The sequence below is a fragment of the Martinezella tropici genome (assembly GCF_003287875.1).
GTDB lineage: Bacteria > Pseudomonadota > Alphaproteobacteria > Rhizobiales > Rhizobiaceae > Rhizobium > Rhizobium tropici_C.
Genome location: NZ_QMKK01000054.1, coordinates 571,345 through 629,015, shown reverse-complemented (window position 1 = coordinate 629,015; position 57,671 = coordinate 571,345). Strand labels below are relative to the sequence as shown.

Genomic DNA, 57,671 nt, shown 5'->3' with positions numbered 1-57,671 from the left:
GATGAGTGCGTTGCCCGCGGCGTCCCGGCGGAAGCCGCCCGCGACTTCCTGCTGGGCCACATGAACGTGCTCGGCGCCGTCATCTTCAAGGAAGTCGACGGCGTGTTCTCCGATGCCTGCAACAAGGCGATCGAATTCGGCATTCCTGCCCTCATGCGCGACGACTGGAAGAAAGTTTTCGAGCCGCAGGAGATCGCAGAAAGCATCCGTCGCATCACCTGATCGACGTCCCCGGGAGGGCAATGCCCTCCCCTTGCTGCCCTGCCGGGAACAGGGCCTGTTTCATAACTGGGAGGAGACCATGAAACTGACACGCAGACTGACACTTGCAGCCTTTACCGCCGCACTGGCGCTGGGGACGGCGATGCCGGCTTTCGCGGCCGATCTGATCGCCATCATCACGCCGGCCTTCGACAATCCATTCTTCAAGGCAGAGGCCGTCGGCGCCGAGGCCAAGGCGAAGGAACTGGGCTACGAGACGCTCGTCATGACGCATGACGACGATGCCAACAAGCAATCGGAAGTCATCGACACGGCGATCGGGCGTGGCGCCAAAGCTATTATTCTCGACAATGCCGGCGCGGATGCGACGGTCGCTGCACTGAAGAAGGCCAAGGATGCGGGCATCCCCTCCTTCCTCATCGACCGCGAAATCAACGTGACCGGCATCGCGGTCGCCCAGATCGTTTCCAACAACTACCAGGGCGCCCAGCTCGGCGCGCAGGAGTTCGTCAAGCTGATGGGCGAGAAGGGCAATTATGCCGAACTCGTCGGCCGCGAAGCCGATACCAATGCCGGCATCCGCTCGCAGGGTTATCACGACGTCATCGACGACTATCCGGATCTGAAGCTGGTTGCCAAGCAGTCGGCGAACTGGAGCCAGACCGAGGCCTATGCCAAGATGGAAACCATCCTGCAGGCAAATCCTGATATCAAGGGCGTAATCTCGGGCAACGATACCATGGCGATGGGCGCGATTGCCGCTCTGCAGGCCGCCGGCCGCAAGGACGTGATCGTCGTCGGCTTCGACGGGTCGAACGATGTGCGCGACTCCATCAAGGCGGGCGGCATCAAGGCGACGGTCATGCAGCCAGCTTACGCCCAGGCCCAGAAGGCGGTCGAACAGGCCGACGCCTATATCAAGAACAAGACGGCACCGAAGGATGAGAAGCAATTGATGGATTGCGTCCTCATCAATGCCGACAATGCCGACAAGCTTGAGACCTTCGCGCTGAAGAACTGATGCCACTAGGTTGGAGAGCGCGGGAAACTCGCGCTCTCCCGATGTCTTTCCTGCGAGATCGAGGTGTATTGCATGTTGAGGACCAGAGGCGCGCTCGTGGCCCTTGTTTTGGCCGCGGCATTGCCCGGCTGCAAGATTATCAAGACGCCGACGCCCGAGGAGAAAGCCGCGGCGGCAGCAAAGAGTGCCTTCGATCCCGCGGCAAAGGTCGATGCCATCTGGCAATCTCAGGTGCTGCCGAGCATGGAGAAGCGCGCGGGCGACATCAAGACGGTGTTGCAGGCCATAGCCGCTAATCCAGACGATGCCGGCGCGAAATACGGAAATCCGCGAAAGCAGGCTTCATCACCCTGGACCTATGCCGTCAAATTGAGCGGCAAGATCGTCGCTGCCGATACCGCCTCCCGTGCGGGCACCCTCGACGTCGATGTGGATGGCGACGGCGAGGCGGATGCGAAGGTGCAGATCGGTCCGGCCATCCGAGGCACGGCGCTGCGCGACGCGCTGGATTTCCTGGACTTCAACGAATTCAGGAACCAGATCGAATGGGCTCAATTCGGCAAGGCCTTCAATGAGAAGGCAAACTCATCTTTTCTGGCAGCACTGCCTCGCAACGAGCTGATTGGAAAGACGATCACGGTGACCGGCGCGTTTCCACTGCCCCCATCCGGCCAGCTTCCCCTGATCACCCCTTCAGCCCTGACATTGGGGCAATGACCATGAGCGAAACGCCGAGCAACGACATCATCCTGCGCCTAGAGGACGTTTCCAAGGTCTATTCCGGCATCGTCGCCGTCAGGCACGCTAACCTCGAGCTGCACCGCGGCGCGGTCAATGTGCTTGTCGGCGAAAACGGCGCCGGAAAATCTACCTTGATGAAGATCATCGCCGGGGTCGAACGGCCGACCTTGGGCCGCATCCTGCTCGAAGGCGAGGAAGTCTCCTTCAGCAGCCCGGCCGACGCGCAGGCGCGCGGCATCGGCATGATCTTCCAGGAGCTCAATCTCTTTGCCAACATGACGGTGGCCGAAAACATCTTTACCACGCGTGAAATCACCCGCGGCATCTTCGGTATCGACCACAAGGCGCAGATCGCCAGGGCCAACGCGTTTCTGGATCGGCTCGATGCCGGCATAGGCGCCGAAACCATGGTGGAGGACCTTCCGATCGGGCAGCAGCAGCTCGTCGAGATCGCCAAGGCCATCTCGCTCGATGCCCGCATTCTGATCATGGATGAGCCGACATCGGCGCTATCTGCCGCGGAAGTCGATATTCTGTTCAAGGTCATTGCGGAGCTGAAGGCTCAAGGCGTCGCGATCGTCTACATCTCGCACCGGCTGGAAGAACTGATGCGCATCGGCGACTACATCACCGTGCTGCGTGACGGGCAGATCACCGGTCAGGCCATGGTTCGCGATATCGATACGAAATGGATCGTCCGCTCGATGATCGGATCGGACGCCAAGGACTTCGCCAGGGACGGAGGCCATGCGATCGGCAAGGAAGCCTTCCGTGCCGAGGAGATCAGCCTGCCGCGACGCACCGGCGGCCTTGCCGTCGATCATGTCTCGCTGTCGGTGCGCGCCGGCGAAATCCTCGGCATCTACGGCCTGATGGGTGCCGGGCGCAGCGAATTCTTCGAATGCGTGATGGGCCGGCATATGCATTCGACCGGGCGGATCTACATCGATGGGGTCGAGGTTCGCGCACGCGACACCACCAGGCGCATCCGGCACGGTCTGGCGCTGATCCCCGAGGATCGGCAGCGCGAAGGGCTGGTGCAGGTCCTGTCCATCGCCAGCAATTTGACGCTTGCGAGCCTCGGCCGCTTCGCCCGGCTGTTTTTCCATATCGATCCGGGTGCCGAAAAGACTGCCATCCGCGACATGATCCGCGATCTCTCGATCAAGGCGCCCAATCCGGATTTCGAGGTAACCTCCATGTCCGGCGGCAACCAGCAGAAGGTCGTCATCGGCAAGGCGCTGATGACCGACCCGAAGGTGCTTTTGATGGACGAGCCGAGCCGCGGCATCGATGTCGGCGCCAAGGCCGACGTCTTCCGCACCATGCGCAGGCTCGCCGGCAAGGGTCTCGCAATCTTGTTTTCAACCTCCGACCTTGAAGAGGTCATGGCACTTTCGGACCGCATCGCAGTGCTCAGCAACGGCAAGCTCGTGACCGTTCTCGACCGAAGCGAAGCGACGGAAGAGGCCATCATCGCGGCATCCGCCAAGGGACACGGACATACAGGGAAACTCGCGTCATGACCGCAGATACGTCTTCCAGCCTTGCGGCCGATCGCTCGAACGGCTCCGTTCTCCTGACGCTGATGAAGCTCAGGACCTTCATCGCGCTATTTGCCGTCGTCATCTTCTTTGCGATCTTCGCACCGAACTTCACCTCGACCGCCAACATCATCCTGATGTCCAAGCACGTCGCACTCAACGCCTTTCTCGCCATGGGCATGACCTTCGTGATCGTCACCGGCGGGATCGATCTATCGGTCGGCTCGATCGTCGGCCTTTGCGGCATGGTGGCAGGCGCCCTCATCCTGAATGGCGTCGAACTGCCGATCGGCTATACCGTCTACTTCAACATCTACGAGATCATCCTCATCACACTGGCCGTCGGCCTGGGGATTGGGCTGATCAACGGCCTGCTCATCACCAAGCTCAACGTCGCGCCCTTCATCGCCACGCTCGGAACGCTCTATATCGCCCGCGGCCTCGCACTCTTGTCGTCCGACGGGCAGACCTTCCCGAACCTGGTGGGCCGGCCGGAATACGATACCACGGGCTTCGACGTCTTCGGCGCTGGCCGTATGCTCGGCCTTCCCGTCTCCATCTGGATCCTGATCGTGTTGGCGCTACTCGCCGCCTACGTCGCCCGCTCGACGCCGATTGGCCGGCACATCTTCGCCGTCGGCGGAAACGAGCGCGCCGCGCGCATGTCCGGCATCCGCGTCGATGTGGTCAAGATCTTCGTCTATATGTTCTCGGGGCTCTGCGCGGCCATCGTCGGTATCGTCATTTCGTCGGAACTGATGGCGGCGCATCCGGCGACCGGCGAAAGCTTCGAGCTGAACGCGATCGCGGCAGCGGTGCTCGGCGGCACCTCCATGTCGGGCGGCCGCGGCACCATAGGCGGCACGATCATCGGCGCCTTCGTCATCGGCATCCTTTCTGACGGCCTCGTGATGATGGGCGTCTCATCCTTCTGGCAGATGGTGATCAAGGGATTTGTCATCATCATCGCTGTTGTCGTGGATCAGGCGCAACGGCGTCTCCAGCAGCGCGTAACTCTCATGCAAATGGCAAAGGCAGGCTGAAATGGCAGAACTCAAGGGCGCATTGATCGGTTGCGGCTTTTTCGCGATCAATCAGATGCACGCGTGGCAAGACGTCGAAGGCGCCAGCATCGTCGCGATCTGCGACCGCGACCCGGAGCGGCTGAAACTCGTCGGCGACCAGTTCCGCATCGAACGCCGCTACACGGACGCGGCCGCCATGTTCGCCGATGGGGGCTTCGATTTCGTCGACATCGCAACGACGGTGCAAAGCCATCGCGCCCTAGTGGAGATGTCCGCCTCTTACAAGATCCCTGCAATCTGCCAAAAGCCCTTCGCAAAGACGTTGAGTGATGCCAAAGCCATGGTCGCGGCCTGCGCTGCGGCCGGCGTGCCGCTTATGGTGCATGAGAACTTCCGCTGGCAGACGCCCATTCAGGCCGTCAAGCATGCCCTCCAGTCCGGTGCGATCGGCGAACCCTTCTGGGGGCGTTTCTCCTTCCGCTCCGGCTACGACGTGTTTTCGGGCCAACCTTATCTCGCCGAAGGCGAACGGTTCATCATCGAGGATCTCGGCATCCATACGCTCGACATCGCCCGCTTCATCCTCGGCGACGTTTCTTCACTGACGGCCCGCACCAAGCGGGTCAATCCGAAGATCAAGGGTGAGGATGTCGCAACCATCCTGCTCGACCATGAGAACGGCGCGACGTCGCTCGTCGATGTCAGCTATGCCTCCAAGCTTGCGACCGAGCCCTTCCCGGAGACGCTGATCGAACTCGACGGCACGCGAGGCACCATTCGCCTCTCGCAAGGCTATTGCCTCGAGGTCAACGGCCCCGATGGCGTGAGCATCACGGATGCGTCGCCGCGGCTTCTGCCTTGGGCTTCGCGCCCTTGGCACAACATCCAGGAGAGCGTGCTCGCAATTCAGCAGCATTGGACCGATCGCCTTGCCGACGGAGGCGAAACCTCGACGTCGGGCGCTGACAATCTCAAGACCCTGGCGCTGGTCGAAGCCGCCTATGAGAGCGCCGCCAACGGGAAATCCGTCGATATCGGAGCGATGCTGCGATGAAGAGCGAGATCGATCTGTTCCAGCTTTACGGCACGCGCGAGCTCGAAACGCCGCCGGTCCGACTGACAGCGGGCAGGCTTGACGTCGACTTCAAGGACGGCAATCTCCGGGCTATCCGCTATGATGGCGTCGAGGTTCTGCGGGCCGTTTCCTATCTGATCCGCGATCGCGATTGGGGCACCTATGCACCTGATATCGACGATCTGCGGATCAATCAGCATCAGGATGGCTTTTTCGTCAGCTATGTTGCGCGTTGTGCCGGCCCTGAAAATACCGAACTTGTGATCGACGTGCGGATAGCAGCTGAAGCCGATGAAGCCCTGACCTTCGAAGCAATAGCGCTCTCGATGACCGGCTTCGAAACCAACCGCTGCGGCTTCTGCATCCTGCACCCGATCGTGGGGCACGCCGGCACGCCGGTATCGGTCGAGCATGTCGACGGCAGCAGAGAAAACACGCATTTTCCCGATCTTATCGAACCCTGGCAGCCCTTCAAGGATATGCGGGCGATTACGCATGGCGTGATGGCGAACGTAACAGCCGAATGCCGGATGGAAGGCGACACCTTCGAGATGGAAGATCAGCGCAACTGGTCCGATGCTTCCTACAAGACCTATGTTCGCCCGCTTGCACTGCCCTGGCCCTATCGAATTCCAGCCGGCGAGCCGATGCGGCAGCGTATCGTTCTGACCATCGGGAATAAGCGGCGTTCGCCACCCTCTTTTTCCCATACTTCGGATGCAGCGATCACCCTAAGCCCGGGAACAAAATCCGGTGCCATGCCGTCCATCGGTCTTGTCGTTACACCCGAGGAAGCGGACGCAACTCGGGCTGCGCGCAACCGGCTGGCTGAAATCGGACCGCAAGAACTGTTGTTTCACTTCGATCCGAATGCCGGCCATGGCGCTGATGCCTTCAAACGCTTCGCAGCCGTCACCGCACTCCATGCCGGCAAGTCGACGCTGGAAATCGCATTGCCCTGCCGCCAGGCACCGCTTGTCGAAGCACAGCAAATAGCAGACTGGATGCGGGCAGCCGGCTTCAAACCCGATGCCATCATGGTCTCTCCTTCGGTCGACCGGCAATCGACGCCGCCGGGCAGCAAATGGCCCGAGTGCCCTCCTCTTGAGGAAGTCTATGCCGCCGCGCACGCCGCCTTTCCCGATGTGCGTATCGGCGGCGGCATGCTGAGCTATTTCACCGAGCTCAATCGCAAACGTGGGCCAGCCGACACTCTCGATTTCATTACGCATTGCACCAATCCCATCGTGCATGCGGCTGACGATCTGAGCGTCATGCAGACGCTGGAAGCGCTGCCATTCATCACGCGTTCCGTACGCGCCATTTACGGCGACAAATCCTATCGCATCGGCCCATCGACCATACCGATGCGGCAGAACCCCTATGGCAGCAGGACAATGGACAATCCCCGCGGCGGCCGTATCGCAATGGCCAACACCGATCCGCGGCACAATGCCCGTTTTGGAGAAGCCTTTGCGCTGGGTTACGCTGCCCGTGTCCTCGATGCCGGACTGGAATGCCTGACGCTTTCGGCACTGACAGGATCTTTCGGCCTGATCGCTGGAGAGAACGAGCCATCGGCGGCAGGCACTAAACGACCGCTGTTCAATACGGTCGCGGCGCTATCCCGCCTCGCCGGCCAGCCATGGCACGAGTGCCTGTCGTCCGATCCGAGCGCGGTACTCAGCTTCATCACGGTACGATCCGGCGGATCGCGGTCGCTCCATCTGGTCAATATCACACCCATTCCGCAACGGGTGGAGCTGGAGACATTCCAGCTGAAGGAACAGACTGAAAGCAAGAGGCTCTTGCTTGATGCCTATAGCACAGTTTCGGCAGCCTTGATGGATTGACCTTCAATCGGAGACGCGCATGTTAGTCCCAACGATCGCAATGATTTGGAGGACTGCGTGAAGACGAAGAAGCTGATCAACGAAGGCGCGGCCGCCGTGGATGAAATGCTGGCCGGGATACTCGCAGCCCATCCGCGCCATCTCCGCGCCGTTGAAGGATCGCCGCGCTCGATCGTGGCGAACCATGGTCCGCGAGATGGTAAGGTCGGCCTGGTCATCGGCGGCGGCTCCGGACACGAGCCGACATTTCTCGGCTTCGTCGGCAAGGGACTGGCCGATGCCGCCGCCATCGGCAATGTCTTCGCCTCGCCGCCGCCCGATCCTATCATCGAATGTGCCAGGGCTGTCGATGGCGGCGCCGGCGTGCTGTTCATGTATGGCAATTACGCAGGCGACGTCATGAATTTCGACATGGCGACGGAAATGCTTGCCATGGACGATATCGAGGCGCGTACCGTGCTGACGACGGATGACATCGCGTCTGCACCGGTCGATCAGAAGGAGCGCCGTCGCGGGGTTGCCGGCAACGTCTTCATCTTCAAGGCTGCGGGTGCCGCATGCGACCTGATGTACGGTTTCGACGATGTCGAACGGGTGGCACGCTGGGCGAATGAGCGCACCTATACGATGGGCGTCGCACTCTCGCCCTGCTCTCTGCCGCAGACGCGCAAACCGAATTTCGAGATCGGCGCCGACGAGATGGAGATCGGCATGGGCATCCATGGCGAGCCCGGCGTCGCACGCGGGCCGATGCGGTCTGCGGACGAGGTGACGAGCGAACTCGTCGGCAAGATTCTCGATGAGATGAAGCCGGCACGCGGTGACCGGGTTGCCGTGCTCGTCAACTCCTTGGGCTCCACACCGCTGATGGAACTCTACATCATGATGCGCAAGGTCAAGGCCATGCTCGACGATGCAGGCGTCGTCATTCACTTGTCGCTGGTCGGCAATTACTGCACGTCGCTGGAAATGGCTGGAGCCTCCATCACCCTCATCCATCTCGATGACGAATTGCAGCGACTGATCGATCACCCCTGTGATTGCGCCATGTTCCGCTCCGGCGAGGTTTTGTAATGACAACGGTTACAACGGAGGATCTGAAATCGCTTTTCGTGCGGATCGCCGAAGCGATGGCCCGCGAGAGGGATCGTCTCTGCGAACTGGACGGCGTGATCGGCGACGCTGACCACGGCATCGCCATGGAGCTCGGCTTTACCGCCGCCGCCAAGGCGGTTTCGGAGCTGGATTCATCGACATCCGAGCCGACGCTGGTCTTCAACACGGCGGCGAAGTCCTTCCTCAACGCCGTGGGTGCCTCGTCCGGACCGCTCTATGCGACCGCCCTGATGCGCGCAGGCGCGGTCGCCAAGGGAAAGTCGTCATTGAGCGACGACGATATGGTCGAGATATTTTCTGCCTTTGCCAAGGGCATTCAGGATCGGGGCAAGGCAGAGGTCGGCGAAAAGACCATGGTGGATGCCTGGGCACCCGCCGCCACCGCCTGCCGCGCGGCCAGGGATCGAGGGCTTTTGCTTGCCGACTGCTTGGCCGCCGCCCTTGAAACCGGCGAAGCGGGCGCGGAAGGAACCAAAAATATGATCGCGGCAAAGGGCCGCTCGTCGCGCCTCGGCGATCGGGCCTTGGGACACATCGATCCCGGCGCGGCTTCGGCCGTGGTCGTCATCGCCTGCTTCCGCGACCACTTCATGTGATACCGCTGATAAGCTCATCATACCAGTTGACATGTTGACAACGATTTGTCAAAACCGCCCTCAGCTTTGCTCAGAGGAGGACGGGAAATGGCTGGCAACTTCAAATATGCGCGTTGGTTCGGCGCTGCTGCGATAGCGGCGGCGGCTTTCTCGGCAACCAATGTCGCCGCGGAAGACTTGACGCTGTGGACATTGAACTTCGACAACGGCGCGGCGAATGGCGCGCTGAAGAAGGTGGCGAAGGATTTCGAAGCCGCCAACCCCGGCACCCACATCGAAATCGTCCAGCGCGGCGTCGATGAGCACAAGACCGCGCTTCGTGTTGCAGCGGGTTCCAGCAAGGGCCCGGATATCTATTTCAGCTGGGCCGGTCTTGGCCTCGGCGGCGAATATGTGAAGGCGGGCCTCTCGCTGCCGCTCGACAAATACTACACCCAGTACAAGTGGAACGACGAGCTGCTCCCGTCGGCCGCCGCTTTTGCGGATCTCTATCCGGGCGGCAAGCATGGCGTTCCCTTCACCTTCAAGGGCGAAGCGATCTACTACAACAAGAAGCTTTTCCAGAAAGCCGGCATCACAGGGGAACCAAAGACCTACGAGGAGCTGCTGGCCGCAGCCGATAAGCTCAAGGCCGCAGGCATCCCGGCCTTCACCTTCGGCGGCTCGGTCAACTGGCACGTCATGCGCCTGATGGATGTGCTGCTCGAAACCAAGTGCGGCGCCGACAAGCACGACGCGCTGATGGCGATGAAGACCGACTGGACCAAGGAGCCCTGCGCGACCGACGCATTTACCGAATTTGCCAAGTGGACGAAGGATTACACGCTGAAGCCCTTCATGGGCATCAGCAACCAGCAGTCCTATACGCTGTTCGTCGCCGGCCGCGCCGCGATGATGCTCGAAGGCGACTGGCTGGTCAGCCAGCTGAGCGGCAGCAAGGTCAATCTCGACGATTACGGCGTCGTGCCGTTCCCGACGAACACCAACCGCCTCTATGGCTTTGCCGAGTACAATTACGTCAGCACCAAGAGCAAGAGCCCGGATCTTGCGGCAAAGTTCCTCGACTACTTCCTCTCGACGAAGGTGCAGCAGGATCTCGTCGGCCAGATCAGCTCGATCTCGGTCAACAAGAATGTCCAGTACACCGACCAAAAGCCGCTCGAGGCGAAGTGGCTGGAGATCTTCAAGACCTACAGCAAGGTCTACATGAATGGCGATCAGGCCTTCCCGCTCGACATCACCACCGAATACTTCCGGGTGATCAACGATGTCGCCTCCGGCAATATCCAGCCGGCCGATGCCGCCAAGCAGCTGCAGACCTTCATCGCCGGTCGCACCTGATCTTTCGAGGGAAGCCGTCACTCCGATTGCCAATCGCTACGGCGGCTTCCCTCACCTTCATGCCCATGCGTCAGCTGCCGCCGGGAGCAATCAGAAATGTCATTCCGCAATCGTACTCATGATTCTCGCGTCCAGGCAGTGATCCTGCTTGCGCCGGCCATGCTGATCTACGTGATTTTCGCGCTCTATCCGATGCTGAACGTTGTGGTGCTGAGCTTTCAGAAATGGAACGGCCTCGATCCGCAGCGCCCCTTCGTCGGCTTGGCGAACTATCAATATATCTTCACGCAGGATCCGGTCTTCTGGGTCGCTTTCCGCAACACCGTGATCTGGACGATCATGTGCGTGATCTTTCCGCCCATGGTCGGCCTCTTGCTCGCACTGAGCCTTAATCAGAAGCTTTTCGCCCGCAATACCTTCCGCGCCATCTTCTATCTGCCCGTCATCATCGCCCCGATCGCGGTCGCGACCATGTGGAAATGGATGTACGATCCCTTCTTCGGTCTCTTCACCGAAATCCTGACCACAATGGGTCTGCAGGACTGGATCCAGGACTGGCTCGGCGACAAGGATATCGCGCTCTATTCCGTCTTCGTTGCCTATCTCTGGCAATCCGTCGGCTTCTCCATGGTCCTGTTTCTCGCCGGCCTGCAAAATGTCTCGCAGACGCTGGTCGAAGCCGCCCGCATCGATGGCGCTGGGCGCTGGAACATCTTCCGCTACGTCACCCTGCCCGCGCTGCGCACGACGCTGACGATTGTACTTGTGCTCTCGGTGATCTCGTCGCTGAAGGCGTTCGACATCGTCTATGGCCTGACAGGCGGCGGGCCGGCGCAATCCACGCAGATGCTGGCGCTCTGGGCCTTTACGCAGGCCATGCAGATCTTCGATTTCGGCCGCGGTGCCGCGATCTCGGTCGTCCTGCTGCTCATCACCATCGTCGTCGTCATTCCCTACCTGCGCTGGACGCAGAAGCATGAGGAGGCCGAACAATGACGGCAGCATCGGCCACATCCATGTCGGACGACTTCGAAACGATTGCACCGGCAAAGCGCAAGCGCGATCCTGTCCTGATCGGCCTGTGGATCGCACTGCTGGTCGTCGCTGCGATCTGGCTCGCGCCTTTCGTCTTCATCGTCTTCACCTCGCTGAAAACGCAGGCTGATGTGACGTCGACCGGCGCCTTCATGCCGCCGCTCGATCCAGCCTTCGAGAATTATTCGAGCGCCTGGGGCCGCGGCAATTTCGCCAGCGCCTTCCTGAACAGCACCATCATTACCGTCATCAAGGTGCCGCTCGGGCTTATCCTCTCGGCAATGGCCGCCTATGCGCTCGCCAAGATCCGCCTGCGGTTCGGCAAGTTGCTGCTGCTCCTCGTCATCTTCGGCACCATGATCCCGTTCCAGGTGATGCTGGCGCCGCTGTTCACGCTGGTCAATTCGCTCGGCCTCATCGACACCTATCCCGGCGTGATCCTTCCCTATATCGCCTTCGGTGTGCCCTATCAGGTCTTCATTCTGCACGGCTTCTTCAAAGGCATTCCGAAGGAATTGTCGGAAGCCGCCCTGATCGACGGCGCCAGCCATTTCACCATCTTCCGCCGGATATTTCTGCCTGTCTGCCTGCCGGTGCTCGCGGCGCTGCTGATCCTGGATTTCGTCTCGACATGGAATGAATTCGCAATGGCGCTCGTGCTGCTGCAGGATCAGCACATGTGGACGCTGCCGCTCGGGCTCATGTCCTTCCAGGGCCAGTTTTCCAACGATTACGGGCAGTTGAACGCGGCGATCGTCATGACCGTGCTGCCGGCCACCATCGTTTATCTGATCTTCCAGCGCTACTTCGTCTCCGGCCTCACCTCCGGCGCGGTCAAGGGCTGAGCGGTCGGACCATCCATACATCTTCCGAGGAGAATATCATGTCCAACGCGTCCGTCGAAAAATGGGGAGTCTTCGAAGCGGCCTTCAACGGCCCTTCCGGTGGCAATCCCTATCTCGATGTGGCATTCGATGCCGTCTTCAGCCAGAACAGCCGTGAGGTACGCGTGCCCGGCTTCTATGATGGCGACGGCGTCTATCGCGTTCGCTTCATGCCGGACAATGAAGGCGATTGGTCGTTCCGCACGCGCTCGAAGACATCGGAACTGGATGACAAGACCGGCTCTTTCGTTGCGACCAAGCCATCCGAAGGCAATCACGGCCCCGTGCACGTCCGCAACAAATTCCATTTCGCCTATGCCGACGGCAAGCCTTTCCTCTCCTTCGGCACGACCTGCTATGCCTGGACGCACCAGCCGCTCGAGATGCAGGCCCAGACGCTCGATACACTGAAGAAAGCGCGTTTCAACAAGATCCGCATGGGCGTTTTTCCGAAGGATTACCCCTATAACGTCAACGAACCGCTCTATGCCTGCTTTGAAAAAGGTGCGGACGGCAGGCAAGATTTCGACCGGCCGAACCCCGTCCTCTTCCGCCATTTCGAGAGCCAGGTCGCAGCCCTCTGCGATCTCGGCATCGAGGCCGATATCATCATGTTCCACCCCTACGACCGTTGGGGCTATGCCGACATGACGGCCGAGCAGGATTTCCGCTATGTCGCCTATCTCGCGGCGCGGCTTGCCGCTTATCGCAATGTCTGGTGGGCGCTTGCCAACGAGTACGACTTCCTTCTCGACACCAAGCCGCTGCAGCAGTGGGACCGCTATTTTCACATTCTCGAAGAGAACGATCCCTATGGCCATCTGAAGTCGATCCACAACGGCGAGCCGACGATGAACTTCGATCATCGCAAGCCGTGGGTCACCCATACCTGCATTCAGAACTGGGACGTGAAGCGCACGCAGGAATGGCGCGAGGCCTATGGCAAGCCTGTCGTCAACGACGAGCCGGAATATGAGGGCAACATCATCCAGTCCTGGGGCAATCTGACAGCACAGGAGCTGGTGCATCGTTTCTGGATCACAGTGACACGCGGCGGCTATGCCGGCCATGGTGAAACCTATTCGCATCCGGAGGATCTGATCTGGTGGGCCAAGGGCGGCGAGCTGCGCGGCGAGGCCTGGAAGCGCATCGGCTTCCTGCGCGATCTTCTGGAGCAGGATGTGGTCAACGGCCTAGAACCCATGTCCTCGTATGGCGAATGGCCGTGGACCCGCGTTTCCGGCGCGCATGATGGTGATGTCAGTTACATCTATCTCGGCGAACACCAACCCACTGTCTGGTCCACTGGGCTGCCCAAGGATGGAACCGACTATGATGTCGACATTATCGACACATGGGAGATGACGATCACGCCGGCGAAAAAGGTGGAAGCACCGATTCCGCATCCGACGCGCCACGGCGCGATCGTGCGCGGCGGCAAGGCGGATGCCGCCTTCGGCGTGGAGCTGCCGGGCAGGCCATACCAGGCGCTCCGCATCCGCAAGAAGCACTGATCGATCTTCAGGGAAAGAATGTCATGTCCGGATTGACCATTAAGAACGTCAGGAAGTCCTACGGCGCGGTAAACATCATCCATGGTGTGGATGTCGAAATCTCGGACGGCGAATTCGTCATTCTCGTTGGCCCTTCGGGCTGCGGCAAGTCCACATTGCTGCGCATGATCGCCGGGCTGGAAGACATCACCGGCGGTGAGATCTCGATCGCCGGACGGGTTGTCAACGACCTGCCGCCGAAGGATCGCGACATCGCCATGGTATTCCAGAACTATGCGCTCTATCCGCAGATGACGGTGGCGCAAAACATGGGCTTTGCGCTGCAACTTGCCGGCGCGAAGCGTGCGGAGATCGACCGGAAAGTCGGCGACGCGGCCAAGATACTGGGGTTGCAGCCATTGCTGGATCGCAAGCCCGCCCAGCTTTCCGGCGGCCAGCGCCAGCGCGTCGCCATGGGCCGGGCCATCGTGCGCGATCCGAAAGTCTTCCTGTTCGATGAACCGCTCTCCAACCTCGACGCCAAGCTGCGCGTGAAGATGCGCGCGGAAATCAAGGCGCTGCACCAGCGCTTGAAGACGACGATCGTCTACGTGACGCACGATCAGATCGAAGCCATGACCATGGCCGACAAGATCGTCGTTCTGCAGGGCGGAAAGGTCGAGCAGGTCGGTTCGCCGCTGGAACTCTACGATCGGCCCCAAAATGTCTTCGTGGCCGGTTTCCTCGGTTCGCCGGCCATGAATTTCCTCGAAGGCAAGGTCACCGGCGGCGCGTCACCGGCACTAGTGCTGTCGACCGGCACCCGCATCGAATTTGCCACTGCTCCGGCTCAGTCGGAGGACCAGGAGGTCGTCCTGGGAATACGTCCGGAAGACATTTCCTTCGCCTCGGAAGACGGGGTGGCGGCAACCGTGACCGTCGTCGAGCCGACTGGTTCGGAAACGCATGTCGCGCTTGACCTGGAAGGCAAGGAACTGACGTGGGTCATGCGGGAGCGCGCCGAACTCGCACCGGGGCAGACGATTCGGATCTCGCTCAAGACCCCGAACCTCCACTTCTTCGACAAGGCCAGCCAGCAACGGCTGGGATAACAGAAGCGCCGGTTGGCTCGGATCACTCAGCCGCGCGCTTTTGACCGCCGTTCATGACCAGGAAAACCCGTTTGACGAAGGCGTCGCCATCAAACTGCCGGGCGGCACCTTCGGTCGTATGCTCGGGGCGATCGAATATGAAGGCTTCGATATTGACAACGGGCAGGTTGAAGCGATTGCGGACCTGGCCGATCATCGCGGTATGCGTGACCACAAGCTGGCAACCATTCGGCTCGAACCACTCCTGAAGCCCGGTCGTGGGGATAATCAGCACCGTCAATCCCTGTTGCGACAGAACCGTGCCGATGCGGGACGCCACCTGCTGATTGTCGAGACAGATCAGCACATCGGTTTGTGAAGGGGACGGCGCCTGGTTAGCCTGCATCAAGTGACCTCTCGTTCGAATACGAGCGGAATATACCGATTCGGGCGTGACGTGGTGTTATGAGTTGTTACATTTTGTTGCAGATCGAAGGCGCATTCGATGGCGTGCCAAGACAGGAGCACCCTCATGTATAACACCAGAAAAATCTATTAAGTTATTCCATTTACGTTATATTTATACGCTGCCGAGGATTTCGGCTGGTCGCTTATAGCCATAGCTCGCTAGACCGGCGCCCGACGGCGGCGGCTATGCCTGAGGTCGATGGCCGTATGCCAGACGATCGTCGCGAAGATGATCGCTCCGCCGACAAAAGTGGCAACCGGCGGCATCTCCGAGAAGAAGAGCCAGACCCAGAAGGGCGTCAGCACGATCTCCATCGAGCTGATGAGTGCAGCGTCGGCAGCCGGCATCTTTCTTGATCCGAACAGGAAAAGGACGAAAGCCAGCGCAAAATTCGTCGCCCCGAATGCGGCGAGCAGAAGCCAGTTGTGAACGTCCACCGAGCTCGTCGAGGCAAAGGGCACGAAGACCACGAAGGTCAGAAGCCCGCTGACGACGCTCGATGGCAGGATCGGGATGCCGGGATCCATGCGAGGGATGACGATGATAAGGGCAAAGGTGACCGTCATGCCGAGCGCCAGCAGATCGCCAGCGCCGGTACCGCCGCCAATCGAAGATGCGACAATGACCGCAACGCCGACAAGGCAGATGCCGCCGGCCACCAATGTCCGCTTCGCGACCTGCTCCTTCAGCATGATCCAGCTGAGAAACGCGGCGATGAACGGGGCGGTCGCATAGATCATCGTCACGTTTGCGACCGTGGTCGTATAAAGTGCGCCGATGAAACACGCCTGGCTGATGGTCTGGCAAGCCAGCATCGCCAGCCCGGCGGGATGAAAGATCGATGCCCATTGCCGCCTGGAGAACCCACCTTCGAGGAAAAAGCTGGGAATCAGCAGAAACAGACCACCGAACAGCGAACGCCAGGAGATCGCCGTCCATATGTCCGTGGTCAGGAGACGTGCGTAGATGCCGCTGCAGCTCCACGCAAGCATTGCTGTCGCCACGAGTAGCACGCCCCTCTCATAATCGCTGGCAAAAGCGGAGCGGGTCGGAAGCTGGAATGTCATGTATGGACTCAGGGAATGAGCAGAAGGAACCTGCCCTGTGTGCACCGATATTTGACATCAGGCAAACGAATAGTAGAGATAGTGGCTATCAGAAATATTTGTGACCTGCCATGCGCGAACCTATCGAAAGCGATCTGCTGCGGACCTTTCTCGTCGTCACCGAGACAACTAATTTTTCTATCGCGGCGCAGCGGATCGGCCGCACCCAATCGGCTGTCAGCGCGCAGATCAAGCGGCTCGAGGATACGATCGGCGAAACGCTCTTCGAAAGAAGCGCTCGCGGAGCGGTGCTGACCCGCGCCGGCACTCAGTTGCTTCCCTACGCGCAGCGGGTGATCGAGCTCCTGAACGAGGCTGCGGCAAATATCCGCACGAAGCCCCTGGACGGCCCAGTCCGGATCGGCATTCCGGAGGAATACAGCCAGACCATTCTTCCCGCCGCCTTGGCCGCTTTCGCTATCAGGCATCCGGCCGTCGAAGTCACTGTCTCCTGCGATTACACGGTGCACAACCTGGCCGCGCTGGAAAAAGATGAGCTGGACCTGGCCGTCGTCTTCGACTGGAACAACCAGAGCAAAGGCGAAGTTCTCTGTATCGACCCAACGGTCTGGGTGACATCATTGGTCCATCGCGTGCATGAGGCGACACCGCTGCCCATCGCTGTTTATCGGGATTCGACATGGTGCCGCGATTTCGCCCTGAAATCATTGGAGCAAATCGGGCGGCGTTATCGTATCGCCTTCATTGCCGACACGAGTTCCGGCTTGAAGAATGCCGTCTCCGCCGGGCTTGCCGTGACGACGCTATCGCGCAGCAACATTCCGCATGGCTGCCGGGAGCTGACGAGCGATGACGGCTTTCCGCCGGTCGATTCTTCCCGTGTCGTGCTTCGCCGCAACCCCTATCATTCGAGCGAGGCAATCCGCGAACTGGCGGAAATGGTGCGCGAGGCGTTTCAGCCTATGTCGGCTCTGCTGCAGTTGTAGTGCGCCGGCGCAGCCTGCGGCGCGTCTCGGACGGACTTTCGGAAAAGCTGGCACGGTAACTGCGGGAGAATGCCGATGCCGAATTGAAGCCGGTTGCATCGGCAATCTCGGTAAAGGAGGCTTTCGTCTCGATGACCTTGCGCCGAGCCGCATTCAACCTCAACGCCAGGTAATGCACATGCGGCGGCGCACCGATACTCTCCTGGAAGAGCGCCTGCAGATGGCGGGCGCTGACGCCGACCCGACGGGCAAGACGTGTCAGCACCAGCGGCTGCTCGATATGATCCTCCATCAGGCGAATGGCTTGAGCAACGCGGGGATCGCGCATGCGCAGACCGGCCGTTGATGGTGAAAGCTCCGCGGCGCTTGGCGTGCTTGCCGGCTCGTAGATGAACAGGCGGCTGACTTCCAGCGCCAGCGAATAGCCCTGCCGCCGCCGGATGATCTCCAGCATGAGGTCGACCGTCGGCAACGAACCGGCAGTGGTGATCCGCTTACCATCGATCACGTAGCGATCCTTGACCGCGCGCACCTGCGGATAGGCCAGCGCAAAATCGTCGTAGTCCTCCCAGTGGACGGCGGCGGAGACATTATCCAACAAACTTGCTTCGGCCAGCAGCCAGGTGCCGGACTCGATGCCGGCAACCATCGACCTGTGACGCGCGGTTTGCGACAATTGCATTTTCAATGCCTGCGTCGCGTTGCGACGCCAATTGTAGCTGGCGAGCACGAAAAGCGGTGCGGTATCCGAGCTCGAACGAAAGCTGGAACAGGCGGGCACAGGAATAAGGCTCGTCGTCTCCGCGGGAGACCCATCCGGTGTGAAAAGGCGCCAGCGATAGAGCTCGGCTCCGGAAATGCGGTTGGCCCCGCGCAGAGGTTCGATCACCGAAGCGATCAGGATGAGGTTCGTCTCCGGAAGGATCAGGAGGTCGATGTCGAGTGTTTCGTTCGCCGCTGTCAGCATCACGCATTCCTCCAGTAGTTCCGAAACTGTATCGAATGCCTCCGATAATGCAAAGCATGAAGGCGTCTCATGGCTCGTAATGTCCTTAATACGAGGGAGAACAAAAATGCCTCTTGCAATGAATCGCGATGTCTTCATCACCTGTGCCGTCACCGGCGCCGGCGATACGGTTTCCAAATCCAGCCATGTTCCGATCACTCCCAAGCAGATCGCGGAATCCGCGATCGACGCCGCCAAGGCTGGGGCGGCAGTGGTTCACTGCCATGTCCGCGATCCGGAAACGGGCGCCGCCAGCCGCCGCAACGAGCTCTATAGGGAAGTGACCGACCGTATCCGTTCGGCAGACATCGATGTCGTACTGAACCTGACCGCCGGCATGGGCGGCGACTTGATTTTCGGCGATGTCGAGAGCCCCCTGCCCCTGAATGCCAAGGGCACCGATATGGCCGGCGCCACCGAGCGTGTCAGCCATGTCGCCGAATGCCTGCCTGAAATCTGCACGCTCGATTGCGGCACGATGAACTTCAATCTTGGCGACTACGTCATGACCAACACGCCCTCGATGCTGCGGGCCATGGCGAAGAAGATGACCGATCTCGGCGTGCGCCCCGAGATCGAGGCCTTCGATACCGGTCATCTCTGGTTCGCCAAGCAGCTTGCCGAGGAGGGCTTGATCGAGGATCCGGTTCTCATCCAGCTCTGCATGGGCATCCCCTGGGGGGCGCCCGATGACCTCAACACCTTTATGGCGATGGTCAATAACGTTCCCAAAAGCTGGACCTTCTCGGCCTTTTCCATCGGTCGCAACGCGATGGCCTACCCGGCGGCTGCGATCCTTGCCGGCGGCAATGTCCGCGTCGGGCTGGAGGACAATCTCTATGCCGGAAAGGGCATGCTCGCGACCAACGCGCAGCTCGTCGAAAAGGCGGTGCAGGTGGTGGAAGGCATGGGCGCGCGCATCATCGGCCCCGAAGATGTCCGCAAGAAGTTGAAACTGACGAAGCGCTGAGGCCCCGATGACCAAGATCAACAAGGCGGCCTGTATCGGCGGCGGCGTCATCGGCGGCGGATGGATCGCCCGTTTCCTGCTCGCTGGCATCGATGTCGATGTCTACGACCCGCATCCAGAGGCAACGCGCATCGTCGGCGAAGTTCTGGCCAATGCCGAAAAGGCCTATGCGATGCTGACCGGTGCGCCGCTGCCGCCGCGTGGAAAGCTCACCTTCAGGGACACGCTGGAAGCAGCTGTCGAGGGCGCCGACTGGATTCAGGAAAGCGTGCCCGAGCGGCTGGATCTCAAGCGCAACGTGCTGATGCAGATTGATGCAGCCGCAAAGCCCGAGGCCTTGATCGGCTCATCCACCTCTGGCCTTCTGCCGACCGATTTGCAGCGCGACATGCGCCATCCCGAGCGCCTCTTCGTCGCCCATCCCTATAATCCCGTCTATCTCCTGCCGCTCGTCGAAATCGTCGGTGGCGAAAAGACCAGCGCTGCCACCATTCAGGCGGCGATGGAGCGCCTGCCGCCGATCGGCATGAAGGGCGTGCATATCGCCAAAGAGATCGAGGCTTTCGTCGGCGACCGCCTGCTGGAAGCCCTTTGGCGCGAGGCCTTGTGGCTGATCAAGGACGATATCTGCACCGTCGAGACGTTGGACGATGTCATCCGCTATTCTTTCGGCCTGCGCTGGGCGCAGATGGGCCTGTTCCAGACCTATCGCATCGCCGGCGGCGAGGCGGGCATGCGGCATTTCCTGGCGCAGTTCGGCCCTGCCCTGCAGTGGAACTGGACGAAGCTGATGGACGTCGTCGATCTCGACGACGCACTTGTCGAAAAGATCGGTCAGCAGTCGGATGAACAGGCCGATGGCCTGTCGATCCGTGAACTCGAGCGCATCCGTGACGAAAATCTCGTCGGCATCCTTCAGAGCCTGAAGGGAAGCCATGGCGGCAAGGGCTGGGGCGCGGGCAAGCTGCTGAAGGATTTCGAGCAGCATCTTTGGAGCGCGGGTGGCGGAGCGAAGCAAGGTTTCGACATATCGAGGCCGCTGCGCCTGATCGACACGAAGGTCAGCCCGGCCTGGGTCGATTATAACGGCCATATGACCGAGCATCGCTACCTGCAGGTGTTCGGCGATACGTCGGATGCGCTGTTGCGCCTGATCGGCGTCGATCTCGATTATGTCGAGCGCGGTCACAGCTACTACACGGTAGAGACCCATATCCGCCATCTCGGCGAAGCTAAGCTCGGACAGGTCATCCATTCGACGGCGCAGATCCTCGCATCCGATGAAAAGCGGCTGCATGTCTTCCATGCGCTGCACGACAGCGCCAGCGGTGAGGTGATCGCCACCGCCGAACAAATGCTACTGCATGTCGACGCGAAAGCAGGCAGAGCCGTTGCCGCACCGGAGGAGGTGCTGAGCAAATTAAGGCCGATCGCCGCTGCGCACGCAGCTTTGGCCGTGCCGGAGGGAGCCGGCCGTCATGTGGGACAAAAACGCTAGGAGGAAGCGATCGTGAATTTCGGGCTCAGCGAAGAACAGGAGATGATCGTCAAGACGGTCAGGGACTTCGTCGAGACGGAGATCTATCCGCACGAAAACGAGGTCGAGCGCACCGGCTTCGTGCCACCCGATCTTGGGCTGGAGATCAAGCGCAAATGTATCGAGCTCGGCTTCTATGCTTGCAATTTCCCGGAGGAGGTCGGCGGCGCCGGGCTCGATCACGTCACCTTCACGCTCGTTGAACGCGAGCTCGGCCGCGGCTCGATGGGGCTCACCGTCTTCTTCGGACGCCCATCCGGCATCCTGATGGCCTGCGAGGGCGAGCAGAGGGAGCGCTACCTCCTGCCGGCAGTGCGCGGGGAAAGGGTCGATGCGCTCGCCATCACCGAACCGGATGCCGGCTCCGACATGCGCGGCATGAAATGCGCAGCACGGCAGGATGGTAACGATTTCGTACTCAACGGCACGAAGCATTTCATCTCGCATGCCGATGTCGCCGATTTCGTCATCGTCTTTGCCGCAACCGGCGAGGAAGACACACATCGTGGCCTCAAGAAGAAGATCACAGCCTTCCTGGTCGATCGCAGCACCCCAGGCTTCGAGATACTGAAGGGTTATGACTCGGTCTCCCATCGCGGCTATCACAACTGCATCCTGAACTTCACCGATTGCCGCCTGCCTAAATCACAGGTGCTCGGAGAGGTGCATCGCGGTTTTGATCTTGCCAATCAGTGGCTCTACGGGACCCGCCTGACGGTTGCCGCCACCTGCGTCGGCCGGGCGCGACGCACCTTTGATCTGGCCCTGTCCTATGCGGCTGAGCGCAAGCAATTCGGCAAGCCGATCGGCGCCAATCAAGGCGTGTCGTTCAAGCTCGCCGACATGATCACTGAGATCGACGCGGCCGATCTGCTCACACTGTCGGCCGCCTGGAAGCTCGATGCTCGGATCCCGGCCAATCGCGAAATCGCCTCGGCCAAGCTCTATGCGTCGGAAATGCTCGCTCGCGTCACCGACGAGGCAATCCAGATCTTTGGCGGCATGGGCCTGATGGACGACCTGCCGCTCGCCCGCTTCTGGCGCGATGCCCGCGTCGAACGCATCTGGGACGGCACCTCGGAAATCCAGCGGCACATCATCAGCCGCGACCTGCTTCGGCCGTTCGGAGCATGAGCCCATGACCCAGCGTTCGCTCGACCGCCTGATCCGACCCAGAACGATCGCCGTCTTCGGCGGTAGAGAGGCACGGCGCGTCATCGAGCAATGCGACCGCATGGGATTTGCCGGCGAAATCTGGCCGGTGCATCCGACACAGGAAGACGTGCTCGGCCGCCGCTGCTACCGGTCGGTCGCCGAACTGCCTGGCGCGCCGGATGCCGCTTTCGTCGGCGTCAACAGGGTGCTTACCGTCGATATCGTGAGCGAGCTTTCCGCCAGAGGCGCCGGCGGCGCCGTCTGCTATGCCTCAGGCTTCAGCGAGGCTGTGGTGGAACTGGCTGACGGAGCGGATTTGCAGCGCGCTCTGGTCGAAGCGGCAGGTAGCATGCCGATCGTCGGCCCGAATTGTTACGGCATGATCAACGGGTTGGACGGCGCCCTGCTCTGGCCGGATCAGCATGGCATCGTGCGAACCGAGCGCGGTGTCGCGATCCTGACGCAATCCTCCAACATCGCCATCAACTTGAGCATGCAGAGACGTGGCCTGCCCATCAGCTACCTGATGACAGCGGGCAACCAAGCGCAGACCGGGCTGTCGGACCTTGCGCGGGCCGTTCTTGAAGACCCGCGCGTCACAGCGGTCGGCCTGCATATCGAAGGCTTCGGTGATATAAGGGCACTGGAAGCCCTCGCCATGCGCGCCCGAGAGCTGAAGAAGCCCGTCGTCGCGCTGAAGGTCGGAAAATCCGAACAGGCTCAACGCGCCACCGTTTCGCACACAGCCTCGCTTGCCGGCAGCGATGCGGTGGCCGGCGCCGTTCTCGATCGCCTCGGCATCGGTCGTGTCGAAACGCTGCCGGAGCTCGTAGAGACGCTGAAACTCCTGCATGTTGCCGGGCCGCTGGAAAGCAATGCCATCTCCTCTATGAGCTGTTCGGGCGGCGAGGCCTCACTGATGGCGGATGCCGCCGTCGGCCGCAACGTCGAATTCCGTGCCCTGAAACCCGAACAGCTACCCGCCTTGCGCGCGAGCCTCGGCCCGATGGTGACGCTTTCCAATCCGCTGGACTATCACACCTTCGTCTGGGGTGATCTGGCCCGGCAGACGGAGGCCTTCAGCGCCATGTTCGCCGGCGGCTATGCCCTCAATCTGCTCGTTCTCGATTTCCCACGCGAGGATCGTTGTGATGGCGCCGACTGGATGATTACTGTTGCGGCGGTTGCAGCGGCAGCGAAACAGTCGGGCGCCCGCGCAGGCATTCTGGCGACCCTGCCGGAAAACATGCCGGAACCGATTGCCGAGCAGTTGATCGAAGCTGGGATCGTGCCGTTTTGCGGCATCAGCGAGACGCTGGTGGCGGCGGATATCGCCAGCGGTATTGCCAAGGCCTGGAATGGGCCGCTGCCATTGCCGCTCCTCAACGTCTCCATCACCGAAGGCGAGGTAGAGACCCTGAGTGAAGCTGCCGCCAAGGCAGAGCTTGCAGCAACGGGCCTTGCCGTCCCACTAGGCAGGACCGCCACCACGCCAGGCGAGGCGGCCGATTGCGCGGAGCAGCTCGGCTTTCCGGTCGCGCTCAAGGCGCTCGGCGTCGAGCACAAGTCCGATGTCGGCGCGGTCAAGCTCAACCTGTGGGATAGAAACGCCGTCGGGGACGCGGCGGACGGCATGGCCGGTGTCGCACACGGATTCCTTGTCGAGCGGATGATCGACCGCCCTATCGCGGAGCTGATCGTTGGTGCGGTCCGCGATCCGGTCGTCGGCCTGACCCTGACGGTCGGCGCGGGCGGAATTCTCGTGGAATTGCTTGAGGATTCCGTCGTTTTGCCACTCCCCGTGACGAAAGCCGAGGTTCTCGAGCGGATTTCGCGGCTGAAGGTTCGGAAATTGATCGAAGGCTATCGCGGCAATGCAGGCAGCAGCCTCGAAATCGTTGCTGACGCCGTCCTATCAGCGGCAGAATATGTCGTAAAGAATGCTGCAAAGCTTGAAGAACTAGACATTAATCCATTGATGGTTCTAGCAGAATCTCGGGGCGCCATTGCGGCGGATGCCCTCATCCGGCGAAGGAGGTAGCGGAAGTTGCAAGACCCCATTCGAACCCGCTCCGAAGACGGCATCCTCGAGGTCATCATCGACCGGCCCAAGGCGAATGCCATCGATCTCGCGACCAGCCGCAAGATGGGGCTGATCTTTCGCGATTTCCGCGACAACCCGGATCTGCGCGTCGCCATCGTCACCGGTGCCGGCGAAAAGTTCTTTTCCGCCGGCTGGGATTTGAAGGCCGCGGCTGATGGTGACGCGGTCGACGGCGATTATGGCGTCGGCGGCTTCGGTGGCATGCAGGAACTGCGCGACCTCAACAAGCCGATCATCTGCGCCGTCAACGGCATCTGTTGCGGCGGCGGGCTGGAGATCGCTCTGTCAACCGATCTGATCATCGCCGCGCCGCACGCGACCTTCGCGTTGCCTGAAATCCGCTCCGGCACCGTCGCCGATGCGGCTTCGATCAAGCTTCCGAAGCGCATCCCCTATCATATCGCCATGGATATGCTGTTGACCGGCCGTTGGCTCAATGTCGAGGAAGCGCATCGCTGGGGCTTCGTCAACCAGATCGTTCTCGCCGACAAGCTTATGGACAGGGCCTGGGAGCTCGCCCGCCTGCTCGCAAGCGGGCCGCCGCTCGTCTATGCAGCGATCAAGGAAATCGTTCGTGAAGCGGAAGGTTCGACGTTTCAGACTGCCATGAATAAGATTACCAAACGGCAGTTTGCAACCGTCGACGTCCTCTATTCGAGCGAAGATCAATTGGAAGGCGCACGGGCTTTCGCGGAAAAGCGAGCTCCAATCTGGAAAGGAAGGTAGGAGGCGGCAGCAACCGCTGAATTTCCCGCATGTCACGGGCAACAAACAGGCTTCAGGCGGAAGAGGAACCGAGACCTGAAGTGGCTTGCCCGGGAATTTGTCAACACGGCAAGAAGAAGGAACAGGGGAATGAACGACTATACGAAATATCTCGCAAGCCGCGTCACCGCAGGCGGGCTCAGCCGCCGTGAATTCATGGGACGCGCAATGGCCGCCGGCGTGACTTTGACGCTCGCCGACAAACTCTTCACCGAAGGTGCGATGGCAGCTGAGCCGAAGCGCGGCGGTCATCTTAAGCTTGGCCTCGAAGGCGGTGCTGCAACCGATTCAAAAGACCCGGCAAAATTCCTGTCGCAGGTCATGTTCTGCATCGGCCGCTGCTGGGGCGACATGCTGGTGGAATCCCACCCGCTGACGGGTGCTGCCGTTCCCTCGCTCGCAGAATCCTGGGAGCCGTCGAAGGATGCCGCTACCTGGACCTTCAAGATCCGCAAGGGCGTCAAGTTCCACAATGGCAAGGATCTGACCATCGACGACGTCGTCGCCACGCTCAAACGCCATACCGATGCGAAATCGGAATCGGGCGCGCTCGGCGTCGTGAAGTCGATCAAGGAAATCAAGGCCGATGGCGACAACCTCGTTCTGACCTTGACCGAAGGCAACGCCGACTTGCCGTTGCTGTTGACCGATTACCACCTCGTCATCCAGCCGAATGGCGGTTATGACGATCCCTTGGCCTCGATCGGTACCGGCCCGTATAAGATGGTCAGCTTCGAGCCCGGCGTGCGTGCCACGTTCGAGCGCAACAAGGACGACTGGCGCACCGACCGCGGCTTCGTCGACAGCGTCGAAATCATCTGCATGAACGATGCAACGGCGCGTATTGCGGCGCTTTCGTCCGGTCAGGTCCATTACATCAATCGCGTCGACCCGAAGACCGTGGATCTTCTGAAGCGCGCGCCGAACGTCGAGATCCTGGCCACAGCCGGCCGCGGCCATTACGTCTTCATCATGCATTGCGACAAGGCGCCTTTCGACAACAACGACCTGCGCCTTGCGCTGAAATACGCCATGGACCGCGAGACCATGGTCAAGAAGATCCTCGGCGGCTACGGCAAGGTCGGCAACGATTTCCCGATCAACAGCACCTATGCCCTCTTCCCGGAAGGCATAGAGCAGCGCGCCTACGATCCGGATAAGGCCGCCTTCCATTACAAGAAGTCGGGCCATAGCGGATCGGTCTTGCTGCGCACCTCCGAAGTCGCCTTCCCTGGCGCCGTCGATGCGGCCGTTCTTTACCAGGAAAGCTGCAAGAAGGCGGGGATCAACATCGAGGTGAAGCGGGAGCCGGGCGACGGCTACTGGACGAATGTCTGGAACGTCCAGCCCTTCTCCACCTCCTATTGGGGCGGACGGCCGACGCAGGACCAGATGTATTCCACCGCCTATCTCTCGACGGCGGACTGGAACGACACGCGCTTCAAGCGCCCCGACTTCGACAAGCTCCTGCTTCAGGCCCGCTCCGAACTGGACGAAGCCAAGCGCAAGGAGCTCTACCGCGCCATGGCGATGATGGTGCGCGACGAAGGCGGCGTCATCCTGCCGATGTTCAACGATTTCGTGAACGCCTCCACCAAGCAGGTGAAGGGTTACGTCCACGATATCGGCAACGACATGTCGAACGGCTATGTCGCGACCCGCGTCTGGCTGGACGCCTGATGCCCGAAGCCGGGCGAAAACGCCCTCATCTCTGACACAGCCAGGACCGCGAAAACCTTTCGCGGTCCTCCCGACGTTTCAAGCAATTCCCGGAAAATGCACAGCTGTTTTTCGTCCGGAATTGCGTAAAACAACAAGATTGAGCGGCTTAACGATTCCCATGAAACATGGAGCCGCTCTCAGTGCGAGGCATCGGCCATGTCCAATTCACCTCCCGGAACCGTTCTGCCCGGGTTGAGGTTCAAGCAGCGCTTCCCGCTGCTGTCCCTTATTATCGAGCGTTGCGTGCTCAGTATCGTTCTGCTCTTTGCGGTTTCCGTCCTGATCTTCGGCGGGCTCGAAGCCCTGCCCGGCGATTTCGCCACCACCTATCTTGGCCAGTCCGCAACGCCGCAGGCCGTCGCCAATATCCGCGAGGAGCTTGGCCTCAACCGGCCTGTGGTCACCCGCTATGTGCAATGGCTCGGCAACGCCGTGCAGGGAGATTTCGGCACCTCCTGGGCGAGCAAGAATTCTGTCGGCGAGCAGATCGGCAAGCGGCTCGGCAATTCCCTGTTTCTCGCTGGCTTTGCCGCCTTGATCTCGGTGCCGCTGGCGGTCTGTCTGGGCATGCTGGCGGTCCACTTCCGTAACCGCATGCCGGACAAGATCATCAATGTCATCTCGCTAGCGGCGATCTCGCTGCCGGAATTCTTCATCGGCTATCTCCTCATCATGTTCTTTTCCGTCAAATTCGGTATCGCGACCTTTCCGGCGACGGTCTTCGACGGCATGGGCGTCATCGACCGGCTGAAGGCGATCGCGCTGCCGACAGCGACGTTGGTTCTGGTGGTGCTCGCGCACATGATGCGCATGACTCGCGCGGCCATTCTGTCCGTCATGTCTTCGGCCTATATGGAAACTGCCGAACTCAAAGGGCTCTCCGCCTTCCGCGCCATCGTCAAGCACGCCGCCCCCAATGCGCTGGCGCCGATCATTAACGTGATCGCGCTGAACCTTGCCTATCTCATTGTCGGCGTCGTCGTTGTCGAGGTTGTCTTCGTCTATCCCGGCATGGGTCAGTATATGGTCGATGCCGTGACGGTGCGCGACATGCCGGTCGTCCAGGCCTGTGGGCTGATCTTTGCCGCGGTCTACATCTTCCTCAACATGACGGCGGACATTCTCGCCATCATCGCCAACCCGCGTCTGAGGCATCCGCGATGAGATTGAGAGATATTCCCATCACCGCCTGGGTCGGCATCATCGGTATCTTGATCGCCTTCATCTGCGCGATCTTCGCGCCCTGGATCGCTCCTTTCGGCGAGACGGAAGTCGTCGGTAACGTCTGGCAGCCTGCCGATGCGCAATATTTCTTCGGCCTCGACAATCTCGGCCGCGATATCCTGTCGCGTCTGATCTACGGCACCCGCACGACGCTCTTCGTCGCGCTGGCGGCAACGATCATTTCCTTTTCGCTCGGCATCATCCTGAGCTTTACCGCTGCCGTCTCGCGCGGATGGATCGACACGGTCTTTTCGCGCTTCAACGACCTGATGATGTCGATCCCGACACTGATCTTCGCGCTCGTCGTGCTGGCGGTTCTGCCGCAGAATCTGATCGTGCTGATCCTCGTCATGGCGATCCTCGACTCCACCCGCGTCTATCGCCTCGGCCGCGCCGTGGCGCTCGATGTCGCGGTCATGGAATTCGTCGAAGCCGCGAAGCTGCGCGGTGAGGGCAAGATCTGGATCATCTTCCGCGAGATCCTGCCGAATACGCTATCGCCGCTGCTGGCCGAATTCGGGTTGCGCTTCGCCTTCTCGATCCTGTTTCTCTCCACCCTCTCCTTCCTCGGCCTCGGCATCCAGCCGCCGGCAGCCGACTGGGGCGGCATGGTCAAGGACAACAAGGATGGCATCATCTTCGGCATCTCCGCCGCGCTCGTGCCGGGTTCTGCCATCGCGGCACTCGCAATCTGTGTCAATCTGGTGGTCGACTGGCTCTTAAGGCGCACCTCCAGCCTCAAGGGAGGGCGTGGCGATGCCTGAGCTTCTTTCCGTTCGCGATCTCAAGATCGAGGCCACCAGCTATCCGCCGGGCGAGCCACCGAAACGCGTCACCATCGTCGATGGCGTCTCCTTCGACTTGCAGAAAGGCAAGGTGCTCGGGCTGATCGGCGAGTCCGGTGCCGGCAAGTCCACCATCGGCCTTTCCGCCCTCGCCTATGGCCGTGGCGGCGCCGAGATCACCGGTGGCCAGGTATTGCTTGACGGCACCGACATCCTGCCGCTCGGTAAATCCGGCATCCGCAGGATTCGTGGCGCCCGGGTCTGTTATGTCGCGCAATCGGCAGCGGCCGCCTTCAATCCGGCGCATCGGCTGGGCGATCAGGTGATCGAAGCAACCGTGAAACATGGCTTGATGACGAAGGAAGAGGCAAGAAAGCGGGCGCTCTATCTCTTCCGCGTGCTTGGCCTGCCCAATCCGGAAACCTTCGGGGACCGCTATCCGCATCAGGTCTCCGGGGGCCAGCTGCAGCGCGCCATGACCGCGATGGCACTCTGCTCCAATCCCGAACTGATCGTCTTCGACGAACCGACGACCGCGCTCGACGTCACCACGCAGATCGACGTTCTCGCGGCCATCAAACACGCCATCGAGGAGACGCATACGGCCGCGCTCTATATCACCCATGACCTCGCTGTCGTCGCTCAGATTTCCGACGACATCATGGTATTGAGGCATGGCAAGACGGTGGAATATGGCAGCGTCCAGCAGATCATCGAGGAGCCGCGCCAGGATTATACCCGCGCCCTCGTCAACGTCCGCCAGGAGGCGCGTGCAGAAGCCGCCGATCAGACGAGCGCACTTTTGAAAGTCGAGAATATCAGTGCGCAATACTCGAATGGTTTCAAAGTATTGCACGATGTTTCTCTACACGTTCCTAAAGGCCAGACGCTAGCGGTCGTCGGCGAGTCCGGTTCCGGCAAATCGACGCTTGCCCGCGTCATCACCGGCCTGCTGCCGCCAAGCGACGGGCGGATTTCCTTCGACGGCAAGCCGTTGACACCGGCCTTGAAAGACCGCTCGCGGCAGGAGCTGCGGCGCATCCAGTTGATCTATCAGATGGCCGATACCGCCATGAACCCGCGCCAGACCGTGCGCGATATCATCGGCCGCCCGCTGACCTTCTATGACGGCCTCCGTGGCGCTGCAAAGACGGCGCGTGTGAAGGAGTTGCTGGATCAGATCGAGATGGGCAATGGCTTCATCGACCGTTATCCGGCCGAGCTTTCCGGCGGGCAGAAGCAGCGTGTCGCCATCGCCAGAGCACTTGCGGCCAAACCGGAACTCATCCTCTGTGATGAGCCGACCTCGGCACTCGATCCGCTGGTTGCCGAAGGCATTCTGAAGCTGCTCTTGAAACTGCAGGAAGAGGCGCATCTTTCCTACGTCTTCATCACCCATGACATCGCCATCGTGCGCGCCATCGCCGACAGCGTTGCGGTGATGCATCGCGGCAAGCTCGTCCGCTTCGGCCCGAAATCGGAGGCGCTGTCGCCGCCTTTCGACGATTACACCGACCTGCTGCTGAAATCCGTACCTGAGATGGAGATCGGCTGGCTGGAGCGCGTGCTGACGACGCGGAGGATGGCAAGCGCTGGCAATTGAAGGCTCGAAATCTTCAATACTCTGCCGGCACCGCATAGACTTCTGCGGATGGATCAGCGAGGAATGAGCGGACCGTCGGCGGCAGCCGGCGTGACGATAGCGGCAGCGGCCCGCAGCGCGACAGAAGCTCGCGCAAATCGGGCTCGGCGCCGACATGGCGCCAGATCATCCGCGACGCATAAGGGAGGTTTTCCTTTCGCCAGGAAACTCCCATAGTCGTCCCGCGCAGATAGACGCGCTGATACTCGTCGAAGGGCAGGAGGATCGTCTGTGACAGTATGGGATTTGGGCCGACGACCCGCTCCGTAATGAAGATCCGGTTTCGATAGAAGGCGGCCAAACCCACATATTTCGAAAACTGCTGGATGCCGTTTCCGGGGTCTCGCAGGCGCTCCATCGATTTGACATGCACCAGCCCGCCCTGCTCGATAATGCGACTGCAGGAACAGACAACCATTCCAGGCCAGGACGGTGAGCGATGGTAGGTCTGGAAATAGCCGATATGGCGCCGGAGCGCGGTTAGATCTCCGGGGAACGCCTTTAACAATTCGGAACTTTGATTGAGGTCCAGCGCCGGTTTGCGAAGCCGCTCGCGAAAGAGCCTGGGAGCGAGACCAAAGTCGGCTGCATCCAGATCGAAATACTTGGCGATACGCGCCAGATTATGAGCAGACGGCCGCGTCTGACCATTGATATATCGGTTGAATTGTTGCCGGTTGATATCGATTGCACGGCACAGATGCGAAATGGAACGCTGCGTTGCGCAGGCAATTTTAAGGTTCTCGACCAGGTGAGGCATCCGCAACTCCGTCTTGGAATGAACTAGCGTAAACTCGCTTAAAGATGCGTCAAGTCGCGAAATTGCGTGAAGCAGCCTGACCTCTACGTTCCCTCCCAACGAAGTTGAAAAAGGGAACTGCAATGACACGTGAAAAGGACCAATCTTCGCCTCTGAGCATCGGCCGCCGCCATTTCCTGGGCGGTGCCGTCGCGCTGGGCGCTTTGCCTGCCCTCACCTCCGGTCTCCTGATGCCGCGCGATGCCCGCGCGGAGGAAGCGAAGCGCGGCGGTCATCTGAAACTCGGCCTCAAGGGCGGCGCCACCAGCGATGCGCTCGACCCGGCAACCTATAGCGCCTCCGTCTTATTCGTCATTGGCCGCCTCTGGGGCGACACACTTGTCGAATCCGACCCTAAGACCGGCGCACCCTTGCCGTCGCTGGCGATTTCCTGGACACCATCGGCGGATGCATCCGTCTGGACCTTCAAGATCAGGAACGACGTGCAGTTTCACGACGGCAGCAAGATGACCGTTGCCGATATCGTCGCGACACTGAAACGACATGCAGACAAGAATTCGCAGTCCGGCGCTCTGGGGCTGATGGCCTCGATCACCGGTATTGAAGAAAAAGCAGGCGATCTTGTCCTGGCGCTTTCGGAAGGCAATGCGGACCTGCCGCTCCTTCTCACCGATTACCACCTGATCATTCAGCCGAAGGGCGGCGTCGATAGGCCGGCGGCGGCCATCGGTACAGGTCCCTACATTCTGAAAAGCTTCGAACCGGGCGTTCGCGCCACCTTCGAGAAGAACCCTACGGATTGGCGCTCCGACCGCGGCTTTGTCGACAGCGTCGAAATCCTCGTCATCAACGACAACACCGCCCGCATTGCAGCGCTCGCCTCCGGTCAGGTCCATTTCGTCAACAATGTCGACCCGAAGACCGTCCCGATGCTGAAGCGGGCACCGACCGTCGACATCCTCCGCAATGCCGGCAAGGGCTTCTACTGCTTCCTGATGCATTGCGACACGGCGCCCTTCGACAACGCCGATCTTCGGCTTGCGCTGAAATATGCGATCGACCGTCAGTCGATCCTCGACAAGGTTCTGGGCGGCTATGGAACGATCGGCAACGACTATCCGGTCAATTCCAACTACGCTCTCGCCCCGACCGATATCGAGCAACGGCCGTATGATCCGGATAAGGCTGCCTTCCATTTCAAGAAATCGGGCCTCGATCGCCCCGTTCAGTTGCTTACATCCGATGCAGCCTTTCCGGGCGCCGTGGATGCGGCGATCCTGTTCCAGCAAAGCGCGCGCAAGGCCGGCATTACGATCGACGTCAAGCGCGAGCCGGAAGACGGCTACTGGACCAATGTCTGGAACAAGCAGCCCTTCTGCGCCTCCTTCTGGGGCGGCCGTCCGACCCAGGATTCGCGCTACTCTACGTCCTACCTGTCGACCGCAGAATGGAACGACACGCGTTTCAAGCGCCCTGACTTCGACAAGTTGGTCCTGCAGGCGCGGTCTGAACTCGATGAAGCCAAGCGCAAGGTGCTTTATCGGCAGCTGGCGCTGATGGTGCGAGACGATGGCGGTCTGATCCTGCCCGTCTTCAACGACTACATCATGGCCTCTTCGAAAACGCTGAAGGGATATGTCGACGATATCGGCAACGATATGTCCAACGGCTACATCGGCAGCCGTGTATGGTTTAATGCCTAAACCTCTTCTGGATATATGACCATGTCAGACCGCAGCTTCACGACCATCGAAAATCAGTGGATCACCCTGAAGGACGGCACGCGGCTCGCCGCGCGCATCTGGATGCCCGACGGCGCAGAGAGCGATCCCGTGCCGGCGGTCTTCGAGTTCCTGCCCTACCGCAAGCGCGACGGAACGAGCCCGCGTGATGAATCCACCTACCCGGTCTTCGCCGCAGCCGGGATTGCCGGCGTGCGTGTCGACATCAGGGGCTCCGGAGAGTCCAGCGGCATTATCGACGGCGAATACACCGAGCTGGAGCTCGCCAATGCCTGTGAGCTGATCGCCTGGATCGCAGCACAACCTTGGTCGAACGGCTCGGTCGGCATGATGGGCATTTCCTGGGGCGGCTTCAACTGCCTGCAGGTCGCAGCCTTGAAGCCCCCGGCGTTGAAGGCGGTAATATCGATCGCCTCCACGGTCGATCGCTATAATGACGACATCCACTACAAGAACGGCTGCCATCTCTCCGCCCAGCTCTCCTGGGCGGCGACCATGCTTGCCTACCAGTCGCGCTCGCCTGATCCAGCCATCGTCGGCGACGACTGGCGCGATATGTGGCTGGAGCGCCTTGAGCAGGAACCTTTCTTCATGGAGGAATGGCTCCAGCATCAGCGTCGTGACGATTTCTGGCGGCACGGGTCGATCTGCGAAGATTTCGCAAGCTTCGATATTCCCGCCATCGTTATTGCCGGCTGGGCTGACGGTTATCGCAACACGCCGCTGCTGGCCGTCGAGGGTCTCGGCGAGAAAGCGAAGGCATTGCTCGGCCCGTGGATCCACAAATATCCGCATTTCGCCTGGCCGAAGCCGCGCGTCGATTTTCATGGCGAAGCCATCGCCTGGTGGAACCACTGGCTGCGTGGCGAACCTAACGGCGCCGAGGCCATGCCATCGGTGCGTGCCTATATTCTCGATTCGATAAAGCCAGCCACACGCCGCGACTTCGACCCCGGCTTCTGGATCGCGAAGCAAGAATGGCAGCAGCCCGAGATGCAGTGCTTCTATGTCGAGCAATTCGGCACGCTGATGGAAGGCATGCCGATCCCGCATGCGCCGGAACATCCCGTCTACCTGCGCTCGCCGCTCGACACGGGCACGGCCTCGGGCGAATGGTTCACCCTGAAGCCCGATGCGGAATTGGCGATCGATCAGCGTGTCGACGATGCCGGGTCGCTGACCTTCCAGACAGCGCCACTGGTCGAGGATCACGACTATCTCGGTCGCCCGGTCGTCACCTTGACGCTGCGGTGCGATGCCGAAACCGCCAATCTGTGCGCGAGGCTCGTCGATATCCATCCGGACGGCACGGCAACGCGCGTTTCCTTCGGCGTCCTCAATCTCGCCCATCGCAACGGCAATGCTGCGCCGGAGCCGCTGATTAAGAGTCAGCAGGTCCAGGTGACTCTGACGCTCGATGCCTGTGGCTATCGTTTCCGCAAGGGGCACCGCATTCGCCTGTCGCTGTCGACAGCCTATTGGCCGATGGTGCTGCCGCCACCTGAAGATCCGGGACTGACGATCGATATCGCCTCCATCGGCCTTGCTTTGCCGCAGCTCGGTGCACATGAGATTATCGACATCAAGCAGCCCGACAACCCCGATCCGCTGCCGAAATATATCGAACATGCACCGGGCTCGACGAAGCGACAGGTGGTGCGCGATCTCTCGGCCGGCGTCACCCGCTATGAAATTCATGAGGACACCGGCCTCTTCGAACATCCCGGCACGGGACTTTCCACACGGCAGTTGCGCGAAGAGGTCTGGTCGATCGCGCCGGACGATCCGCTGTCGATGACGGGCATCTCGACATGGACCTGCGACATGAGCCGCCCCGGCTGGTTCGTTCGCACGGTGGCGACATCGTCCATGTCGTGCACGGCAAAGGACTGGGTGATCAGCGCCTCGGTCGTTGCCTATGAAGGCGAGACCGAGATTTTCCGGAAGATCTTCGAGGAGAAGCGTATCGCGCGCGACCTGATGTAGGTCAACGGGAGCCCGCAAACCGGCTTGCCGCCGCGCAGATGGCGGCAAAGCCGACCCGCGCACCTTCGCTCATATGCCGTGCCCGCAGCCACGCATGCACCATTTGCGGCTCCTCGCGGAACCAGACTTCGACGCCTGCTTGCGCGAGCCGAGCCGCGTAATTGCGGCCATCGTCGCGCAGAGGATCGTAATGCGCAACCGTGATGAAGGTTGGTGGAAGTCCGGCCACGGAAGACGAGGCAAGCGGCTCGGCGACCGGATTGCCTGACGGAGCCTGCAGAATGGTGCGATAATAGGCGACATCCGCGGTCGTCAGCCCCGGCGCGTCGGCCATCTCCTCATAGGAGCCGGAGACGAGATCGCCGCCGAGCGCAGGGTAGATCAGGATCTGGCCGACAATTCCCGAAAGCCCCTCCGCTTGCGCCCGCACGACCAATCCCGCCGCGAGATTGCCGCCGGCGCTGTCGCCGATCAGCACGACCGACGTCTTCTCGGCAAGCAGCTGCTCGAGAACACTGAAACAATCATCCGTCTGCGCCGGCCAGCGATATTCCGGCGCCAGCCGATAATCGACCGAGACCAGCTCGGCGCCGGCATGATCGGCGATCTCGGCGCAGATGGCATGATGGCTTTCAAGCGAGCCGACGACGAAACCACCGCCATGGAGACACAGCAGCTTCGTTGCGGTACGGATATTGGCGGGCTTGTAACGCCTGACGGGAATCGTTCCGGATACGAGATCATCCGCGGTCTGCATGCCGTCGGGCAAGGGGCGATCGAAGCGCGCGCATAAGGCGTCATACCATTGGCGCTGTTGCGTAATGGAGGCCGTGACCGCATCCGGCGGATAAAAGGAGTCGCAGATCTCCATGAACTGCAGGATGCCTGCCTCGTTCGGCATGGGACGCTCGGCAGTAGCCATCGGATATCCTCGATTCGTGCCTATCGATCAAGGATAGCGCAACGATGCAAGCGAATGCTTACCTGCCTACGGCCAGCACCGCCGCGATGGCGACATCTGCCTGGTTGCGCCGCGTTCAATCGGCCGCAAATACGCTGCTCGACAGCAGGGAAAAACCCGTAGGCATCTGCATGCATTGCGCGTTGGACCAGGTGAGTACTGCAAGCGCGAGAGCCGCGCCAATCACAAGCCGAAGCATGATATTTCCTCATCGGTGTTGCTGCCATCGCGAGCTCAGTTGCATCGCGGGCATTGGATCGTTAGGCCAGCGCCGTGGAAGCGGCAGGGTTCCGTCTATATGGACCTCGTGCGGCTGACTTATGGCCAAGTCATGGCAGGAATTGAGTGTTCGCGAGCGATCCGCTCGGTGCTGGCCCGATCGCGGGGTTGGACCTTCACCTTGCGTGATATTGCTCGTCCGTCACATGCTCCAGCCAATCCACCACCTTGCCGTCGAGATGTTCGTGGATGGCGATATGGGTCATGGCTGTTGTCGGCGAAGCGCCGTGCCAGTGCTTCTCGTTCGGTTCGAACCAGACGACATCCCCGGGCCGGATCTCCTCGACCGGGCCGCCTTCGCGCTGAGCGAGGCCAAGGCCGGCGGTGACGATCAAGGTCTGGCCGCGCGGGTGGGTATGCCATGCCGTCCTCGCGCCAGGTTCAAAGGTGACGCTGCCGGCGGCGGCCCGGCGGGCGTCATTGGCAGCAAACAGCGGGTCAATCCTGACCGTACCGGTGAACCAGTCGGAGGGGCCTTTGCCGGAGGGTTGCGTGCCGTTCTTCTTGATGTCCATGATGACGTCCTTCCTGAAATCGGCTGCGTTGGCGCGACCGTGTGGGAATTAACTTAGCTCACGATTCACGGAGCGGTAGAGGGCCGTTCACGCATAGACTTATGAATAGGGACGATAAATCCCTTTCGAGTGGGAGGACGTAGCAAGTGCCCTGGGGTTGACCGTGCAGCCATGTTCATCGCGACATCAAGGCGCGGATGCTGCGATCTGCCGACTGCAGCAGCTCGAAGGCTTCGTAACGCCGCTGATGCAGCGCCTTGACGGCGCCATCCGCCGGCTCGAACCTCTTCGCCAGCCGTGACATGGCAGCCATGGCTTCCACGAGCGAGCCGCGATGTCCGCCAGCCGTAGCGCCGAGCATGGCCGCACCGAGAAGAACGGGCTCCTCCGTATCGGCGACAGCGACCGACCTGCCGGTCGTATCCGCCAAAAGCTGACGTACCAATGCGCTCTGGGCAGCCCCGCCGCTGGCGATGATGAGATCGCAGGTGATCCCGTCCTGTGCCAGCTTTTCGAGCAACTGCTTGAGGCCATAGCCGATACCGCAGAGGCCGGCGACATAAAGAGCGATCAGATCGTCGATGCCGGTTTCGAGCCCAAGGCCGGAAATGACGGCGCGCGCATCAGGATCGGCATAGGGCGACCGGTTACCGAGGAACTCGGGAACGACCTGTATGGATTGCGCGAGCTTTACGGCGTCGGATGTGTTTCCGCTCGCCTTCATGGCCTGCCGGTCCAGCCAGGCGACGAGCGACAAGCCTTCCGTCTCGGCCTTCTGATGCGCCTCGCCGGATGCCGGATGCATGGTAACGAGATGATCGATCGCAGCCCCTGCCGCAGACTGGCCGCCTTCCGTCAGCCAGAGGCCAGGCACCATGGCCGAATAATAGGGTCCCCAAACGCCATCGACGAACACAGCGTCATCGCTCGACGCCATCGAACAGGCGGAGGTGCCGAAGATATAGGCGAGCCTGTTCCTGACATCGGCTTTGCCGTCCGGTCCCTGGCCGCCAAGCGTGCCGACGCCGCCGGCATGGGCATCGATCAACGACGCACCGACCGGCGTACCAACGACGAGGCCAAGATCGCCGGCGGCAGCTTCGTTCAAGCCGCCACCGAGTGCGGTACCCGGCTCGACGATTTCTGTACCGATCCGCACAAAGCCTTCGTCGGCCAGCTCACCAAGGCCGATATCCTTGAAATATTGCGCGTCCCAGCGCTTTTCGTGGGCGAGATAGGTCCATTTGCAGGTGACCGTGCAGACCGATCTCTGCAGCGAGCCGGTTGCGCGCCAGGTCAGATAGTCGGCGAGATCGAAGAAATGATCCGTTGCCGCGAAGGATTGCGGCAGGTTTCGCTTCAGCCACAAGAGCTTCGGCGTCTCCATCTCGGGTGAGATACGGCCGCCGACATAGCGCAGCACGGCATGGTTGCCGGCATTGATCTCCGCCGCCTCGCCGGCCGCGCGATGATCCATCCAGACGATGATATTGCGATCGGCATCGCCCGATGGTCCCACAGCCACGGGCCGGCCATCCGCCTTGACCGCGACCAGTGAACAGGTTGCATCGAAACCGATGCCCGAAACGTCACCGGCCGCTATCTTTGCCGCTGCGACAGCCTCTTTGACGCTGTCGCAAACCGCCTTCCATATCTGCTCGCTCGACTGCTCGACGATACTGCCGGCCTCGTGCCAGATGGTGATCGGCCGCTTGGCGGCGGCGAGCAGATGGCCATGCGCATCGAAAACCCCGGCCCGGGCGCTGCCGGTGCCGACATCGATGCCGATGAAATAAGGTGCCGTCATCAGAGATCCGTACTCAAAGGCAGGATCACCAGATCCCGGATTACGATGTTACGCGGTCTGGATAGCATGAAGAGCACCGCTTCCGCCACTTCGGTCGCCTCCATCAGGCCGCCCGCGGCAATCGCTTCGTCAAGCTTTGCCTGTGGCCAGTCGCTGATCAGTGCCGTTACCACCGGCCCCGGCGCCACGGCGCCAACGCGGATGCCATGCTTGGCGACCTGGCGCCGAACCGTGTGCGTAAAGGCCTGCACGGCATGCTTGGACGCCGTATAGATCGGCTCCCAGACCACCGGCACCAGACCGGCGATCGAGCTGGTCATGATGATATCGCCTGTTTTGCGCTCGATCATGTGCGGCAGCACCATGCGAACCGAGCGGAAGGCCGCGTTGATATTCAGATCCAGCATACGGTCCCAGGAATCGGGATCGCCTTCCGCAACCTCCCCGCCGATATAGGCGCCGGCATTGGCATGGAAGATATCGAGCTTGCCGAACTTGCCAAGAATCTGCGGCATCATCGTCGCTACGCTCTCTGGGTTCAGAAGATCGACGACGACGGGAAAGGCGTTCGGCCCTAGTTCTGCGCAAAGGCTTTTCAGGCTGTCTTCAGCCCGGTCGACGAGGGCGACACTGGCGCCCTCGTTCAATAGCGATTTGGCGCATTCCAGGCCAATTCCAGACGCAGCCCCGGTGATGGCGGCGACCTTGCCGGCAAAATCCTGTCTCATAGCAATCCTTACCTTCTTGAAGAAATCAGCCGCGCCCATGCGAGGCGCGGGAACGACGGGCGAGCGAGTCGACGATGACGGCAATGGCAAGAACTGCCCCAGTGATCATGTAGCGAAGCGCCGACGACAGATCGAGCATGGTGAGGCCGCTCGCGATCGACTGGATGACGATGATGCCGAGCAGTGCCGAATAGGCGCTGCCGCGGCCGCCGAAGAGGCTGGTGCCGCCGATGACGGCCGCCGCAATCGCATTCAGATTGACGTCGCCTGTACCCGCCTGCTGGCTGGCAGAGGCGAGACGTGCCGCCGCCAGCACACCACCAAGGGCTGCGAACATGGCGCAGAGAACGAAGGCGCTGGTATAGATCCTGCGTACGTTGATACCGGCGCGGCGCGCTGCCTCGCGATTGCCGCCGACGGCGGACATCGACCGGCCCCATTGCGTGCGCGTCAGTGCGTAGTCCATGACGATAACAAGCACCACGAACAGGGCAAACATCCAGGGAATGCCGCGATCCTGATTGAGATAGAAGGCGACGAACTCCAAGGCCACGGTGATCACAGCCGCCTTCGCCAGCAGGCCGCCGACGGAGGGCGCGGAGAGGTTCGCCTGCTTGCGTCGCCGCACAGTACCCAAGCCGGTCACCAGCAGGACCGCACCCGGAATGAGCGCGAAGAGATAGGCAAGCGGTCGAGGAATGACAAGGAGTTGGCCGAAATTCACGATCGCCGAGCCATAGGGCAGATTGATCGAGCCGGTGGCGCCAAGCAGATAGAGCTGCATGCCGAGTACGGCGAGAAGGCCTGCCAATGTGGCAACGAAGCTCGGCATACCCAGGCGGTTGAACAGCACGGCATAGATCACGCCAATCACGCCACCGACGACCAGCGCCGCCAGGATCGCCAAGGCCACCGGCCAGCCCTCATTCACCCAGAGCATGCCGACCATGGCCGAAGCGAAGCCACTGATCGAGCCGACGGAAAGATCGATCTCACCGACCATCAGCACGCAGACTATGCCGAGCGAGATGATGCCGACGGTCGAAGCATCGAACAGCAGATTGGCGAGGTTGTTGCTTGAAAGGAAGGTCGGGTTCAGCGTGCCGAACACCGTCCAGATGATGACGAGACCGACGACGACGGGCAGCGAGCCGAGATCGCCGGAACGAACCTTGTCGATGGAGGAGCGGATGGTCGCGCCAAGCCCGGTGTCATGATTGACCCGGACGTCGCTGCGGTCAAGCAGCATGGTCGATTGCTTGCTGTCCTGGCTCATGGCTGGCCCCCTTCCCTCAATTCCTGCTGGGCCTGACGCCTCCCTGCCCGTCGCGACACGGCGTTTTCCGTGGCTCCGGTGATGGCGCTGACGAGTTCCTGGTTCGAGGCATCTGGATAGAAGATGCCGTTGTTGCGGCCGAGGCGCAGTACGACGATGCGGTCGGCAACGGCGCGCACATCCTCCATATTGTGGCTGATCATGATGACACCGAGCCCCTTGTCGCGGACGCGTTCGATAAGGTTCAGCACTTCGGCGGTTTGTGCGACGCCGAGCGCTGCGGTAGGCTCGTCGAGCATGATGAGTTTCGGCTCGAGCAGCAGCGAACGGGCGATCGCCACCGTCTGCCGCTGGCCGCCCGAAAGGGATGCGATGGGGATGCGTACGCTCGGGATACGCGCGGCAAGCTCATTGAGCAAAGTCCAGGCGCGAACCTCCATCGCGGTTTCGTCGAGCTTCAGCGGACTCAGTTCCCGGCCGAGGAAAATGTTGGCGACGACATCGAGGTTCTCGCAGAGCGCCAGATCCTGGAAAACCGTGGCGATGCCGAGATCAAGAGCCGTTGCGGGATCGCTGAGCGTTACCTGCTTGCCACGGAATGTGATGGTGCCCGCACTCGGTTGATGGACACCGGCCAGAACCTTGACGAGCGTCGATTTGCCGGCGCCATTGTCGCCGACAAGCGCCACCACTTCACCGGCATGCACATCGAGGTTGATATCCGTCAGTGCCGAGACGGCGCCGAAGTGTTTGGAGATCCCTTTGAGGCTGAGCACAAGCTCGCCGGACGGGGCTCTATGATCGGAAGCGTTACTCATGACTCGCCACCTTCTCGGGTTGAAATGCTATCGGATGCGTTTTGCCTCCGGCCGCCGAAGCGGCCGGAGACTGGGAGGAGCAGCCTTAGCTGCCGATACCGAGTTTCTTGCAGCCATCGGCATAACGGTCGTTGCAGAGCTGTTCCGGCGTCTGGATCGGCTTGCCGTTGACCGTCTTGTCGATGATCTCGGCCTTCAGGTTTTCGGACGTGACCAGGGCCGGCGTGAAGAGCTTGGTCGGCGTGTCGAAGAGCTTCGTGTCGGCCTTCGGCGTCTCGCCGGAGAGCAGCTCGATCGCGACATTGGCGGCAGCAGCCGCCACGATCTCGCTCGGCTTGGAGATCGTATTATACTGATCGCCCGAAATGATGAGCTGCAGGCCGGCAATGGTCGCATCATTGCCCGTGACCGGCGGCACCGGATCGTAGCCGGCGGCCTTGAAGGCAGCGACGGCCGCACCACCCGTGCCGTCATTGGCGGCGACGACACCGAGGATCTTCTTGCCGAAGCGGGTGATTTGGCCGCTTGCCCATTGCTGCGCCTTTGGCGGTGCCCATTCCGGCGTGTCGAATTCGGCCAGCACCGGATAGCCGCCGTCGGCCAGACCGGCATGGATGCCCTTCTTGATCAGGCCGGCAGCAGCATCGGTCGGCGAGCCATTGATTTCGAGAAGGCCGCCATCGCCAGCCTTCACGCCCTTCGCCTTCAAATGATCGACCAGTGACTTGGCGATCATCTTGCCGATCTCTTCATTGTTGAAGGACACGTAGTAGTCGGCGGCCGCCGACGGGATGGGCCGGTCATAGGCGATGACGCGCACGCCCTGGCTCTGCGCGAGCTTCACCAATGATGCGGCGGCCGTCGAGTCCACCGGGTCGAGCACGATTGCCTTCGCACCCTGCGAGATCGCCGAATTGAACTGCTGCTGCTGACGCGAGGCATCGCCATTGGCGTTCTGGTAGATGACCTTGCAACCGGCGCAGAGCTTCTTCATCTCGGCCTGGAAACCAGGGAAATCGTGCTCCTCATAGCGCGTCGAGCTCTGGTCGGGCATCAGGAAGGCGACGGTTGCGTCCGTCACCTTGGCGGATTGCGCGAAGGCGGAAGTGCCGGCCAGAAGACCGACCGCAAGCGCGGTTATGCCGGCGATTTTCAGTGCGAAATGGTTCATTGGAATTTCTCCGTTCCAAGTGGTAATGGTTTCCCTCGATCATCGCGGCTGTCCGCACGCGATGCTCTTGTTGATGCGTCGCCGAAGGCGATCTCAGACCGACGCGACGGTAATTTCGGACAAGCCTTCTCCTTCGGACGGCAGAGATGCCTGCCCGTTCGCTCGCCCTGAATTTTGTCTCTCCTCCCTGTCCTCCCTTGTGTTAGGCGGCCTCCACCGCGCGTGCGTGCTGTGCCAAGAGCGACCTGAACCGGGAGGGCGCCATGCCCTTCTGATCCAGAAAACGCCGATTGAAGTTCGAGATATTGTTGAAGCCTGCCGCAAAGCAGATGTCGGTGATCGTCATCTCGGCCTTGCTCATCAAAAGATGACAGGCGAAGTTGATGCGCAGCCGATTGACATACTGCACCAGCGCCATGCCGGTATGGCGGCGGAAGCTGCGCGAGAAGGCGCTTGGGCTTTGACCGGTCAATTCGGCCAGATCGCACTCACTGAACGGCTCGGTGAGATGTGCATTGATGTAAGCCAGCGCCTGGTTGACGCCCGCCGACATGAAGCCTGAGGGATCCGGCTGATAACCGGCGCTGGCGAGCGTGCGCGTACCTTCAGCGCGGCTCATAGCGTCGAGAATATTCATGAAGAGCTCGATGCGGCGGATGCCCGACGCCTCTACCAGCTCGCCGAGGATCGGGCCAACGATGACAGCCGTCTCAGGCGTGAAGAGCGCACCGCGGCGGCTCGTCTCAAGAATGCCGGCGCAGGCCGACAGTTCCGGGAAGACCTTGCTCGCATCGGCAAAGAAGGATTCGGAAAATTGCAGGACGCGGCAGCGCAACGGCAGGGTGACGCCGACCGGTACGTCGCTCACCCAATTATGCGGGAGGTTCGGTCCTGTCAGCACCAGATTGCCGGGCTCGAACTCGCCGATGAAGTCACCGATGAAATATTGGCCTGTTGTCGCGACGACATGGTGGATTTCATATTCGGGATGAAAATGCCAGCGAACCGTGCGGTAGGGATAACCGTGCTCCCACGCTTTGAAGGATTCTCCGCTGCCGATCGCGACCACTTCCAAATCGGGATTCATCGGCAAACCTCCTTTCGTCCGTCCGCATTCGTTACGGTTACGGCGCCTCCTCCCAGAGGCCATCGCATCTTTTATGTGGTAACCCTACCCCTCATAGCCGCCCGCCGCTACTACGCCTTGTACGTCCAACCGATACTTTTTTGACATCAAAGGCGGCCCGTTTGGTCAAATGTGCAGTGCGGCATAGCCAACCGCATAGCGAGACCCGTATGAGCCCGAAAGCGGGATCAATCGAGATCGTCGCGAATACAGGCCTTGAACTGCCCCGGCGCGACCTCCCGCAATTGCGGAACTGTCGTCGCGCAGGCGTCGAGCGCGAAGAGGCAGCGCGTTCGGAAGACACAGCCACTTGGCGGGTTTGCCGGGCTCGGAATATCGCCCTTCAGAATTTGCCTGTTACGCCTGCGATCCGGGTCCGGCGACGGGATGGCTGACAGCAAAGCGCGCGTATAGGGATGTCGCGGTCTGGCGTAGAGATCAGCGCTTGCGGCAATCTCCATGATCCGCCCGAGATAAAGCACGATGACGCGATCACAGAGATATTCGACCACGGCAAGATCATGCGAGATGAACAGCATGGTAAGCGCGAGGCGTTGCTGTAGGTCGCGCAGCAGATTGATGACCTGCGCCTGGATGGAGACATCCAGTGCCGAGACGGGTTCGTCGGCGACCAGAAACTCCGGCCCGAGCGCAAGTGCGCGCGCAATGCCGATCCGCTGGCGCTGGCCGCCTGAGAATTCGTGGGCATAGCGATTGATGGCGTCCGCCGGCAGATCCACCTGTTCGAGCGCCGCCCGCGCGCGATCCAGCCGATCGATACGGCCCCCGATGCGCTGGATCTTCAGCCCCTCGGTCAGGATCTCGCCGATGGTCATGCGCGGCGACAGACTGGCGAAAGGATCCTGGAAAATATACTGCATGCGCGGCCGCATGCGCCTCAGACCGCCGGCGCCGAGCCTGGTCAGTTCCGTGCCGTCGAAGCGCACGCTGCCAGCCGATGGCTCGACCAGCCGCAGGATGGACCTGCCGATCGTCGTCTTGCCGCTGCCGGATTCGCCGACGAGACCCACCACTTCGCCTCTCCCGATGTCGAAGGAGATATCACGAAGGATGGAAAGCCTTGCACCGCGGGACACATAATCCTTGGCAAGATCCCGAACGGAGACGAGCGCTTCCGTCATCTAAATCTCCCGCCAGCGGATGCAGCGGCTCGCATGGCTTGCGTCGACGGCCTCGAGGGACGGCACCGTTGCGCTGCAAGCCTCGATCGCATGGGCGCAACGCGGCGCGAAGGCGCAGCCGGATGGCATTCGCATCAGGCTCGGCACGGCACCGGGAATGGCGTATAGCGGCTCTCCGGCCTGCCGCATCCGTGTCGCCTCGCCAAGCCGCGGCATGGAGGCCAAAAGGCCGCGTGTATAGGGATGCCTCGGATTGCGGAACACGGCTTCCGTCGGCCCCTCCTCGACGATCCGGCCGGCATACATGACGGCGACGCAATCGGCGATCTCTGCCACCACACCGAGATTATGCGTGACGAAGAGGATCGCCATGCCGCGCTCCCGCTGTAGTCGCTGCAGGAGATCGAGGATCTGCGCCTGTATCGTGACGTCGAGCGCCGTCGTCGGCTCGTCTGCGATCAAAAGCACGGGATCGCAGGCAAGTGCCATGGCAATGGTCGCGCGCTGGCGCATCCCGCCGGATAGTTCATGCGGATATTGCCTGACGCGGCGTTGCGCATCGGGAATTCCGACGTTTTCCAGCAGCGCGATCGCCTCACGCATCGCGGTGGCACGATCTGCCCCCCGATGAATGCGGATCGGCTCGGCAATCTGATCGCCGATTGTCAGCACCGGATTGAGGCTCGACATCGGCTCCTGAAATACCATGCCGATATCGCCGCCGCGGATCTCGCGCATACGGCTGTCGTCCAACGCCGCAAGATCGCTGACGATACCCTGCCTGCCCCGCAGCCTGATGCTGCCGGCTGCGATCCTCCCGACATTACGCGTCAGCAGCCGCATCACCGAAAGGCTCGTCACCGACTTGCCCGAGCCGGATTCGCCGACCAGCGCCAGCGTCTCGCCCGCGTCGATGGTCAGGTCGATATCTCTGACAGCGGTCAACTCGCCGCCGCGGGTACGGAAGACGGTCGTAAGGCCCCTGATATCGAGAACGGGTTGGGCAGCCACCATCATCATACCTACAACAGCCCCGTATTCTTCAGGATCGCATCGATCCTGGCCGTTTCCTCCGCATTCAGCGCCGCGCGCGGACGGGGCATGATAGCGGTATCGATGATGCCGAGACTTTTCATCGCTGCCTTGAAGGCACCGATGCCGGCGGCACCGCCGCTGACGCGCCCCTGCGCGACCCAGACGATCTCGAACAGGCGGCAAAGCCTTTCCTGCTCGCGCCGGGCCGCCGCCCAGTCGCCACGCTGTGCGGCATCCCACAGCCGCACATAGCCATGCGGATCGACATTGGCGATGCCGGGCACCACGCCATGCGCGCCCATCAGAAGCGCATTGTCGACGACGATTTCGGAGCCCGTCATCAGGAAGATATCCTTGTGATCGGCAAGATCGAGCAGCGCATAGCGGAAATTGCCGTCGTCGCCGCTGGAATCCTTCAATCCGATGATGGTCCCCTCTTTTGCGAGGGCGACCACGGTCTGGCGCTGCAGCTTCACGTGCACACAGACCGGGATGTCATAGGCGACGAGCGGTACATCGACGGCATCCCGAATATAGCGGAAATGGTCCAATATCTCTGACTGGCTGGTCACGGTATAGAAGGGAGCGGTGACGACGACGGCGTCGGCACCGATCTCTTTTGCGATTTTCGAATGCGCGATCACGCGGTCGGTCGTGGGGTCGATGACGCCGACCAGCAACGGCACGCGACCGTTCACGACCTTGGCGGAATGCTCGATAATCTCGCGCCGCGTCTTTTCGTCGTGAAAGACGACTTCGCTGGTGGAGCCCAGCACGAAGACGCCGTGGCAGCCGCCATCAATGAGATGCTCCAGCACCCTCGTATAGGATGGGTAATCCACCGTGAAATCGTCGTTCAGCGGCGTTACGACGGGAGGCACCACGCCCTTGAATTTGCTCATTGTCTCTTTCTTTCTTGGGTTCAACGAAGCTCGGCGCGCGGATCGAAGGCATCCCTCAGCCCGTCGCCGATGAAATTGATGGCAAGGACGGCAAGCACCAGCGCGGCGCCGGGAAACAGCCATTGCCAGGGATATTGTTCAAGAACGGCTGTGGATCGGGCCGTATTCAGCATATTGCCCCAGCTCGCCGCGGGCGGTGCAATGCCGAGCCCGAGAAAGGAAAGCCCGGCCTCCAAGAGGATCGCATTGGCGACCTGCGTCGTGGCGTAGACCACCAGAATATCGATGCAGTTCGGCATGCCGTGGCGCAGCAGCATGTGCGGCAGCCCTGCCCCCATGCCGCGCGCAGCGGTGACGAAATCGCGTTCGCGCAGTTCCAGCAGCCTGGAACGCACCATGCGGGCCAATAACGGCCAGGACAGCAGCGATATGACTGTTATCGTCGGCAAAATGCCCGTGCCGGTGATGGAGGCCAGCACCAGCAGGAAGATCACCGGCGGCAAGGTCATGACCAGATCGACGAAGCGCATGCTGAGCGCATCCGCCCAGCGGCCGGCAAAGGCAGACACGAAGCCGAACAGAAAGCCAATAATGGCCGAAATGACTGTGGAACCTGCCGCGACCATCAGCGATATACGGCCGCCTTCAAGCACTCTGGCAAAGACATCGCGCCCGACGCCGTCCGTTCCGAACCAGTGCGTCGCATTGGGTGGCGCGTTCATGGCCAGGAGATCGATGTCGTTGGGCTGGAACCGCCACCAAAGCGGATAGGTGACGATCAGCAGCAGCATGGGCACGGCGATGCAGACGCCGAAAAGGGCAGCCCCGTTCAGCCGGAAGCGATCGAATGCCCGGGCAAGTGGCCCATGGCTTGGTCGTTCGGTTCGCGCCAGCATCGCTCAACCCACCTTGATGCGCGGATCGATCACCGCATAGGCGAGATCCGTCAGCAGGTTGACGATGATGACGCAGGCGCCGATGACGAGCGTCGCCCCCATGATGACGGGATAATCGCGCGACGTGACCGCATCGACGAGCAGCAGGCCCATGCCTGGCCAGTTGAAGACGCTTTCGACGAAGATCGCACCACCGATCGCCAGCCCTATGGTCGAGCCGATGACGGTGACGACAGGCAGGAGCGCATTGCGCAGGGCATGCTTGACGATCACCCAGAACTCGAACACGCCCTTGGCCCGCGCCGTGCGCACATAATCCTGGTTGAGGACCTCCAGCAGCGAAGCGCGCATATAGCGCATGATGAGCGCGGCTTGCGCGATCGCCAGAAGTGCGGCCGGCAGGATGAGATGCCAAAGCAGGTCGCTGATGGAAAAGTCCTCGCCGGGCGTCAGCATGCCACCCGAGGGCAGCCAGCCGAGACGCACGGCAAAGATATAAAGACCAAGAAGCGCGCTCAGAAAGGCCGGGCTCGATATGCCGGCGAGCGCCAGTACGGAGAGCGAGATATCCGTGACCGAATTGCGCCTGACGGCACCGATGACGCCAGCGACAATGCCGGCGACGATCGCCATGATCAGGGCAGAGCCCATCAGCAGCACCGTCGGACCGATGCGGGACAGCACGAGCGTCAAGACAGGCTGATCCAGCCGCTTGACGGAATAACCGAGATTGCCCTGCAGAGCCTGCTGCAGCCAGCCGACATATTGCAGCGGCAGCGGCCGATCCAGCCCGAGCCGCTCACGCAGATCGGCCATGGCTGCGGGAGACAGAGGCGTGCTCGGATCGATATAGGCATCGATCGGATCGCCAGGCGTCAGCCGCAGCAACACAAAGACCAGCACGCTCAAGGCTATGAGCATGCCGATGCCGACTACCAGACGCTTGAGACCATAGTGAAGCATATCGAACCTATGTGTCGAGGAAGGCGCCGGCCACAGAGCCTGCGGCCGGCTCAAAACCTAGTTTGAGAGCTTCCACGCTTCCGGATGCGCGATGTATGGCCCGCCGCCGGGCGCCGGTGTCCATATGAAATCCTTCACCTTGGACGAAACCACGCCATAGCGGTTGGCCACCCACATGGTCGCCCAGGGCAGATCCTTGTTCATGACCTTGCAGACATCCTGGTAGCGCTGATCACGCTTGCCGGCGTCCGTTTCGGCAATCGCCGCATCGAGCGCCTCGGTCAGATCGGGCATGCGCGCGCGCACCACATTGGCGCCCGCCGGCGGGATCTGCTTTTCGTTGAGCCCGGTATTGATATTGCTTGGATCCGGTCCGTTCTGCAGGCCGGCGTAGACGAGCTGGAATTGCGATACGTCGGCATTGGGGTTCAGCACGATGCCATTATAGGTCGGCGCATCGACGGCGCGCGGCACGACATTGATGCCGACCTGCGCCAGCATGGCCTGCACGGCCGCCAATACGTTCGTCGCAAGCGGCGTGTTGTAATAGGTCAGTAAGGTGATCGGCTTGCCGCCGTTGATCTTGTCCCAGCCGGCCGCATCGAGCAATTGCTTGGCCTTGGCCGGATCGTAGGGATAGGCTTCGATGCCGTCCGGAACCAGCTGATTGGCGACATAAGCGCAATTGGCCGATTTTGCTGCGCCGCCATACAGGCTCTTGATGATCGCATCGCGATTGATGGCGTGCATGACGGCCTGCCGGACGCGAAGATCCTTCCACAGCGGCGAATCCTGGTTGAAACCAAGATAATTGACCACGAAGGAATCGCCCTCGATGACCCGGAAGGACTTGTCGTCCTTGAAGGTCGGCACATCGTTGGAATCGACATAGGTGAACTGGATCTCGCCTGCCCGCAGCGCCGAGATCGCCGCGGCCGGATTGGCGAAATAGCGGTTGATCAGCCGATCGAGAACGGGCTTGCCGCCGCGATAGTCGGGATTGGCTGTCAGCTCCACATATTGATCCTGCACATATTTGACGAATTTGAACGGCCCCGTCCCGATCGGCGAGGTCGACCACCAAGTGCTCTTTGCAAGCTGATCGACGGGCACGGCGGCGAGCGCGTGCTCAGGCAGCACCATGATCTTGGCCAGCGTATCGAGCAGGCTCGCGGAAGGCGCGGAAAGCTTGATGACAAGCGTATGATCGTCAGGCGTCTCGACCGATGACAGCAGTTTAAAGCGGGCAGCAAAGATCGAGCCGGTCTTGGCGTTGGCTGCAAGATCGATGGTGAACTTGGCGTCCTTGGCCGTAAAAGCCTTGCCGTCATGCCACTTGGCATCGGCAAGCTTGAACGTATAGGTCAGTTGATCCGGGCTCACCTCATAGGAGGAAGCAAGCACGCCGACGATCTTCTGCAGCTTTTCGTCGTAGCTGACCAGAGGCTCGAAATAGGTACTGAGCCAAGTGAGACCGGCGGTTGCCGCCAGCGGATTGAAGTTGCCTTGAAAACCACCGGGACCGACATCGAAACCGCCCGACATGGTTGCGGCGGTGGCAGGCGCAGCCATGCCACTCATGGCCGGTACTGCGGTGGCCGACAGCAGCGCTCCCAACGCGATTGCCGGCAGATGAAAAGCTTTCCTCATTGCAATCCTCCTCCCTTGTTTGTGGTCGCTATTCTTTCTTGTTGTTGGCGATCACCTGCGAAATTCCCTCGTAGTGGCGGTCGAGGCGCATGCGCACCTCCTTGAGATTTTTGGATTCCAGTGCATCGACGATCGCCTCATGGTCACGCCAGGTGGCCATGGGATCGATATTCTCCAGATCGAAAAAGCGGGACGCCTTGTAGAAGGCGAGCCAGAACACATCGATCAGACGAACGAATGTCTCGTTGCCCTGGCAGCGAAACAGCAGCCGGTGAAACAGCTGGTCGTCTTCGGCAAAAGGCTCGCCACGCTCGGCATGGGCGCGCATTCGGTCGGTGGTCGCGCGCAGCTCGGCCAGATCCTCGGGCCCGATCATCTCGAGGGTCTTGCCGATCAGGCCGACTTCGAGCGTGCGGCGGATTTCCAGCACCTCCTCCATGTGCCGCAGCGCATCGCCGAGCCCATAGGCGAGATTGTCGAGCAGCGGGGCGAAGGAGAAGGCCTTGACGAAGATGCCGATGCCGCGGCGCGTCTCTAGTACACCGAGGGATTCCAGCGCCTTGATGCCTTCGCGCAGGGAATTGCGGCTGACACCCAATTGCACGGCGAGCTCACCTTCGGCCGGCAACATCGTACCGGCCTGAATGGCGTTATCCACGATGTAATTGCGCAGGCTTTCCTGCACGGAGACATGCAGCAATGGCGCGCGCGTCAAAGGCTGCATTACTTTCCCGACCATAGAACTGGACTCCCATAGAGATCGGCAATGATCCTATGAACTTGTAGGATATCCGTCAAGTGAACATGTAGATAGGCAATATCCAGCGGGGGAAGTCTTGCAGGACTGTGTCCGTCAAAGGCGATCAATGAAGATATTGCTTTTGAGCCCGGAAAAGCCCGGTCGGGCTTGCTGGCCTGATACTTCAAGCATCTGCAACCGCCGCGGCCGGCAGCATTCAGCCGATGATCTGCATGCCGGCAGACGGCCCGCTTCGGTTTGCGCGGGGATTGCCAGTGCTCACTTCGCCGTGTGCGGCATATCCGTCGCGGGCAAACGAACGAGCTTGCCCTCCTCGGCCTTGTAGAAATACTGGCTGGCAACCAGCCACCCCTTGAGCGGCCGCAGCGGTGGAATGCAGGTCGCCAGCATGAATGGCCCCGTCACCAGGAACTGAACCCAGATCGGCGCCGAGAAGGCAACCTCCAGCCATACGCCGAGAAGCACGCTCGGAATGCAGGCAAAACAGATGACGAAGAAAGCAGGCCCATCGGCGGGATCGGCAAAGGAATAGTCGAGGCCACACGCTTCGCATTGTTTTCGCAGCGTCAGAAACCCGTCGAACAAGCGCCCTTGTCCGCAACGGGGGCAGCGGCAACGAAGACCGGTCTGAACCGGGCTCAGCGGTGGATATTCAGTTTCCATGGCGGCATCGCTCCTCAATCAACATTCCTAGACATGCGATCAATATGGATATTGCATGCATTCAATATAGTTACAATGAATGCATGCAACGAGTCCACCTGCCAGAGTGACGCAGGCGGTCGCTCGGCGAGCGATGCAAGATTACCACCGAGCTGAAGCTTACGCTCCGTCAGGATCGGCAGCGAATTGCAGTTGAACTCTAAAAGAACGATGCCGCCATTTCCGGCGGTCCCTCCATTGCATGCGCCAGGAAGTCCAACGCCCCCTTCAAAGCCTCGCGACTTATCGGGCCGCCGAGGCAGACCCGCACGGCTTCGGGCACCGTGCCGTCTACCGTGAAAGCATCGCTTGCGAGAACGCCGATGCCCGCATTGCGCATATGGCTGGCAAAGGTGGCCCGCGTCCAGCCATTGCCCAAGGGCAGCCAGATATTGAAGCTGAGGGGATCGGCGCGATAGCTCCGAGAAGGCAAAATGTTCGCCACCATCTTTTGGCGGGCGGCTGCAATTGAATGGATGATGATAGGATTTCGTTTCACGGGATGCCGGGCCCGATGGAAGGAAACCATTCGGACGATAAACGGCACGCCGGCTGGAGCCGGCGTGCCGTTTATCTGGCAGAAAGCCTTCAAACAACGGCCATGCAACTCATTTTTCTTGAGTGCGAGCTGCCGCTTTCGCCTTTGCTTGATCGTCCATGAGTTCGTACCACATGGCGTTGAGGACGGCGAATGCCGCCGCGAGAGGAAAGCCGAGAAGCCAGGCAAAGTACCACATAGGAAATCTCCCTTAGGATCAGTAGGCGTGACCGCTCTTGTCGTTGACCGTCTCCTCGTCGACCTTGCCCCACAGCACGCGATAGACCCACGCGGTGTAAGCCAGGATCATCGGCAGAAAGATGATGGTGACGACAAGCATGATGAACAGCGTCAGGTGGCTGGACGATGCATCCCAAACGGTCAGGCTCGAGCGGGGATCGAGCGAGGACGGCAAGAGGAACGGAAACATCGACAGTCCCACTGTCGAGATGATGCCGAAGATGGCAAGTTTGCTGAAGAGCAGTCCGGCGATTTCGCGCCGGCCCAGCATCGCAAGCAGGGCTGCCGCCGCACCGATGAAGCCGAGAACCGGGGCGATCATCATCCACGGATGGGCACTGTAGTTGGCAAGCCATGCCCCCGCACTATGCTCTACCGTCTTCAGCAACGGATTGGACGGCCCATTGGCATCGATCGCGCTTGCGATGCGATAGCCGTCGATGCCCATCCACAGGAACAGGCCACCGAGCGCAAAGAGCACGATGGCCGCTAAAGCCGCCAAAGTGCCAAAGCTGCGAGCGCGTTCGGCAACCGTGCCGTCGGTCTTCACCTGCAGCCAGGCGGCGCCATGCATGACGAGCATGGCGACTGACAAAAGGCCGCAAAGGAGAGCATAGGGGTTCAGAAGCGCGAAGAACGATCCCTCGTAATAGATGCGCATATCGTCGTCGAAGCGGAAGGGCACGCCCTGCAGCACATTGCCGACGGCGACGCCGAAGATCAGCGACGGAACGAAGCCGCCGATGAACAATGCCCAATCCCAGCCGGCCTTCCAGCCGACGCTATCGCGCTTGGAGCGGTATTTGAAGGCAACCGGCCGGAGGATCAGTGCGAAGAGGATGGCGAACATGGCGAGGTAGAAGCCGGAGAAGGACACGGCATAAAGCGGTGGCCAGGCGGCGAAGATGGCGCCGCCCCCGAGGATCAGCCAGACCTGATTTCCCTCCCAGGTCGCGCCGATCGAATTGATGGCGATGCGCCGCTCCGTATCGGTCTTTGCGACGAATGGCAGCAGCGCACCGACGCCGAGGTCGAAACCATCGGTGACGGCAAAGCCGATCAAAAGCACGCCGAGAAGCAGCCACCAGATGATGCGCAGGGTTTCGTAGTCGATCAGTTCATGCAGGATCATGGCAGGTCACTCCGCAGCCGGAACGAGGTTTTCGGAAATCAGCTTGGCCTCCGGCTCGTCATCCGGTTCGGGACCTTTGCGGATCGCCTTGATCATCAGCGTCATCTCGATGACGATGAGGACCGTGTAAAGCGCGGCAAAGCCGAGGATGGTGAGCAGCACCGTGCCGGCGCCGAGATTGGAGACGGCCGCCGCCGTCGGCAGTACGCCTTCGATGATCCATGGCTGGCGGCCGAATTCTGCAACCACCCAGCCCAGTTCGATCGCGACCCATGGCAACGGGATGGCGAAGGCCGCAATCCGCAACAGGGCTGGATATCGATCGAGTTTCCGCCGCGCCGAGAGCCAGAAGAAGACCGTCATCAGCAGGATGAAGAATATGCCGAGGCCGACCATGATGCGGAAGGACCAGAAGAGCGTCGGCACATGCGGAATGGTATCGCGGGCGGCCTTTGCGATCTGCTCTTCGGTTGCCTGGCGCGGATCGTCGACATAGCGCTTCAAAAGCAGCGCGTAGCCGAGTTCATGGCCGATATCCTCGAAGGAAGTGCGCGCAGTGGCGACGTCCTGCGAAGGCTCGCCCGGCGCTGCCGGCTTGGCCGCGCGGATCTTCATCAGTGCATCATAAGCCTTGATGCCCTGACGAATATGGTCCTTGGCCTGTGCTTCGAGCTTGTCGATGCCGGCGATTTCCGTCGTCAGCGATCGTGTGCCGATCAGACCCATGGCCCAGGGGATATGGATGGCATAGTGGGTTTCGCGGGCATCCTGGTCCGGAAAGCCGAAGGCGGTGAAGGCGGCCGGCGCCGGCTCGGTCTTCCACATGGCCTCGATCGCCGCGAGCTTCATCTTCTGATGCTCGGTCGTGAGATAACCGCTCTCGTCGCCCAGCACGACCACAGAAAGTGCCGAGGCAAGGCCGAAAGATGCGGCCACCGTCATCGAGCGCTTCGCAAGCTCGATGTTGCGGCCATTGACGAGATACCAGGCCGAAACGCCGAGCACGAAGACCGAGGCACAGACGTAGCCGGCCGAGACGGTATGAACGAACTTCGCCTGCGCTACGGGGTTGAACAGGACATCGAGGAAGCTGACGATCTCCATGCGCATGGTCTGCGGGTTGAGCGCCGAGCCTGCCGGATTCTGCATCCAGCCATTGGCGATCAGGATCCACAGCGCCGAGAAGTTCGATCCCAGCGCCACCGCCCAGGTGGCGATCAGGTGGCCGACCTTGGACAGCTTGTCCCAGCCGAAGAAGAACAGGCCGACAAAGGTCGCCTCGAGGAAGAAGGCCATCAGCCCTTCGATCGCCAGAGGGGCGCCGAAGATGTCGCCGACATAATAGCTGTAATAGCTCCAGTTCATGCCGAACTGAAATTCCATCACGATGCCGGTTGCAACGCCGAGCACGAAGTTGATGCCGAAGAGCGTCCCCCAGAACTTCGTCATCTGTCGCCAGATTTGGCGGCCGGTCATGACATAGGTCGTCTCCATGATGGCAAGCAGCACGGAAAGACCGAGCGTCAATGGTACAAATAAGAAGTGATACAGCGCCGTCATGGCAAACTGCAGGCGCGACAGCGCCACGATATCGAGTTCCATAGTCTTTCTCCCACCCCCTACGGTGTGTCTGACAGGAATGCGACGCCATTCGACGCGTCGCGGGCATGTTGGGTACCCCTCAATCCGGCCGCAGCCGGTCGAGGAGCATTTCGAATTCCGGTGTGTCGCGCTGCGCGCTGGCGGTTATGCGTCCGCCCTCGAGAAGCACAATGCGGTCTGCCAAGGCGGCCTCTCGACGAATATGCGTGGCGATGACGAGGCTGCGTCCGTCGGCAACCGAGGCCAGTCGCTCAAGCACAGTCCGGGCCGTCGTGGCATCGAGGCCTTCCGTCGGCTCGTCGAGCAGCCAGAGCGGGGCATCGCGCAGCAGAAGTCTTGCGAGCGCCAGCCGGCGAAGCTGGCCGCCGGACAAGCCGCCACCGCCTTCGCCGAGACGGGTCGAAAGGCCGTGCGGCAGTGCTTCGATGTCCTCAAGCAGGCCAGCCGCAGCGAGCGCGCCGCGTAACCGGTTGTCGTCGGCATGAGGGTCCGCGAGTTTTAGATTGTCCCGTACAGTATCCTGAAACAGCTCTGTACGCTGGGTCAGCGTTGCCGCACGCAGGCTCGCCACCGAACCGCCGGCAGCAATGATCTCGCCAGCGAGCAGGGCCAGCAATGTCGATTTGCCAACACCGCTCTGCCCAACGATCGCCAGCCGCTCGCCGACGGAAAGCGACAGAGAGACGTCCTTCAAGACAGGATGAGCTTCATCATGACCGGCTACCACGCCGGCAAGCTGGAATGCATGGCCTGCCTGCTGTTCGGTGGGTTCCAGCCGAACTGCGGCCGGATTCAGCGGCGGCGCGATGCGTCTTGCGGCAAGCAAGGTTCGCCCGAACTCGAGAGCTCCTCGCCTCATTGCCGCAAACGGTTCGGTTGCGGCAAAGGCAATGAGCAACGCAAAGGCTGCCGCGGGCGCACCGATCGTCCCCTGTTTGGCAAGAAGGGCGACAGTCAAAAGCGTGGCGGTTAACAACAGGGTCGCGCCAAGCGAGAAACCGGTTGCGACGGCGCTATCGATGCGGTTCAGATCATTATCGGCCCTGGCCAACCGCGCGTCGGCATCCGCAATCGCGGCTCGCTGCGACTGCAATTGCCCGGCCATTGCGAGATCGGTCTGGCCGGCGACAAGATCGATGGCGCGTGCGCGCAGTGCTTCCATCGCATGGGCGCGACGGCGGCCCGGCTTCAGCGCCAGACGTCCGGCTGCGAGCGATAGACCGAGACAGAGCGTAATGAGCCATGTTCCGGCTATCAGCCCAAGCCACGGATCGATGAAGCTAAGGGCGATCGTGACGGCGATGGCGGCAAGGACGGCGACGACGGCTGGCACCAGTACGCGCAGATATAGGGAATCGAGCGCATCGACATCATTCGTCAACCGGAACAGCAGCTTCGCCGGTCGGCGGATCATCGCCGCTGCGGCAGCCGGCTCGGCCCAGCCGCGGAACAGCCGCTCGCGAAGGGCCGCGAGAACCCTCAGCGTCGCATCATGGGTGACGAGCCGTTCGCCATAGCGGGCGGCCGTGCGGCCGATCGCAAGCATGCGTATGCCGGCCGAAGGCGCAAAGACATCGAAGACCGCGGCAGTTGCAACGGTCAAGCCGGCAAAGGCCGAAGCGGTGATGAACCAGCCGGACAATCCCAGCAATCCGCCGCCGGCAAGCATCGCCAGCACGGAGAGTGCAGCGCCAAGGGCCAGGCTTGCACCACGCTCGCGCCAGAACAGAGCAATAAGCGGAAGCAGAATTTTGAGTGAGCGCATCATGCCGCCACCTTCCCTCCCCGCTCGCCAAGTCGGACGACGCGGTGCATCCGCGCCACCAGCACCGGATCATGCGTCGCCACGATCAGGACCCGCCCCTCAGCGAGTGCGAGCAGCGCATCCGTCACGGCAGCGGCGGTTTGTGCGTCCAGATGCGCGGTCGGTTCGTCGGCGAGAATAATGTCTGCGCCGTCGTCGACCATCATGCGGGCCAATGCCAGTCGCAGCGCCTCGCCGCCGGAAAGGCCAAGCCCTCCCTCGCCGACCGCCGACACCCGTTCCGGCGTAAAGACGCGATCGAGAGCAACGCCTTCCAGAGCCTCGGCGATGGCGGCAGCATCGATGCCCGAGCGTCCGAGGGCGATATTGCACTTCACGCTGCCGGCAAAAACGTGTGGCTGCTGGCCGATCCAGGCCATGCGGCGACGCAGTGCATCCGCGGTCTCGTCACGCAGCGGAATGCCCCCTATCCGGATGACACCGGCATCCTGCCGGGCGAGACCGGCAATCAGCGACAGGAGCGTGGTCTTGCCTGAGCCGCTTGCGCCCCACAGCGCCACGTGTTCTCCCGGCGCGACCTTCAGATCGAAATGATCGATCGCCACATCGCGTTCCAGTCCATGCCGGAAGACCAGCCCCTCGATCTCGACCGACATATTGCTAATGAAAGCCGACGTCTGCCGATCGCTGCCACCGACGATCGTTT

The 57,671-nt window shown here is 61.1% G+C and carries 52 protein-coding genes and 1 pseudogene (2 of these 53 only partly in view); 26 read left to right on the top strand and 27 right to left on the bottom strand.

The features are described 5' to 3' along the window. From DQ393_RS28235 to DQ393_RS28170, 14 genes are all read left to right on the top strand, one after another. Positions 1 to 222, top strand: partial view of a phosphogluconate dehydrogenase C-terminal domain-containing protein gene (locus DQ393_RS28235; protein ID WP_112344974.1) — the 3' end only. 606 nt of this gene lie to the left of the window's left edge; the window shows 222 of its 828 coding nt (coding positions 607-828); its start codon lies off the left edge, out of view; its stop codon occupies positions 220 to 222. 79 nt (positions 223 to 301) lie between these two features. Then, positions 302 to 1,243 carry a D-ribose ABC transporter substrate-binding protein gene (locus DQ393_RS28230; RefSeq protein ID WP_095436537.1) on the top strand — a complete coding sequence of 314 codons (942 nt, stop codon included), beginning with the start codon at positions 302 to 304 and terminating at the stop codon, positions 1,241 to 1,243. Between the two features lie 72 nt (positions 1,244 to 1,315). After that, a complete protein-coding gene (locus tag DQ393_RS28225; RefSeq protein WP_112344973.1) occupies positions 1,316 to 1,960 on the top strand; it encodes a DUF2291 family protein in 645 nt (214 codons plus the stop codon). Next, positions 1,957 to 3,510, top strand: coding sequence for a sugar ABC transporter ATP-binding protein (locus DQ393_RS28220; protein WP_112344972.1), 1,554 nt, complete (start codon positions 1,957 to 1,959; stop codon positions 3,508 to 3,510). Before DQ393_RS28225 ends, DQ393_RS28220 begins: the two co-directional genes overlap by 4 nt. Then, on the top strand, positions 3,507 to 4,571 hold the full coding sequence (locus DQ393_RS28215; protein ID WP_112344971.1) for an ABC transporter permease: 1,065 nt from the start codon (positions 3,507 to 3,509) through the stop codon (positions 4,569 to 4,571). Before DQ393_RS28220 ends, DQ393_RS28215 begins: the two co-directional genes overlap by 4 nt. Before the next feature lies 1 nt (position 4,572). Next, complete coding sequence (locus DQ393_RS28210; RefSeq protein ID WP_112344970.1) at positions 4,573 to 5,607, top strand: Gfo/Idh/MocA family protein; 1,035 nt, start codon at positions 4,573 to 4,575, stop codon at positions 5,605 to 5,607. Continuing rightward, positions 5,604 to 7,481: a D-apionate lactonase gene (gene apnL / locus DQ393_RS28205; protein ID WP_112344969.1), complete on the top strand. Its 1,878-nt coding sequence runs from the start codon at positions 5,604 to 5,606 to the stop codon at positions 7,479 to 7,481. The genes DQ393_RS28210 and apnL overlap by 4 nt, the downstream gene beginning before the upstream one ends. Positions 7,482 to 7,538: 57 nt before the next feature. Beyond that, on the top strand, positions 7,539 to 8,555 hold the full coding sequence (locus tag DQ393_RS28200) for a dihydroxyacetone kinase subunit DhaK (protein ID WP_112344968.1): 1,017 nt from the start codon (positions 7,539 to 7,541) through the stop codon (positions 8,553 to 8,555). Next, complete coding sequence (dhaL, locus tag DQ393_RS28195) at positions 8,555 to 9,193, top strand: dihydroxyacetone kinase subunit DhaL (RefSeq protein WP_112344967.1); 639 nt, start codon at positions 8,555 to 8,557, stop codon at positions 9,191 to 9,193. The genes DQ393_RS28200 and dhaL overlap by 1 nt, the downstream gene beginning before the upstream one ends. A gap of 87 nt (positions 9,194 to 9,280) precedes the next feature. After that, the gene (locus DQ393_RS28190; RefSeq protein WP_112344966.1) at positions 9,281 to 10,534 is read left to right on the top strand and encodes an extracellular solute-binding protein; all 1,254 of its coding nucleotides are present in this window, start codon (positions 9,281 to 9,283) and stop codon (positions 10,532 to 10,534) included. 96 nt (positions 10,535 to 10,630) lie between these two features. After that, positions 10,631 to 11,530, top strand: a complete 900-nt coding sequence (locus tag DQ393_RS28185) for a carbohydrate ABC transporter permease (RefSeq protein ID WP_112344965.1) — start codon at positions 10,631 to 10,633, stop codon at positions 11,528 to 11,530. Continuing rightward, the gene (locus tag DQ393_RS28180; RefSeq protein WP_112344964.1) at positions 11,527 to 12,414 is read left to right on the top strand and encodes a carbohydrate ABC transporter permease; all 888 of its coding nucleotides are present in this window, start codon (positions 11,527 to 11,529) and stop codon (positions 12,412 to 12,414) included. The genes DQ393_RS28185 and DQ393_RS28180 overlap by 4 nt, the downstream gene beginning before the upstream one ends. A 38-nt stretch (positions 12,415 to 12,452) precedes the next feature. Further along, positions 12,453 to 13,967: a DUF5060 domain-containing protein gene (locus tag DQ393_RS28175; protein WP_112344963.1), complete on the top strand. Its 1,515-nt coding sequence runs from the start codon at positions 12,453 to 12,455 to the stop codon at positions 13,965 to 13,967. Between the two features lie 23 nt (positions 13,968 to 13,990). Further along, complete coding sequence (locus DQ393_RS28170; protein WP_112344962.1) at positions 13,991 to 15,058, top strand: ABC transporter ATP-binding protein; 1,068 nt, start codon at positions 13,991 to 13,993, stop codon at positions 15,056 to 15,058. Positions 15,059 to 15,080: 22 nt separating this feature from the next. On the opposite strand, the gene DQ393_RS28165 is transcribed toward DQ393_RS28170, so the two are convergent. Further along, entirely contained in the window at positions 15,081 to 15,443 is a 363-nt protein-coding gene (locus DQ393_RS28165) for a hypothetical protein (RefSeq protein WP_112344961.1), read from the bottom strand. A gap of 221 nt (positions 15,444 to 15,664) precedes the next feature. Then, the gene (locus tag DQ393_RS28160) at positions 15,665 to 16,573 is read right to left on the bottom strand and encodes a DMT family transporter (RefSeq protein ID WP_112344960.1); all 909 of its coding nucleotides are present in this window, start codon (positions 16,571 to 16,573) and stop codon (positions 15,665 to 15,667) included. Positions 16,574 to 16,683: 110 nt separating this feature from the next. Between DQ393_RS28160 and DQ393_RS28155 the strand changes: the two genes are divergently transcribed. Continuing rightward, entirely contained in the window at positions 16,684 to 17,559 is an 876-nt protein-coding gene (locus tag DQ393_RS28155) for a LysR substrate-binding domain-containing protein (RefSeq protein ID WP_112344959.1), read from the top strand. Here DQ393_RS28155 and DQ393_RS28150 read toward each other — a convergent pair. Next, complete coding sequence (locus DQ393_RS28150) at positions 17,534 to 18,526, bottom strand: GlxA family transcriptional regulator (protein WP_112344958.1); 993 nt, start codon at positions 18,524 to 18,526, stop codon at positions 17,534 to 17,536. The genes DQ393_RS28155 and DQ393_RS28150 overlap by 26 nt on opposite strands. Positions 18,527 to 18,632: 106 nt before the next feature. Here DQ393_RS28150 and DQ393_RS28145 point away from each other — a divergent pair, with 106 nt between their 5' ends. The 9 genes from DQ393_RS28145 to DQ393_RS28105 all read left to right on the top strand — a co-directional run bounded on the left by DQ393_RS28145 (position 18,633) and on the right by DQ393_RS28105 (position 30,430). Continuing rightward, complete coding sequence (locus tag DQ393_RS28145) at positions 18,633 to 19,535, top strand: 3-keto-5-aminohexanoate cleavage protein (protein WP_112344957.1); 903 nt, start codon at positions 18,633 to 18,635, stop codon at positions 19,533 to 19,535. A gap of 7 nt (positions 19,536 to 19,542) precedes the next feature. Then, on the top strand, positions 19,543 to 21,033 hold the full coding sequence (locus DQ393_RS28140; protein ID WP_112344956.1) for a carnitine 3-dehydrogenase: 1,491 nt from the start codon (positions 19,543 to 19,545) through the stop codon (positions 21,031 to 21,033). Between the two features lie 12 nt (positions 21,034 to 21,045). After that, positions 21,046 to 22,206, top strand: coding sequence for an acyl-CoA dehydrogenase family protein (locus tag DQ393_RS28135; RefSeq protein ID WP_112344955.1), 1,161 nt, complete (start codon positions 21,046 to 21,048; stop codon positions 22,204 to 22,206). 4 nt (positions 22,207 to 22,210) lie between these two features. After that, positions 22,211 to 24,268: an acetate--CoA ligase family protein gene (locus DQ393_RS28130; RefSeq protein ID WP_112344954.1), complete on the top strand. Its 2,058-nt coding sequence runs from the start codon at positions 22,211 to 22,213 to the stop codon at positions 24,266 to 24,268. Positions 24,269 to 24,274: 6 nt separating this feature from the next. Then, positions 24,275 to 25,057, top strand: a complete 783-nt coding sequence (locus tag DQ393_RS28125; RefSeq protein ID WP_112344953.1) for a carnitinyl-CoA dehydratase — start codon at positions 24,275 to 24,277, stop codon at positions 25,055 to 25,057. A gap of 129 nt (positions 25,058 to 25,186) precedes the next feature. After that, positions 25,187 to 26,776, top strand: a complete 1,590-nt coding sequence (locus tag DQ393_RS28120) for an ABC transporter substrate-binding protein (RefSeq protein WP_112344952.1) — start codon at positions 25,187 to 25,189, stop codon at positions 26,774 to 26,776. Between the two features lie 198 nt (positions 26,777 to 26,974). After that, the gene (locus DQ393_RS28115) at positions 26,975 to 27,982 is read left to right on the top strand and encodes an ABC transporter permease (RefSeq protein ID WP_112344951.1); all 1,008 of its coding nucleotides are present in this window, start codon (positions 26,975 to 26,977) and stop codon (positions 27,980 to 27,982) included. Then, complete coding sequence (locus DQ393_RS28110; RefSeq protein ID WP_112344950.1) at positions 27,979 to 28,806, top strand: ABC transporter permease; 828 nt, start codon at positions 27,979 to 27,981, stop codon at positions 28,804 to 28,806. Before DQ393_RS28115 ends, DQ393_RS28110 begins: the two co-directional genes overlap by 4 nt. Then, a complete protein-coding gene (locus tag DQ393_RS28105; protein WP_112344949.1) occupies positions 28,799 to 30,430 on the top strand; it encodes an ABC transporter ATP-binding protein in 1,632 nt (543 codons plus the stop codon). Before DQ393_RS28110 ends, DQ393_RS28105 begins: the two co-directional genes overlap by 8 nt. A 13-nt stretch (positions 30,431 to 30,443) precedes the next feature. Here DQ393_RS28105 and DQ393_RS28100 read toward each other — a convergent pair whose 3' ends face one another. After that, the gene (locus DQ393_RS28100) at positions 30,444 to 31,229 is read right to left on the bottom strand and encodes a helix-turn-helix domain-containing protein (protein WP_112344948.1); all 786 of its coding nucleotides are present in this window, start codon (positions 31,227 to 31,229) and stop codon (positions 30,444 to 30,446) included. A 122-nt stretch (positions 31,230 to 31,351) separates the two neighbouring features. Here DQ393_RS28100 and DQ393_RS28095 point away from each other — a divergent pair, with 122 nt between their 5' ends. Together DQ393_RS28095 and DQ393_RS28090 are read left to right on the top strand one after the other, a co-directional pair. Then, entirely contained in the window at positions 31,352 to 32,932 is a 1,581-nt protein-coding gene (locus DQ393_RS28095) for an ABC transporter substrate-binding protein (protein WP_112344947.1), read from the top strand. Between the two features lie 21 nt (positions 32,933 to 32,953). Further along, positions 32,954 to 34,957, top strand: a complete 2,004-nt coding sequence (locus tag DQ393_RS28090; RefSeq protein WP_112344946.1) for a CocE/NonD family hydrolase — start codon at positions 32,954 to 32,956, stop codon at positions 34,955 to 34,957. Position 34,958: 1 nt separating this feature from the next. Here DQ393_RS28090 and DQ393_RS28085 read toward each other — a convergent pair whose 3' ends face one another. From DQ393_RS28085 to cydD, 23 genes and pseudogenes are all read right to left on the bottom strand, one after another. Then, positions 34,959 to 35,879, bottom strand: a complete 921-nt coding sequence (locus DQ393_RS28085) for an alpha/beta hydrolase (RefSeq protein ID WP_112344945.1) — start codon at positions 35,877 to 35,879, stop codon at positions 34,959 to 34,961. A 115-nt stretch (positions 35,880 to 35,994) separates the two neighbouring features. Then, entirely contained in the window at positions 35,995 to 36,117 is a 123-nt protein-coding gene (locus tag DQ393_RS34160; RefSeq protein ID WP_281024054.1) for a hypothetical protein, read from the bottom strand. A gap of 196 nt (positions 36,118 to 36,313) precedes the next feature. After that, a complete protein-coding gene (locus tag DQ393_RS28080; RefSeq protein WP_112344944.1) occupies positions 36,314 to 36,712 on the bottom strand; it encodes a (R)-mandelonitrile lyase in 399 nt (132 codons plus the stop codon). A 175-nt stretch (positions 36,713 to 36,887) separates the two neighbouring features. Then, entirely contained in the window at positions 36,888 to 38,519 is a 1,632-nt protein-coding gene (locus tag DQ393_RS28075; protein WP_112344943.1) for an FGGY-family carbohydrate kinase, read from the bottom strand. Continuing rightward, complete coding sequence (locus tag DQ393_RS28070) at positions 38,519 to 39,247, bottom strand: SDR family oxidoreductase (RefSeq protein ID WP_112345213.1); 729 nt, start codon at positions 39,245 to 39,247, stop codon at positions 38,519 to 38,521. The genes DQ393_RS28075 and DQ393_RS28070 overlap by 1 nt, the downstream gene beginning before the upstream one ends. A gap of 25 nt (positions 39,248 to 39,272) precedes the next feature. Next, entirely contained in the window at positions 39,273 to 40,523 is a 1,251-nt protein-coding gene (locus tag DQ393_RS28065) for a sugar ABC transporter permease (protein WP_112344942.1), read from the bottom strand. Further along, the gene (locus tag DQ393_RS28060; protein WP_112344941.1) at positions 40,520 to 41,341 is read right to left on the bottom strand and encodes an ATP-binding cassette domain-containing protein; all 822 of its coding nucleotides are present in this window, start codon (positions 41,339 to 41,341) and stop codon (positions 40,520 to 40,522) included. Before DQ393_RS28060 ends, DQ393_RS28065 begins: the two co-directional genes overlap by 4 nt. An 85-nt stretch (positions 41,342 to 41,426) precedes the next feature. Then, positions 41,427 to 42,512 carry an ABC transporter substrate-binding protein gene (locus DQ393_RS28055; RefSeq protein ID WP_112344940.1) on the bottom strand — a complete coding sequence of 362 codons (1,086 nt, stop codon included), beginning with the start codon at positions 42,510 to 42,512 and terminating at the stop codon, positions 41,427 to 41,429. A 202-nt stretch (positions 42,513 to 42,714) separates the two neighbouring features. After that, on the bottom strand, positions 42,715 to 43,599 hold the full coding sequence (locus tag DQ393_RS28050; RefSeq protein WP_112344939.1) for an AraC family transcriptional regulator: 885 nt from the start codon (positions 43,597 to 43,599) through the stop codon (positions 42,715 to 42,717). Between the two features lie 227 nt (positions 43,600 to 43,826). After that, complete coding sequence (locus DQ393_RS28045; RefSeq protein WP_112344938.1) at positions 43,827 to 44,780, bottom strand: ABC transporter ATP-binding protein; 954 nt, start codon at positions 44,778 to 44,780, stop codon at positions 43,827 to 43,829. After that, a complete protein-coding gene (locus tag DQ393_RS28040; RefSeq protein WP_112345212.1) occupies positions 44,781 to 45,797 on the bottom strand; it encodes an ABC transporter ATP-binding protein in 1,017 nt (338 codons plus the stop codon). A gap of 5 nt (positions 45,798 to 45,802) precedes the next feature. After that, entirely contained in the window at positions 45,803 to 46,717 is a 915-nt protein-coding gene (locus tag DQ393_RS28035; protein ID WP_112344937.1) for a dihydrodipicolinate synthase family protein, read from the bottom strand. A 20-nt stretch (positions 46,718 to 46,737) separates the two neighbouring features. Further along, a complete protein-coding gene (locus DQ393_RS28030) occupies positions 46,738 to 47,613 on the bottom strand; it encodes an ABC transporter permease (protein ID WP_112344936.1) in 876 nt (291 codons plus the stop codon). Positions 47,614 to 47,616: 3 nt separating this feature from the next. After that, entirely contained in the window at positions 47,617 to 48,576 is a 960-nt protein-coding gene (locus DQ393_RS28025; RefSeq protein ID WP_112345211.1) for an ABC transporter permease, read from the bottom strand. Positions 48,577 to 48,633: 57 nt separating this feature from the next. After that, positions 48,634 to 50,226: an ABC transporter substrate-binding protein gene (locus DQ393_RS28020; RefSeq protein WP_112344935.1), complete on the bottom strand. Its 1,593-nt coding sequence runs from the start codon at positions 50,224 to 50,226 to the stop codon at positions 48,634 to 48,636. A 28-nt stretch (positions 50,227 to 50,254) separates the two neighbouring features. Beyond that, positions 50,255 to 50,965, bottom strand: coding sequence for a FadR/GntR family transcriptional regulator (locus tag DQ393_RS28015; protein ID WP_112344934.1), 711 nt, complete (start codon positions 50,963 to 50,965; stop codon positions 50,255 to 50,257). Positions 50,966 to 51,244: 279 nt separating this feature from the next. Next, positions 51,245 to 51,649: a DUF983 domain-containing protein gene (locus DQ393_RS28010; protein WP_112344933.1), complete on the bottom strand. Its 405-nt coding sequence runs from the start codon at positions 51,647 to 51,649 to the stop codon at positions 51,245 to 51,247. A gap of 199 nt (positions 51,650 to 51,848) precedes the next feature. Beyond that, positions 51,849 to 52,166, bottom strand: a pseudogene (locus DQ393_RS28005) (PLP-dependent aminotransferase family protein); the annotation flags it as partial. A 130-nt stretch (positions 52,167 to 52,296) separates the two neighbouring features. Further along, positions 52,297 to 52,425: a cytochrome bd-I oxidase subunit CydX gene (gene cydX / locus DQ393_RS28000; RefSeq protein ID WP_112344932.1), complete on the bottom strand. Its 129-nt coding sequence runs from the start codon at positions 52,423 to 52,425 to the stop codon at positions 52,297 to 52,299. A gap of 18 nt (positions 52,426 to 52,443) precedes the next feature. Further along, a complete protein-coding gene (gene cydB / locus DQ393_RS27995; RefSeq protein WP_112344931.1) occupies positions 52,444 to 53,598 on the bottom strand; it encodes a cytochrome d ubiquinol oxidase subunit II in 1,155 nt (384 codons plus the stop codon). Positions 53,599 to 53,604: 6 nt separating this feature from the next. Continuing rightward, entirely contained in the window at positions 53,605 to 55,200 is a 1,596-nt protein-coding gene (locus tag DQ393_RS27990; protein ID WP_112344930.1) for a cytochrome ubiquinol oxidase subunit I, read from the bottom strand. Positions 55,201 to 55,279: 79 nt separating this feature from the next. Continuing rightward, positions 55,280 to 56,968, bottom strand: a complete 1,689-nt coding sequence (gene cydC / locus DQ393_RS27985; protein ID WP_112344929.1) for a thiol reductant ABC exporter subunit CydC — start codon at positions 56,966 to 56,968, stop codon at positions 55,280 to 55,282. Further along, positions 56,965 to 57,671, bottom strand: partial view of a thiol reductant ABC exporter subunit CydD gene (gene cydD, locus DQ393_RS27980; RefSeq protein WP_112344928.1) — the final stretch only. The gene runs 982 nt beyond the window's last position; the window shows 707 of its 1,689 coding nt (coding positions 983-1,689); its start codon lies off the right edge, out of view — the gene reads right to left on this strand; the stop codon is at positions 56,965 to 56,967. The genes cydC and cydD overlap by 4 nt, the downstream gene beginning before the upstream one ends.

Coding starts and splice junctions, on each gene's coding strand:
- DQ393_RS28110 (WP_112344950.1), top strand. CDS start 27,979: ATGAGATTGAGAGATATTCCCATCACCGCCTGGGTCGGCATCATCGGT.
- DQ393_RS28155 (WP_112344959.1), top strand. CDS start 16,684: ATGCGCGAACCTATCGAAAGCGATCTGCTGCGGACCTTTCTCGTCGTC.
- DQ393_RS28120 (WP_112344952.1), top strand. CDS start 25,187: ATGAACGACTATACGAAATATCTCGCAAGCCGCGTCACCGCAGGCGGG.
- DQ393_RS28180 (WP_112344964.1), top strand. CDS start 11,527: ATGACGGCAGCATCGGCCACATCCATGTCGGACGACTTCGAAACGATT.
- DQ393_RS28160 (WP_112344960.1), bottom strand. CDS start 16,573: ATGACATTCCAGCTTCCGACCCGCTCCGCTTTTGCCAGCGATTATGAG.
- DQ393_RS28190 (WP_112344966.1), top strand. CDS start 9,281: ATGGCTGGCAACTTCAAATATGCGCGTTGGTTCGGCGCTGCTGCGATA.
- DQ393_RS28020 (WP_112344935.1), bottom strand. CDS start 50,226: ATGAGGAAAGCTTTTCATCTGCCGGCAATCGCGTTGGGAGCGCTGCTG.
- cydX (WP_112344932.1), bottom strand. CDS start 52,425: ATGTGGTACTTTGCCTGGCTTCTCGGCTTTCCTCTCGCGGCGGCATTC.
- DQ393_RS34160 (WP_281024054.1), bottom strand. CDS start 36,117: ATGCTTCGGCTTGTGATTGGCGCGGCTCTCGCGCTTGCAGTACTCACC.
- cydC (WP_112344929.1), bottom strand. CDS start 56,968: ATGATGCGCTCACTCAAAATTCTGCTTCCGCTTATTGCTCTGTTCTGG.
- DQ393_RS28080 (WP_112344944.1), bottom strand. CDS start 36,712: ATGGACATCAAGAAGAACGGCACGCAACCCTCCGGCAAAGGCCCCTCC.
- DQ393_RS28025 (WP_112345211.1), bottom strand. CDS start 48,576: ATGCTTCACTATGGTCTCAAGCGTCTGGTAGTCGGCATCGGCATGCTC.
- apnL (WP_112344969.1), top strand. CDS start 5,604: ATGAAGAGCGAGATCGATCTGTTCCAGCTTTACGGCACGCGCGAGCTC.
- DQ393_RS28050 (WP_112344939.1), bottom strand. CDS start 43,599: ATGAATCCCGATTTGGAAGTGGTCGCGATCGGCAGCGGAGAATCCTTC.
- DQ393_RS28030 (WP_112344936.1), bottom strand. CDS start 47,613: ATGCTGGCGCGAACCGAACGACCAAGCCATGGGCCACTTGCCCGGGCA.
- DQ393_RS28165 (WP_112344961.1), bottom strand. CDS start 15,443: ATGCAGGCTAACCAGGCGCCGTCCCCTTCACAAACCGATGTGCTGATC.
- DQ393_RS28220 (WP_112344972.1), top strand. CDS start 1,957: ATGACCATGAGCGAAACGCCGAGCAACGACATCATCCTGCGCCTAGAG.
- DQ393_RS28045 (WP_112344938.1), bottom strand. CDS start 44,780: ATGACGGAAGCGCTCGTCTCCGTTCGGGATCTTGCCAAGGATTATGTG.
- DQ393_RS28010 (WP_112344933.1), bottom strand. CDS start 51,649: ATGGAAACTGAATATCCACCGCTGAGCCCGGTTCAGACCGGTCTTCGT.
- DQ393_RS28100 (WP_112344948.1), bottom strand. CDS start 31,229: ATGCCTCACCTGGTCGAGAACCTTAAAATTGCCTGCGCAACGCAGCGT.
- DQ393_RS28230 (WP_095436537.1), top strand. CDS start 302: ATGAAACTGACACGCAGACTGACACTTGCAGCCTTTACCGCCGCACTG.
- cydB (WP_112344931.1), bottom strand. CDS start 53,598: ATGATCCTGCATGAACTGATCGACTACGAAACCCTGCGCATCATCTGG.
- DQ393_RS28040 (WP_112345212.1), bottom strand. CDS start 45,797: ATGATGGTGGCTGCCCAACCCGTTCTCGATATCAGGGGCCTTACGACC.
- DQ393_RS27990 (WP_112344930.1), bottom strand. CDS start 55,200: ATGGAACTCGATATCGTGGCGCTGTCGCGCCTGCAGTTTGCCATGACG.
- DQ393_RS28060 (WP_112344941.1), bottom strand. CDS start 41,341: ATGAGTAACGCTTCCGATCATAGAGCCCCGTCCGGCGAGCTTGTGCTC.
- DQ393_RS28055 (WP_112344940.1), bottom strand. CDS start 42,512: ATGAACCATTTCGCACTGAAAATCGCCGGCATAACCGCGCTTGCGGTC.
- DQ393_RS28035 (WP_112344937.1), bottom strand. CDS start 46,717: ATGAGCAAATTCAAGGGCGTGGTGCCTCCCGTCGTAACGCCGCTGAAC.
- DQ393_RS28070 (WP_112345213.1), bottom strand. CDS start 39,247: ATGAGACAGGATTTTGCCGGCAAGGTCGCCGCCATCACCGGGGCTGCG.
- DQ393_RS28145 (WP_112344957.1), top strand. CDS start 18,633: ATGCCTCTTGCAATGAATCGCGATGTCTTCATCACCTGTGCCGTCACC.
- DQ393_RS28095 (WP_112344947.1), top strand. CDS start 31,352: ATGACACGTGAAAAGGACCAATCTTCGCCTCTGAGCATCGGCCGCCGC.
- DQ393_RS28215 (WP_112344971.1), top strand. CDS start 3,507: ATGACCGCAGATACGTCTTCCAGCCTTGCGGCCGATCGCTCGAACGGC.
- DQ393_RS28075 (WP_112344943.1), bottom strand. CDS start 38,519: ATGACGGCACCTTATTTCATCGGCATCGATGTCGGCACCGGCAGCGCC.
- DQ393_RS28225 (WP_112344973.1), top strand. CDS start 1,316: ATGTTGAGGACCAGAGGCGCGCTCGTGGCCCTTGTTTTGGCCGCGGCA.
- DQ393_RS28150 (WP_112344958.1), bottom strand. CDS start 18,526: ATGCTGACAGCGGCGAACGAAACACTCGACATCGACCTCCTGATCCTT.
- DQ393_RS28170 (WP_112344962.1), top strand. CDS start 13,991: ATGTCCGGATTGACCATTAAGAACGTCAGGAAGTCCTACGGCGCGGTA.
- DQ393_RS28085 (WP_112344945.1), bottom strand. CDS start 35,879: ATGGCTACTGCCGAGCGTCCCATGCCGAACGAGGCAGGCATCCTGCAG.
- DQ393_RS28175 (WP_112344963.1), top strand. CDS start 12,453: ATGTCCAACGCGTCCGTCGAAAAATGGGGAGTCTTCGAAGCGGCCTTC.
- DQ393_RS28130 (WP_112344954.1), top strand. CDS start 22,211: ATGACCCAGCGTTCGCTCGACCGCCTGATCCGACCCAGAACGATCGCC.
- DQ393_RS28210 (WP_112344970.1), top strand. CDS start 4,573: ATGGCAGAACTCAAGGGCGCATTGATCGGTTGCGGCTTTTTCGCGATC.
- DQ393_RS28015 (WP_112344934.1), bottom strand. CDS start 50,965: ATGGTCGGGAAAGTAATGCAGCCTTTGACGCGCGCGCCATTGCTGCAT.
- DQ393_RS28185 (WP_112344965.1), top strand. CDS start 10,631: ATGTCATTCCGCAATCGTACTCATGATTCTCGCGTCCAGGCAGTGATC.
- DQ393_RS28090 (WP_112344946.1), top strand. CDS start 32,954: ATGTCAGACCGCAGCTTCACGACCATCGAAAATCAGTGGATCACCCTG.
- DQ393_RS28140 (WP_112344956.1), top strand. CDS start 19,543: ATGACCAAGATCAACAAGGCGGCCTGTATCGGCGGCGGCGTCATCGGC.
- dhaL (WP_112344967.1), top strand. CDS start 8,555: ATGACAACGGTTACAACGGAGGATCTGAAATCGCTTTTCGTGCGGATC.
- DQ393_RS28105 (WP_112344949.1), top strand. CDS start 28,799: ATGCCTGAGCTTCTTTCCGTTCGCGATCTCAAGATCGAGGCCACCAGC.
- DQ393_RS28115 (WP_112344951.1), top strand. CDS start 26,975: ATGTCCAATTCACCTCCCGGAACCGTTCTGCCCGGGTTGAGGTTCAAG.
- DQ393_RS28065 (WP_112344942.1), bottom strand. CDS start 40,523: ATGAGCCAGGACAGCAAGCAATCGACCATGCTGCTTGACCGCAGCGAC.